Below are 57,051 nucleotides of genomic sequence, written 5' to 3'. Positions count from 1 at the left end.
AACACCGGCTGGTTGATGCCGCGGTGGCCGAAGGGCAGCTTGTAGGTGCCGAAGCCCAGCGCGCGGCCGAGCAGCTGGTTGCCGAAGCAGATGCCGAAGTACGGCACGCCGGCGCGCAGCACCGTCCGCAGCAGCTCCACGTGCGCCTCGCTCGCCGCCGGGTCGCCGGGCCCGTTGGAGAAGAACAGCGCGTCGGGTGCGAGCGAGAGCACGTGGTCGGCGGTCACCGTCTGCGGGAGCACCTGCACCTCGAAGCCGCGCTCGGCCAGGTAGTTGAGCGTGGACTGCTTGACGCCGAGGTCGAGCACGGCGACGGTGCCCACGCGCTCCCCCTGGGCGGGCAGCGCGTAGGGGTGGTCGGTCGACACCTCGGCGGAGAGGTTGCGCCCCGCCATCCCCTCGCTGCGCGTGACCACGTCGAGCTGCTCGCTCGGGCTGAGGTCGAGGTCGGAACCGGAGAAGACGCCGGCGCGCATCGACCCGGCGGAGCGGATGTGCCGGGTGATGGCCCGGGTGTCGACGCCGCTGATGCCGACGATGCCGTCGGCGACGAGGTCGCTGTCGAGGCTGTCCTGGGCGCGGAAGTTCGACACGATCCGCGAGGGGTCACGGACGACGAAGCCGGCCACCCAGTTGCGGCGCGACTCGCGGTCCGGGTCGTTGACGCCGGTGTTGCCGATGTGCGGCGCGGTCATCATCACGATCTGGCCCGCGTAGGACGGATCGGTGATGGTCTCCTGGTAGCCGGTCATCCCGGTGGCGAACACGAGCTCGCCCACCGTGCGGCCGGTCGCGCCGTAGGCGCGCCCCTCGAAACGGGTGCCGTCCTCGAGCACGAGGACGGCCCGGGGCGCCGGACGGAAGCTGGGACTGGTCATGATGCAGTATCGCTCTCGCTTGGTGACGGTGCCGTCCCCGCGAGGGCGCGGGTCCGGCTGATGATGGTGTGCTGCGCGGAGGCGCTGGGCAGACGGAAGCTGCTGTCGAGCTCGGTGCCCGCCAGCCGCCAGCCGATGACGGTGAGGCCGCCGTCCTCGACGACCCTGTCGATCGTCCAGGTGGCCTGTTCGGCCCCGATGACGTCGGCGGAGGGCACGAACACCGCCGGCTCGCCGTTGGCGGCGATGACGACGCCCTCGTCCGCGACGGTGAGCCGTGCCCTGGCGCGGAACCCCAGGCCGGGGACGGTGACGCGGTTGAGCGGATCGTGGCGCACAGTGGTGGCCACGTAGAGTGCGTCGCTGGTCGTCGGGTCGCTCAGCCGCTCGGGTGCGGGCGCGAGCGCCGCGGCCAGCGGAGCGCCGCGTCGTCGTCGTCCCCGCCAGCCCGCGTACATCAGGCCGACGATGAGGAGCAGGACGGCCAGGACGATCAGGCCGGGGACCAGCCGCTCAAGCACGGACCAGCTCCGCTGCGATGTCGTCCGGCTCCCTGAGCTCGCCGTCGGCGAGCGTCGGGTAGCCGTCGTGGAAGGTCCAGACGACCCGTCCGGGGAGCTCCGTGCCGATGAACGGCGAGTTGACCGCTTGTCCGCGCAGCCGGTCGGTGCCGAAGGGGCGCACGGGGCTGGGGTCGTAGAGCGTGATCTCCGCGGTCGAGCCGACGGCGATCGGCTCGCCCTGCCCGGTGATCCGGCCGATCCGCGCCGGCGCCTCCGAGAGGATCCGCGCCACATCCGACCAGCCGACGTGCCCGGGGTCGACGAGGGTGGCCTGGACGACCGACAGGGCGGACTCGAGCCCGACCATCCCGTTCGCCGCGGCGGGCCACTCGCACTCCTTCGCCTCGACGGGGTGCGGTGCGTGGTCGGTGGCGACGATGTCGATGGTGCCGTCGGCGACGGCGAGGCGGAGCGCGTCGACGTCCTCCTGGCGGCGCAGCGGCGGGTTGACCTTGTAGCGCGGGTCGTAGCCGCGGACCAGCTCCTCGGTGAGCAGCAGGTGATGCGGGGTGACCTCCGCGGTGACCTGGGCGCCGCGGGCCTTCGCCCAGCGCAGGACCTCGACGCTCCCCGCCGTCGACAGGTGACACACGTGCAGTCGGGCGCCGACGTGCTCCGCGAGCAGGACGTCGCGGGCGATGATCGATTCCTCGGCGACGGCCGGCCAGCCGGTCAGCCCGAGCTCGGCGGAGACGGTTCCCTCGTTCATTTGCGCGCCGACGGTGAGCGCGGGGTCCTGCGCGTGCTGCGCGATGACCCCGTCGACCGTCTTGACGTACTCGAGCGCGCGGCGCATGAGACGGGAGTCGGAGACGCAGAAGCCGTCGTCAGAGAACACCCGGACGGCGGCACGCGACCGGGCCATCGCGCCGAGCTCCGCGAGCCGCTCGCCCTGGAGTCCGACCGTCACGGCCCCGATCGGTTGGACCCTGGCGTAGCCGGCGGCCTCGCCGAGGGCGAGCTCCTGCTCGACGACGCCGGCCGTGTCGGCCACGGGCGAGGTGTTGGCCATCGCGAACACCGTCGTGAAGCCGCCGGCCGCGGCCGCGCGCGTGCCGGTCAGCACCGTCTCGCTCTGCTCGTAGCCGGGCTCGCGCAGATGGGTGTGCAGGTCGACCAGTCCGGGGAGGGCGATGAGCCCTGAGGCGTCGATCGTCTCCGCGCCGCGCGCGTCGAGCCCCGCGCCGAGCTCTGTGACGCGGCCCGCCTCGATGCGGATGTCGGTCGTGCGGCCGTCGGCCAGGCGCGCTCCCGTGATGAGGAAGGCTCGTGTGGTCATGAAGTGGGATCCTCTCCGGCTCCGGACAGCAGCAGGTACAGGGCGGCCATTCGCACGGACACGCCGTTGGCGACCTGCTCGAGCACGCTCGACCTGGGGTCGTCCGCCGCCCGTGCCGAGATCTCGAGGCCGCGATTCATCGGACCGGGGTGCATGACAATGCTACGCCCCGGAAGGCGCGAGAGCCGCCGGTCGTCGAGCCCCCACAGCCGCGAGTACTCGCGGGCGTTGGGGAAGTACGCGTCGTTCATCCGCTCCGCCTGGATGCGCAGCATCATCAGCGCGTCGGGTCCGGCGTCGACCGCGGCGTCCAGGTCGTAGCCGATGGTGGCTGGCCAGGCGGCCGTGCCGAGCGGCATGAGCGTCGGCGGGCCCACGAGCGTGACCTCCGCGCCGAGCGTCGACAGCAGCCACACGTTGGACCTCGCCACGCGCGAGTGCAGCACGTCGCCGACGATGGTCACCCTGAAGCCGTCCAGGTCCCTGCCCCTCGACGCTGCCCCGTGTCGCCTGCGGCGCATCGTGAAAGCGTCGAGCAGCGCCTGGGTGGGGTGCTCGTGGGTTCCGTCGCCGGCGTTGAGGACGCCCGCCTGGATCCAGCCGCTGTCGGCGAGCGTCTGCGGGGCGCCGGAGGCGGAGTGCCGGATCACGACGGCGTCGGCGCCGATGGCCTGCAGGGTCTGAGCGGTGTCCTTCAGGCTCTCCCCCTTGGACACGCTGGACCCCTTGGCGGAGAAGTTGATGACGTCGGCGGAGAGCCGCTTCGCCGCCGCCTCGAAGGACATGCGGGTGCGGGTGGAGTCCTCGAAGAACAGGTTCACGACCGTCTTGCCGCGCAGCGTCGGCAGCTTGCGCACCTCGCGGGTCTGGGTGTCGGCCATGTCCTCGGCGATGTCGAGCAGCCGGACGGCGGCATCGCGGTCGAGCGACCTCGTGCTCAGCAGGTGCCTCATGCGCGGTCCTCGATGCTGACCTCGTCGACCCCGTCGACCTCCGTCACCCGCACGTTGATCCGCTCGCTCTGCGCCGAGGGCAGGTTCTTGCCCACGAAGTCGGGTCGGATCGGCAGCTCCCTGTGCCCGCGGTCGACGAGGACGGCCAGCCGCACGGCGCGGGGCCTGCCGTGGTCGCCGAGCGCGTCGAGCGCGGCCCGGATCGTCCGGCCGGAGAACAGCACGTCGTCGACCAGGACCACGGTCGCTCCGTCGACGACGTCTCCGGGCATCTGCGTGGGCTGGGGGCTTCGTACCGGCTGACGGCCAAGGTCGTCGCGGTAGAGGGTGACGTCGAGCGTGCCGACCGGCACCTCGGTCCCGCTGATCCGCGAGATCTGCTCGCGCAGGCGCTCCGCCAGATAGCGGCCCCGTGTGGGGATGCCGACCAGGATGAGGCCGTCGGGGCCCCGGTTGGACTCGATGATCTCGTGGGCGATCCGGGTCAGCGCCCGGGAAATATCAGCCTCGTGCAGCACCGTGCGTGCAGCCACTGCCGACTCCCTTCTCCGCCTCTCTGGACGGACTTAAAGTGGTGTCTTCTGCTCACGATCATAGCGTCCGGCCTGTGCGCGCCGCATCTTCGCCGGCGCGGCATTCCGAGCGGAGCGGACGGTCGGGGCCGCCCGCTCCGGACCGTCGACGGCGAGCGGACGGCGTTCGGGCCCCGTGCACCTGCACGGGGCCCGAACATCGAGCGTCGGTCGCGCCGGATCAGGCGATCGCGTTGGCCTGGGCGATTCGCGCGAGGAGGCCGTTGACGAAGCCGGGCGAGTCGTCCGTCGACAGGCTCTTCGCCCACTCGACGGCCTCATCGATGGCCACGCCCGCGGGGACCTCGTCGTTGAACAGCAGCTCCCAGACGGCGATGCGCAGGATCGCCCTGTCGACGTGCGGCATGCGCGCCAGCGTCCAGCCCTGCGCGTACGACTGGATCTGCTCGTCGATCTCGTCGCCGTGGTCGCGCACGCCGTCGACGATGTCGCGCGCGTACAGCCAGGAGGCCTCACGCTCCGGCTCGGTGGCCGCCCGTCGGGCGGCGTCGGAGAGCGCGTCCGCCAGCGCCAGTTGACGCACGTCCGCGCTGTAGAGGATGTCGATGGCGCGCTTGCGCGCCTTGCTCCGTGCGCTCACTAGTCGTTGACGCGGCCCAGGTAGTCGCCCGTGCGGGTGTCGACCTTGACCTTGGTGCCGGTCTCAAGGAACAGCGGGACCTGGATCTGGTAGCCGGTCTCGACGGTGGCGTCCTTGGTTCCGCCGGTCGAGCGGTCCCCCTGCAGGCCGGGCTCGGTGTAGGTGATCTCGAGGATGACCGACGCGGGCAGCTCGACGTACAGCGGGTTGCCGTTGTTCATCGCGATCGTGACCGACTGGTTCTCGAGCATGAAGTTGGCGGCGTCGCCGACGGTGGCCGCGGGGACCTGCAGCTGGTCGTAGTCGGCCTGGTCCATGAACACGAAGCTGTCGCCGTCGTTGTACAGGTAGGTGTAGTCGCGGCGGTCGACGTTCTCGATCTCGATCTTCGCCCCGGCGTTGTAGGTGCGGTCGACCGTCTTGCCCGTGACGACGTTCTTCAGCTTGGTGCGCACGAAGGCGCCGCCCTTGCCCGGCTTCACGTGCTGGAACTCGATGACGGACCAGAGCTGCCCGTCGATGGAGAGGACAACGCCGTTCTTGATGTCAGCAGTGGATGCCATGGAGAAGATGTTCCGTTCGCGTCTGGTCAGTGGCCGGATCCGGCCCGAGTGGACAGTTTAGTGGCAGAAGGGGTGCCGGCCAACACGGCCTCAGCCGGTGATGGCGGCGAGTGCGAGCCGGTACGAGTCGAAGCCGAAGCCCGCGACGACGCCGGTGGCGACCGCTGAGATGGTGCTGTGCTGGCGGAAGGACTCCCTGGCGTGCGGGTTGGAGATGTGCACCTCGACCAGGGGGAGCCCCGCCTCGGTGACGAGCACGGCGGCATCGCGGACGGCGTAGCTGTAGTGCGTGAACGCGGCGGGGTTGAGGATGACGGGCCTGCGCGTGTCGACGGCCTCGTGCAGCCAGGCGATGAGCTCGGACTCGTCGTCCGTCTGCCTGACCTCGCTCGTCCAGCCCTCCGGCGCCCAGCCGACGAGCGCCTCGGCGAGGTCGGCGAGGTCGGCCGATCCGTACACCTCCGGCTGCCGCGATCCGAGCCGGCCGAGGTTCGGGCCGTTGAGCACGAGGACGGAGCGGGACACCGCGGCGCTCACTCCCCCACCTCCTGGTAGGCGGCGAACAGGAGCGACGCGTCCGGCCCGGCGAGCACGGTCGGCTTCGCCGTGTCGTCGAGGACGATGAAGCGGAGCAGGCCGGCGCGCGCCTTCTTGTCGCGCTGCATGGTGGCCAGCAGGGTGTTCCAGCGGCCGATCGGGTAGCTCGTCGGCAGCTGGAGCGAGCCGAGGATCCTCCTGTGCCTGTCGACGACCTCGTCGGACAGCCGTCCGGCCAGACGCGACAGCTCGGCGGCGAACACCATCCCGACGGACACGGCAGCTCCGTGCCGCCACTGGTAGCGCTCCGCGTGCTCGACGGCGTGGCCGAGGGTGTGACCGTAGTTGAGGATCTCGCGCAGCCCGGCCTCGGTGAAGTCCTCCCCGACGACCCTGGCCTTCATCGCGATGGCGAGTTCGACGCAGCGGCGGAACTGGGGCGAGCGCGGGTCCGTCGCCGTGTCGACGTCTGCCTCGATGATGTCGAGGATCTCTGGCTCGGCGATGAAGCCGGCCTTGACGATCTCGGCGAAGCCGGTGAGCACCTCGTTGCGCGGGAGGGTGTCGAGCAGCTCCAGGTCGACGACGACGCCACGGGGAGCGTAGAAGGCGCCGACCATGTTCTTGCCCTCGTTCGTGTTGATGCCGGTCTTGCCGCCCACGGCTGCATCCACGCTGCCGAGCACGGAGGTGGGGATCTGCACGAGAGGGACGCCGCGCAACCAGGTCGCTGCGACGAAGCCGGCGAGGTCGGTGACGGCCCCGCCGCCGAAGCCGACGACCGCGTCGGTCCGGGTGAAGTCGGCCTGGCCCATGATCTGCCAGCAGAACGCGGCGACCTCGACGCGCTTGCCCGCCTCGGCGTCGGGGATCTCCGCCAGCAGCACCTGGTAGCGGCCGGCCAGCAGCTCGCGCAGCTCCGCCGCGCGGTCGGCGAGGGTCGGCGGGTGCACGACGAGGACCTTGGCGACGCCGTCGCCCAGAGTCCGCTCGAGCAGCTCGGCGCTGAGGATGCCGCGGCCGACGACGATGTCGTAGGGATCGTCCCCCGTCACGGGGATCCGGGTGATGTCGCTCAAGGGGCCTCCTCCGCGGCGGGTTCCGCCGTCGCTGTCTTGGTGGTCGTGTCGCGGGCCGGGGCGACGAGCGCGACGATCGTGTCGACCACGTGCTCCATCGGCCGCCCCGAGGTGTCGACCGTGTGGCTCGCGAGGGCGCGGTAGACGGGCTCCCTCTCCCGGAAGATGCGCTCCCAGGCGCCGGGGTCGTCGCGCAGGAGCGGTCGCTTGCCCAGGTCGATGCGGGCGAGGACCGCCTCCGCCGGTGAGGTGAGGAACACGACGGTGTGCCCGGCCAGCGCCGCCCTCGTCGCGGGATGGAGGACCGCTCCCCCGCCGAGGGACACGATGCCGTCCCCCTCCAGGGCAGCCAGGACGGTCTCGCTCTCGACGCCGCGGAACCAGTCCTCACCGTGCTCGGCGAAGATGTCGGTGATGGGGCCGTGGGCGGCGACGACGACTTTGTCCGTGTCGGTGAACGGAACACCCAGCCGTTTGGCCACCCGTTTGCCGAGACGGGTCTTCCCCACCCCCATCGGGCCGATCAGGACGGCGAGCGGCCGCGGCATCAGGCCTCGTCCGCCAGCTCTGCGCTGGTGCGCAGACGCTCGGCGACCTCGGCACGGTACGACTCCAGGTTCCGCCTGGTCTCCCCGACGCTGTCGCCGCCGAACTTCTCGACCATGCTGTTCGCCAGCACGAGCGCGACCATCGCCTCGGCCACCACGCCAGCCGCGGGGACCGCGCACACGTCCGACCGCTGGTGGTGCGCGCCGGCCGTCTCGCCTGTCGCGACGTCGACCGTCCGCAGCGAGTGCGGGACGGTGGCGATGGGCTTCATCCCCGCGCGGACGCGCAACGGGGTGCCCGTGCTCATGCCTCCCTCGATGCCCCCCGCCCTGTTGCTGGTGCGCTCGATGCCGTCGGCCCCGATCACGAGCTCGTCGTGCGCGGCCGACCCCCTGCGGGTCGTGGTGAGGAAGCCGTCGCCGACCTCGACCCCCTTGATCGCCTGGATGCCCATGAGCGCGCCGGCGAGCTGGCCGTCGAGGCGGCGGTCGCCGTGCACGTACGAGCCGAGGCCGGCGGGGAGCCCGTAGGCGATCACCTCGACGACGCCCCCGACGGTGTCGCCCGACCTCTTCGTGTCGTCGACCTCGTCGACCATGAGCGCGCTCGTCGCCGGGTCGAAGCAGCGAAGCGGGTCGGCGTCGAGGGTCGCCACGTCGTCGGGCCCGGGCAGGGGCGCGCCCTCGGGGACCCGGACGGGTCCGATCGAAAGCGTGTGCGACACGAGCCGCACGCCGAGCTCCGCCAGGAACGACTTGGCGACGGCTCCGAGAGCCACCCGCGCCGCCGTCTCCCGCGCGCTCGCCCGCTCCAGGACCGGCCTGGCCTCGTCGAAGTCGTACTTCTGCATGCCGACGAGGTCGGCATGGCCGGGCCGCGGACGGGTCAGCGGCGCCGAGCGGCCGCGTGAGCGCTCCGTCACCTCGACGGGCTCGGGGCTCATGACCTCCTGCCACTTCGGCCACTCGGTGTTGCCGACGCGGAGGGCCAGCGGGCCGCCGAGGCTGAGACCGTGGCGCACCCCTCCGGAGATGTGCAGCTCGTCCTGCTCGAACTTCATCCTCGACCCGCGCCCGTATCCGAGCTTGCGGCGGGCCAGATCGGCCCGGACGGCGTCAAGAGTGACGGGCACGCCCGCGGGCAGCCCCTCGAGCACGGCAATGAGTTCTGGGCCGTGGGATTCCCCGGCCGTCAACCAACGAAGCATTCCCCCATCTTTCCACAGCGCGGGCGGCGGACGGAACGCTCGCGGCGCGTGTTCGCGGGCGTCAGCGGGCGGGGACGGGGCGCCCGACCGCGCGGAACATCGCCGCGGTGACCGCTGCTTCGTCCGGCAGCCGCTCGTCGGGAGTGCCGGCGAGGAACAACCGGATCTGGGCGACGGCCTGGTGCACGAGCATGTCCAGCCCGCTCGCGGCCGAGGAGCCGTCCGCCGCCGCGAGCGCGGCGATGCGGCTCGGCCAGGGGTCGTAGGCGACGTCGAGCACGGCGACGCCGCGGAACCGGCCAGGTGACAGCTCGAGATCGGTCTGCGCCGGACCGGGCAGCGTCGAGACGAGCAGGGGCTCGTCACCCGAGGGCAGCGCGTCGAGCGTGCGCGGGGACAGGGCGATGCCGAGACGATCAGCGAGCGGTGTCAGCTCGGCCGCCCTGCGCGCGTTCCGCAGATAGAGCGCGACCTCGGTGACGCCGATCGCTGCGAGGGCGCAGAGGGCGCTGGCCGCCGTCGCGCCGCCGCCGAGCACCGCGGCGGAGCCCGCAGAGGTGACACCGCGGTCGGCGAGGGCGAGCACCATGCCGGCGACGTCCGTGTTGGCCGCGACGATGCCCTCGTCGGTGAACGCGAGGGTGTTGCTCGCACCGGTCAGCTCGCTCGTCCTGTCGCGACGATCAGCCGCCGCGAAGGCGAGCGACTTCACCGGCATCGTGAGCGACAGCCCCCGCCACCGCGGCGTGCGCTGCGCGAACGCCGTCGCGAAGCCGGTCTCGTCGACCTCCCTGCGCCCGTAGCTCCAGTCCAGCCCGAGCACGTCGTAGGCGGTCCGGTGCAGGAGGGGCGAGCGTGAGTGCCCGATCGGCGAGCCCCAGACGGCCAGGACGTCGCCGTGCGGCTCGATCCGGCTCATCGGTTCGCCGCCATCCACTCCTGCCAGCGCGTGACCGCGGCCTCGTGCTCCTCGTAGGTGGTCGAGAACGAGGTCTCGCCGGTGTCGAGGTTCCAGGTGACGAAGTACAGCCAGTCCCCGTCGGCGGGATGGATGGCCGCGTCGATGGCCACGTCGCCGGGGTTGGAGATCGGGCCGACCGGCAGCCCGGGGTTGGCGTAGGTGTTGTACGGGTTGGAGGCGTCCTCGCGCTCCTCGGGCGTTGTCTCCACGGTGTGGGTGTTGCCCGTCCCGTAGGCGACCGTCGCGTCCGACTGCAGCAGGCCGGACGGCCACTTCGCGGTGTCGAGCCGGTTGAGGAAGACGCGCGCCACCTTGGGGTAGTCCTCGGCGAGGCCCGCCTCCCGCTGCACGATGGAGGCGAGGATGACGGTGTCCCAGCGGTCGTCCGCCGCCACGCCCGCCTCGTCGAGGGCCTGCATGCTGCGATCGACGAGCGTCTGGAGGACATCCGTGGCGCTCGTGCCCGGCTCGATCACGTACGTCGCGGGGAACAGGAAGCCCTCGAGGGTGGTGGCCTCGTCGGGAAGGCCGAAGGACTGCGGGTCCGCGGCGGCCGCCTCCAGCTCGTCCCTGTCCATGTCCAGTCCGGTGGCGATGCGCTCGAGCACGTCGTCGATGCCGGTCCCCTCGGGGATCACGAACTGGTTCGAGAGCTTGTTGGCGTCGTCCTGCAGCGCCGTGAGGGCCGCCTGTGCGCTCATCTGCGACTTCAGCCGGTAGGTGCCCGCATGGAACACGACCTCCGTCGGCTGGGCGAGCAGAAGGGAGTAGAACGCTCGCGAGGTCATCACGACATCGTTCTCCTCGAGCGTCGCCGCGACGTCGGCGCCGTCCTGGCCGTCCACGATCTGGATGACGACCTCGCCCGTGCCCGTGCCCTCGTAGTCGCTCGGCTGGAAGCGGCTCGCGATCGCGTCGATCTGCGGCTTGAAGGTCGTGTAGGCGAACGCCGCGCCCCCTCCGAGCACCGCGATGATCGCGACGACGACGATGACGGGCGTCAGCCAGCGGCGTCTGCGGCGCGGGGGCCGGTCACCGCTCAGGGCCCGTCGTCTGGAGTCCCGTCCGCCGGAGTCGCCGCTGCCGGTCGAGGCGGCTGCGCCTGCTGCGTCGACCGCGTGCCCCTGTGCGGCCGCGTCGGTGGCGGCGGCGGTCGTGAACCCGAGCAGGCTCTCCACGCTCGCCGCGGCATGGTCCTGGTCCGTGGGGTTCGCGGGGGCGACCGCGGCGGGCAGCGGAGCGCTCGGCTCCGGCGCTCCGGGAGCGTTCGCGCGTCCGGCGTCCTCCGGGTCGCCGTTCGTCGCGCCAGCACGCGACATCGCATCGTTGGCCGTGCCGGTGCCCGCGGGGTCGCCGCTCGCCGCGCCACCCTTCGTGGCCGGACCGGCGGCGTTCCGGGGTGTCGCCTGCGACTCCCTGTGCAGCATCTCCCGACGCTCCCTGCGGGTCAGGGGGTGGTTGTCGGCGTCCGATTCGCTCACTCGGCTCCCTCCGTGTCGGCCCCCGGGTCGACGGCGCGGCCGGGCGGGCGTCCCGATCCGCGTTCGCTGTCGAGGGCGTGCTGCAGGATGACGACGGCCGCGGCCTGGTCGATGATCGGCCGCGTGCCCTTCTGTTTGCGTCCCGCGCTTCGCAGCGCCTGATGCGCGCTCACCGTCGACATGCGCTCGTCGACCAGACGGACGGGGACCGGCAGTGCCGCGGCCAGTCGCGAGGCGAAGCCGATCGCGTCCTCGGTCGAGGCGGTCCGGCGACCGGACAGCGCCATCGGCTCCCCCACGACCACCTCGAGCGCGGCACGCTCGGCCACGATCGCGGCGATGCGCGCCACATCGTCCGAGCCGTCGTGATCGCGGGGAACCGTCTCCACCGGCGTCGCGAGGATGCCGTGCAGGTCGCTGGATGCGACGCCGACACGCGCGGTGCCGACGTCGATCCCGAGCCTGATACCCGTGCGCACGCGGCTACGCCGGAAGCTGTGTCGCGATGGCCTGGAGTGCCGCGGGGATGGCGGTGACGTCCTGGCCGCCGCCCTGGGCGAGGTCGTCCTTGCCGCCCCCGCCGCCGCCGAGCACCTGCGCGGCCGTGCGGACCAGCGCGCCGGCCTTGACCCCGGCGTCCCGCGCCGACGGTGTCGTCGCCACGAGCACAACGGGGCGACCGGAGACCGTCGCCGTCAGCGCCACGACGGCGGGCTCGGCGGCCAGCCGCTCGCGGACGGTCGTCGTCAGGGTGCGCAGCTCGTCGGCGGAGTCGAGCGTGCCGAGGTCCTCGGCGACGAGCTCGAGCGCGCCCCTGCGCACACGGCGCTCCAGCAGGCCGGGCACGCGCTGCTGGAGCGCCTGGGCCTGGAACGACTGAATCTTCTTCTCCGCCTGCTTCAGCGAGGCGCTGAGCTCGCCGACCCGGGTCAGCAGCTGGTCCTTCGGGGTCTTGAGCGACGAGGTCAGCTCGGACACGAGCGCACGCTCCGCGGCGAACTCGCGGAACGCCTCGAGCCCGACCAGGGACTCCACCCGTCGGTTCGTCGAGCCGACGCTCGACTCGCTGACCAGGTTGATCATGCCGATCTCCGCGCTGGTCGCCACGTGCGTTCCCGCGCAGAGCTCACGCGACCAGGGGCCGCCGATGTCGACCATGCGCACGGTGTCGCCGTACTTCTCGCCGAAGAGGGCCATCGCCCCGAGGGCCTTCGCCTCGTCGAGGGGCATCTCGCGCGTGGTCACCTCGAGGTTGTCGCGGATGGCGTTGTTGGAGATCTCCTCGATCTCGGTCTTCGTCTCCGCGCTGAGCGCCTGGTTCCAGGAGAAGTCCAGCCGCAGGTACCCCGCCTTGTTGAAGGAGCCGGACTGGTGGGCGTTGTCGCCGAGCACCTGGCGAAGAGCCGCGTGCACGATGTGCGTCCCCGAGTGCGCCTGCCTGGCGCCCCTGCGGTAGTCGGCGTCGACGATGCTCGTCGCGGGGGCGTCCACGTGGACCTCACCCCTGACCACGTCGACCGTGTGTGAGATGAGGCCCGCGACGGGCTTCTGCACGTCGATCACGTCGAGGTCGTAGCCCGGACCGACGATCGTGCCCTGGTCGGCGTCCTGCCCACCGGACTCGGCGTAGAGCGCCGTCTCGGCGAGGATGACCTCCGCCCGCTGGCCGGTGGTCGCACGGTCGACGGGAACGCCGTCGACGATGATGCCGAGGACACGTGACTCCGTCTGCAGCTCGGTATATCCGGTGAACACCGTCTCGCCCTTGCCGCGCAGCCCCGAGTACACGGTGAGGTCGGCCATCTGGGTCTTCTTCGACTTCGCGTCGGCCTTGGCGCGCGAACGCTGCTCGCCCATCAGACGGTCGAACTCGCGCCTGTCCACGCTGAGCCCCGACTCCTCGGCGATCTCGAGGGTGAGGTCAATCGGGAAACCGTAGGTGTCGTGCAGCAGAAAGGCCGAGTCGCCGGGGAGCGAGGAACGGCCGGCGCGCTTGCTGTCGTCGAGCGCGAGATCGAGGATCGTCGTGCCGGCCGCGAGGGTGCGCAGGAACGTCTGCTCCTCGTTGTCGGCCAGCTGGGAGATGTGCCCGTAGTCGCGCTCGACCTCGGGGTAGGACTCCGCCATCGCGTCGCGCGAGGCGGCGAACAGCTCGGGGAACGTGGCGTCCTCGACGCCGAGCAGGCGCATCGCCCGAACGGAGCGACGCAGCAGCCGGCGCAGGATGTACCCGCGACCCTCGTTCGACGGGCTCACCCCGTCGCTCATCAGCATGAGGGAGGAGCGGACGTGGTCGGCGACGACGCGCATCCGGACGTCGTCCTCGTGGTTCGCCCCGTAGCGGCGACCGCTGAGCTCGGCCGCCCGGTCGAGCACCGGCCTGACCTGGTCGATCTCGTACATGTTCTCGACGCCCTGCTTGAGGAAGGCGACGCGCTCGAGGCCCATGCCGGTGTCGATGTTCTTCTTCGGAAGCTCTCCGACGATGTCGAAGTCGACCTTGCTCCGCACGTTCGTCACCGAGTACTGCATGAACACGAGGTTCCAGATCTCGACGTAGCGGTCGTCGTCGGTCGCCGGTCCCCCGTCGCGACCGTAGGCGGGGCCGCGGTCGAAGAAGATCTCCGAGCAGGGGCCCGCGGGGCCCGGCTGACCCGTGGACCAGTAGTTGGTGTCCTTGTCGAGTCGCTGGATGCGTTCCTCCGGCAGTCCGGCGATGCGGCGCCACAGCGCCGCGGCCTCGTCGTCGTCCCGGTAGACGGTGACCCACAGGTCCTTCGGGTCGAAGCCGTAGCCGCCGGCGAGCTCGGAGCTGGTCAGCAGCTCCCAGGCGTAGCTGATCGCCCCCTCCTTGAAGTAGTCGCCGAAGGAGAAGTTGCCGTTCATCTGGAAGAAGGTGCCGTGGCGAGGGGTCTTGCCGACCTCCTCGATGTCGTTCGTCCTGATGCACTTCTGCACGCTGGTCGCGCGCGGGTACGGGGCGGGCACGACGCCGGTGAGGTAGGGGACGAAGGGAACCATTCCCGCGACGGTGAACAGGAGCGAGGGGTCGTCGCTGACCAGCGAGGCGGAGGGCACAACGGTGTGCTCCCTCGCGCCGAAGAAGTCGAGCCAGCGTTGACGAATTTCAGCGGTCTTCATGGGTCCGTTCGGTGACGTGTCGGGTGGAGGGTAAACGTTGAGGGACGTCAGTTCTCGTCGCGGGTGCGCAGCTCGGCCTCGCGACGGTTGTAGGCGTCGGAGACGGAGTCGGTGAACTCACGGATGCGTCCGTCGAGCTCGGCGAAGAACTCGTGCCCCGCGTGAGACTTGTTGACCTGGTGCGCGACGACGAATCCGGTGACGATTCCGACGATCAGCCAGACGGCGTTTTTCATGGGGCTCCTCGTGGTGTGGGACGGCCTGGGCCTGCCGGACATCCTACTCGCCGGGCGGGGTCGTCCGGGAATGCACACGGGCCCCACGGCGATGCCGCGGGGCCCGTGCAGGAAACGGAGACTAGCGCGCTGCGTAGTACTCGACGACGAGCTGCTCTTCGCAGATCACGGGGATCTCGCTGCGCTTCGGCGCACGCTCGAGGCGTGCCTGGAGCTTGTCGAGCTCCACCGAGACGTACGCGGGAACCTTCGCGATGACGTCGGCGTGTCCGCCGGCGGCCGCGACCTGGAAGGGCTCGGTGCCCTCGGACTTCGGCTTCACGTGGATGAGCTGCCCCGGCTTCACGCGGAAGGACGGGCGGTCCACGATCTGGCCGTCGACCATGATGTGGCGGTGCACGACCATCTGACGCGCCTGCGCGGTGGTCCTGGCGAGGCCAGCACGCAGGACGAGAGCGTCCAGACGGGTCTCGAGCAGCTCGATGAGGTTCTCACCGGTCAGGCCCTGACGACGACGCGCCTCCTTGAAGGCGATCGTCAGCTGCTTCTCGCGGATGCCGTACTGGGCGCGAAGACGCTGCTTCTCACGCAGGCGGACGGCGTAGTCGCTGTCGGTCTTGCGCTTGGTGCGGCCGTGCTCGCCGGGGGCGTACGGGCGCTTCTCCATGTACTTCGCCGCCTTCGGGGTCAGGGCGATGCCCAGGGCCCGGGAGAGGCGGGTCTTGCTACGGGTACGTGACTTGGTAGACACGGTGTCCTTTCAACGGTTCTTACGGCGAATGCCGACCGGGTCGTCCGGTCGGTATGGGTGTAAGAGGGATGAGCCACGGGGGTTCGGCTACAGAACCGTCCAGTCATTCGGCGATGTCGCGCAGCCGCACGCAACACCTGAATCGAGGCCGTCCATCAGACTAGCACGGCGTCGACGGCTCAGGGCCGTGCGCCGCGCAGGATCTTGCGCAGCTTCTCGAGCCGCGAGCCGACGTCCCGCTCGTTGCCGTGCGGGGTGGGTCGGTAGTAGACGCGACCGCGCAGTTCGTCGGGAAGGTACTGCTGCTCGAGGACGCCCCTGTCGTCGTCGTGCGGGTAACGGTAGCCCTTGCCGTGGCCGAGGCGCTTGGCTCCGGCGTAGTGCGCGTCCCGCAGGTGCGTCGGGACGCGTCCGAAGCGACCGGCCTTGACATCCGCGATCGCCTCGTTGATTCCGGTGTACGAGGCGTTCGACTTCGCCGCCGTCGCCAGGTAGACGACGGCCTCCGCCAGCGGGATGCGGCCCTCGGGCATGCCGATGAGCTGCACGGCGTCGGCGGCGGCGACCGCGATCGGAAGCGCCTGCGGGTCGGCCATGCCCACGTCCTCCGCAGCGGAGACGATGATGCGCCTCGCGATGAAACGGGCGTCCTCCCCCGCCTCGATCATCCGCGCGAGATAGTGCAGTGCGGCGTCGGGGTCCGAGCCCCGGATGGACTTGATGAAGGCGCTGATGACGTCGTAGTGCTCGTCACCGTTCCTGTCGTAGCGCAGGAGTGCCCTGTCGACGGCCTGGGCGACGACCTCGGCCGTGATCCGGGGGCGCGGGTCGTCGGGGGCGGCCGCCTCATCCGTGCTTCCTGCTGCCGAGCCGTCAGTGCCCTCACCGTCGTCCTCGCCGTCGGCGTCAGCGGTCTCGGCGTCAGCGGTCTCGGCGTCGTCGTCCACTCCGTCGTGGTCGGTTCCGTCTGGCCCCCCTGCCGCACTCCCCCGCCCGGCCGACGGGGTGGCGGTAGGATCCACAGCCCCGACCGCGGCGGCCTCGAGCGCCGTCAATGCGCGTCGGGCGTCGCCCGAGGCGAGCTGGATCAACGCCCTCCGTGCCTCCGGCTCCAGCACGTACTCGTCGCCGAGGCCGCGCGAGTCGGTGACCGCCCTGTCGATCAGGACGCCGAGGTCGGCGTCGTCGAGCTGCTCGAGGGTGAGTAGGAGCGACCGGGACAGCAGCGGCGAGATCACGGAGAAGGACGGGTTCTCCGTCGTGGCGGCGACCAGGATGACCCAGCCGTTCTCGACGCCCGGCAGCAGAGCGTCCTGCTGCGCCTTGCTGAAGCGGTGGATCTCGTCGAGGAAGAGCACGGTCGCCAGTCCATAGAGGTCGCGGCTCGTCATCGCCTCCTCCATGACCGCCCTGACGTCCTTGACGCCGGCGGTGACCGCCGAGAGCTCGACGAATCGGCGACCGGAACTGTGCGCGATCGCCTGAGCGATCGTCGTCTTGCCCGTGCCGGGCGGGCCCCAGAGGATGACCGAGCTGGCGCCCGTCGTCCCGCTGGCATCGGAGGCGAGGCGTCGCAGCGGCGACCCCGGCCTGAGCAGGTGCCGCTGCCCGGCGACCTCGTCGAGGCTGCGCGGTCTCATCCGTACCGCGAGGGGAACGGGGCCGCTATGGAATCCCTGGGCTTGCACCCGTCAACCGTATCGCCAGCCACCGACACCGCCGTGTGGATAGGGGCGTCGGGACAGCGATAGCATGGTCAGCGCTGTCCGCTCAGACAGCGTTCGCCCCCACAATCGTCACGAGGAGAGCTGTGGCATCGCAGAACGAGGAACGTCGTCAGCGCGAGGAACGGCGCCGTCGGCACGCGTACGAGGTCAGGCAGGGGGTGCACACGACCAGGCGGGCCCGGCGGGTGCGCGACAACTGGATCGCCGTGGGTGCGTCCGTCGCGGTCGTCGCCGCGGCCGTCGTCCTTCACGTCGTTGTCGGCTCCTCGAGCGGAGTCGAGGCCCCCGAGGCCACGGCGACCGCCTCGACGCCGGAGCCGACCTCGACGTCGGGTCAGAACAGTGGCGAGGTCCCCGACATCGAACTGAGCGAGGGGCGCAGCTGGCAGGGGGAGATCGTCGTCAACGACGACGTCTCGCTCGGCATCGAGCTCGATGGCGCCGCTGCCCCTCAGGGCGTCGCGTCCTTCGTCAGCCTGACCCAGTCCGGCTTCTACGACGGACTGAGCTGCCCGCGCCTGACCACGGGCGGTTTCTTCGTGCTCCAGTGCGGCTCGCCCGACGGGACCCTCTCCGGAACACCCGGCTACAGCTACGGCCCCATCGAGAACGCGCCGAGCGACGACGTCTACCCGGCGGGCACGATCGCGATGGCCCGCGTCGCCGACGACGGCTACAGCATGGGAAGCCAGTTCTTCATCGTCTACGAGGACACCACGATCAGCTCGGACAGCGCCGGCGGGTACACCGTCCTCGGTCACGTCACCTCGGGACTGGACGAGCTGCGGTCGACGATCACGGACGAGGGAGTCGAGGGCGACGCCACGGACGGAGCCCCCGCGGTCGAGACGATCATGACGAGCGTGACCGTCGAGTAGTCCCCCACGGCCGGCCAGGTAATAGGCTTGTCGTGATTTCCCCCGTCGTGACGATCACGACCAGCGCAGCAAGGTGAGGCACGTGGCACATTCTGATCAGGAATCCTGGGGTCGGGTCGATGAGACCGGCACAGTGTTCGTCCGCGACGGAGCGGACTGGCGGGCGGTCGGCGCCTATCCCGACGCGACCGCGGAGGAGGCGCTCGCCTACTTCGAGCGCAAGTACCAGGACCTCGCCGGTCAGGTGACGCTGCTCGAGCAGCGGGTGAAGCGCGCCGCCCCGGCCGCCGACGTCGCCAAGACCGTCGCAGGACTCACGGAGACGCTGCGCGAACCCGCCGCCGTGGGTGATCTGCAGGCCCTCCGCGACCGTGTCGCCGCGCTCGGCGGGACCGTCGAGTCGTTGACGGAGAAGCAGAACGAGCAGGCCAAGGAGCAGCTGGCCGAGGCGATCGCCGAGCGCACCGCGATCGTGACCGAGATCGAGGCCCTCGCCGCGCAGGACCTCGCGAAGATCCAGTGGAAGCAGGCCGGCGACCAGGTCACCGCCCTGTTCGCCCGGTGGCAGGAGCACCAGCAGAGCGGGCCCCGGCTGCCCAAGGGTGAGGCGAACGAGCTCTGGAAGCGCTTCCGCACGGCACGGAGCCACCTCGACTCCGCCAGGCGCAGCTTCTTCGCGGAGCTCGACGCCACGCACAAGGACGCCAGGAACCGTAAGCAGGCGCTCGTCGAGCGTGCGGAGGCACTCATCCCGCGCGGAGCGGACGCGATTCCCGAGTACAGGCGTCTCCTCGACGAGTGGAAGCAGTCGGGCAGGGCGGGGCGCAAGCAGGACGACGCCCTCTGGGCGAAGTTCAAGGCGGCCGGCGACGCGATCTACCAGGCCAAGGCGGAGATCGACGCGCAGGAGAACGAGGAGTACGAGGCGAACCTCGTGCTCAAGCGTGCACTGCTCGACGAGGCCGAGCCGATCCTGGCGATCACCGACCGCGAGCAGGCCAGGCAGCGTCTCACCGCGATCCAGCTGCGCTGGGACGAGATCGGCCGTGTCCCCCGCGAATCGCTCCGCCCCGTCGAGGACAGACTCCGCGCGATCGAGCAGCACGTGAAGCAGCTGGACGACCGCTTCTGGGCCAACAACAACCCCGAGAAGAAGGCGCGCTCCCAGGGCCTGGCCGCGCAGCTGGAGCAGTCCATTGCGCAGCGGGAGACGGAGCTCGCCGAGGCGAAGGAGCGTGGCGACGCGGCCGCGATCGCCGCGGCGCAGGAGGCTCTGGACGCCCAGCGCACCTGGCTCGACGCCCTCGGCTGAGCCGGGCACGCAACACTGACGCCCCGGAGGGACCCGACCGGTCCCTCCGGGGCGTCAGCCGTTCCGGGTGCCGTGTGCGGCCGTGGGGTCAGCGTCATCCCCGGACGCACGAGCAGGACCGCTTTCCACAGTCGGCCGTCTCGCTCGGACGCACGGGCGCTGAGCCCGCACGATGCCGTCCATGACATCACCGCGACCGGACTTCCCTCTCGACGGCTTCCTGCCGGCCGAACTCAGCGCGCTGCGGAACGAGGGCTGCCTGGTCGATCTCGCGGTCGGCCGTTATCGACTGATCGACGAGCCGGACTGTGCCGAGACGCGTGCGCGGAGCATCGCCGATGGGTGGAGCGAGTCAGCCCGACGTCGACTCGTCGTCGCCGGGGCGTCCGCCGCCTGGATTCACGGGTGCACGGCCGAGCCGCCCCGCGCCGACGAGGTCATCTCACGTCCCGAGGCGCGGTTCCGCCCGTCGGGACGCGCCCGGATGCGGGTGAGCGAGCGTCCGGTCGACGCGGACCAGCTGTGGTCGTTGTCCTCCGTGGCGGTGTTGACCCCCGCGGCGACGATCCTCGACCTCGCGCTCCGGCTGGACACGCTCTCGCCGGTGCACCCGGAGTCGCTCGGCGTCCTCCGCGGTCGGGCGGAGCACGCCGTCGCCCTGAGGTTCATGTACGACCGGTGGATGGGCCGGGTCGGGGATGAGGTTGACGAGCTCCTCCGCAGGACGTGCGGTGCCCGACGCCACGCGGAGCTGCTCGGGGTGTTGAGCGCCGTCGCGGGAGGTGCGGTGCGGGTGCGCTCGACACGGCCCGCCCTGCGGTCCGTCGACCCCGGACGCGCCGGGGAGGAGCGCTCCGTCCATGTGGCGACGGGCGCGGCCGGCGTCGCGGTGACCGGTATGCCGACCAGGTCGGTGGCCTGAGCGTCCGGTGCTAGCCCGCGTTGACCCGGTAGACGTCGTAGACGGCGTCGATGCGTCTGACGGCGTTGAGCACGCGGTCCAGATGGGTGGTGTCGCCCATCTCGAACACGAATCGACTGATCGCCAGGCGCGCGTTCGAGGTGTTGACCGACGCCGACAGGATGTTGACGTGGTACTCGCTCAGCACCCGGGTCACATCGCTGAGCAGGCCGGCCCTGTCGAGCGCCTCGACCTGGATGTTCACCATGAACACGCTCGCCGAGCTCGGTGCCCACTCGACCTCGATCATCCGCTCGGGCTCGGACAGCAACGACTGCACGTTCTGGCAGGCGGCCTGGTGGACCGAGACCCCGCTGCCCCTCGTGACGAATCCGACGATCTCGTCGCCCGGCACCGGCGTACAGCACTTCGCGAGCTTCACCAGGATGTCCGGAGCGCCCCTGACGAGGACGCCCGAATCGCTGTGCGGACGCACCCGGGTCTTGCCGTGAATCGGGAAGTCCACCTCGGCCGCATCGGTCTCCGAACCGCCCTGGAGGAGCAGGGCGACCTTCTCGAGCACCGACTGGGTCGACACATGGCCCTCACCGACGGCGGCGTACAGAGCGGACACGTCCTCGTAGTGGAGCTGTGCGGCCACCTCGGCGAAGGAGTCCTGACCCATGAGCCGTTGCAACGGCAGGTTCTGCTTGCGCATGGCGCGCCCGATGGCGTCCTTGCCTTGCTCGATCGCCTCGTCCCGACGCTCCTTGGTGAACCATTGGCGGATCTTGTTGCGCGCGCGGGGGCTCTTGACGAAGTTGAGCCAGTCCTGGCTGGGGCCGGAGTCGGGGTTCTTGGAGGTGAACACCTCGACGACGTCACCGCTGCTGAGGGCCGTCTCGAGGGGCATCAGACGGCCGTTGACCTTCGCGCCCATCGTGCGGTGGCCCACCTCGGTGTGGACGGCGTAGGCGAAGTCGACCGGGGTGGCACCCGAGGGCAGGCCGATCACGCGGCCCTTCGGCGTGAAGACGTAGACTTCCTTGGCGCCGATCTCGTAGCGGAGGGAATCGAGGAACTCCCCCGGGTCGGCCGTCTCCGCCTGCCAGTCGGAGATGTGCGCCAGCCAGGCCATGTCGGTCCCGCTCGGCAGGCCGGTTCCGGCGTCGCCGGACTTGCTGGCGACCTGCTCCTTGTACTTCCAGTGCGCGGCCACACCGTACTCGGCATGCTGGTGCATCTCGTGCGTGCGGATCTGGATCTCGATGGACTTGCCGCCCGGCCCGATCACGCTCGTGTGCAGGGACTGGTACAGGTTGTACTTGGGTGTCGCGATGTAGTCCTTGAACCGGCCTGGGATCGGCGTCCACCTGGCGTGCACGGCACCGAGAACCGCATAGCAGTCCTGCACCGAGGACACGAGGACGCGGATGCCGACGAGGTCGTAGATGTCGTTGAACTCGCGGCCGCGGACGTTCATCTTCTGGTAGATCGAGTAGTACTCCTTCGGCCGGCCCACGACCTTGCCGCGGATCTTCAGCGCCTTCAGGTCGTCACTGACCGAGGAGATCACCTGCTCGACGAAGTCTTCGCGCTGCGGTGTGCGCTGACGAACGAGGCTCTCGATCTCGGCGTAGATCTTCGGGTAGAGCACCGCGAACGACAGGTCCTGCAGCTCCGCCTTGATGGTCTGGATACCGAGCCGCCCGGCCAGCGGCGCGTAGATCTCGAGCGTCTCCGTGGCCTTGCGTACCGACTTCTCCGGCTGGACGAAGCCCCACGTCCTGGCGTTGTGCAGCCGGTCGGCCAGCTTGATGATGAGCACGCGGATGTCTTTCGACATGGCCACGATCATCTTGCGGACGGTCTCCGCCTGGGCGGCGTCCCCGTACTTGACCTTGTCGAGCTTCGTGACGCCGTCGACGAGCATCGCGATCTCGTCGCCGAAGTCGGCTCGCAGCTCCTCGAGGGTGTAGTCGGTGTCCTCGACCGTATCGTGCAGCAGTGCGGCAGCGAGCGTCTTCGCTCCGATTCCGAGGTCAGCGAGGATCTGGGCCACGGCCAGCGGGTGCGTGATGTACGGCTCGCCGCTCTGCCGCTTCTGCGTCCGGTGCGCACGCTCCGCCACCTCGTAGGCGCGTTCGATCACGCTGAGGTCGGCGCGGGGGTTGTGCAGCCGGGCGGTCTTCGTCAGCCGATCGATCGCACCGGCCGGCTGCGCCTTCGAGAAGATCCTCGGGACCAGGCGCCGCAGCGAGGCGGTGGATGACGTTGTCTCTGACATGGTGACCTCCTCTGACAAGTATGACGCGAGCGGGGCGTGGATCATTCCACGCCCCGCTCGCCGCGTGCGGCCTAGTTCTCTCCGAGTGCCTTCTCGCGTGCGGCCAGTACGCGCGCGTCGCGCTCGGCGATCGTCGGCTCCTTCTCACGGAAGAGCGCGTACAGCGGCGCCGCGACGAAGATCGTCGAGTACGTCGCCACCAGGATTCCGACGAGGAGGGACAGGGCGATGTCGCGCAGCGTCTCGACGCCGGGCATGAAGATGCCGCTGACGAGGATCGCCGCCACGGGGAGCGCGGCCACCACCGAGGTGTTGATCGAACGGACCAGGGTCTGGTTGACCGCCAGGTTGACGGACTCGGAGAACGTCCTGCTGGAGCGCTCCCCCGAATCCTCCGTGGTGTTCTCCCTGATCTTGTCGAACACCACCACCGTGTCGTAGAGCGAATACCCGAGGATTGTCAGGAACCCGATCACCGTGGCGGGGCTGACCTCGAAGTCGGAGGCCGCGTACACGCCCAGTGTGATGACGAGCACGTCCAGCAGCGCGATCATCGCCGCCGCCGACATCTTCCAGGTGCGGAAGTACAGCGCCATGGTCAGGAACGCGAGGGCGAGGAACACGACGAGCCCGAGAAGGGCCTGCCTGGTGATGTCCTGGCCCCACGACGCCCCGATGAAGGAGTTCGTGATCTCCGACTCGTCGACGTCGTAGGCAGAGGCCAGTGCACGGCTCACCTGCAGCGTCTCGTCGGCAGTGAGCTGGTCGGTCTGCACGCGGATGCCGCCGTCGCCGACAGTCGTGACGCGGGCGTTCGCATTGGAGACGACGTCGTCGACCGCGGTCGTGGCGATCGTCGTCTCCGAGCTGGACGCGCCGGAGACGGTGAACTGCGACCCACCGGTGAACTCGATGGAGAAGTTGAAGCCGCCACGGGCGACCGGGATGAGCACGGAGATCACCACGAGGACGATCGCGACGCTGAACCAGATCTTGCGGTTGCCGACGAAGTTGATCGAGCGCTTGCCCGTGTAGAGGTCGTTACCGAACGACGTCAGGTTGCTGACCATCAGGAGTCCTTCCCATCTTCGGGACGGTTGTCCCCCAGTTCGGCTGCCTTGCGTTCCGCGATCGTCTGTCTGCGCTGCACCTCGCGCTTGCTGCTGCGCCGCTTCGATGCGCTGACCGAGGCGTCGGGTGCACGGAACTGCGCCCGGCCCCGGTAGATCGCGCCGAGGGCGTGGGGGTCGAGCCCCGTCGCCGGGTGCCCGCTGGAGAAGAAGCGGCTCTTGGCCAGCAACTGCATCATCGGGTGGGTGAAGAGGAACACGACGATGACGTCGATGATCGTCGTCACGCCGAGGGTGAAGGCGAAGCCGCGCACGTTGCCGACGGCGAGCACGTACAGCACCACCGCGGAGAGCAGGTTGACGGCCTTCGACGCGAAGATCGTGCGCTTGGCGCGACGCCAGCCCGCTTCGACGGCCGACTCCAGTCCCCTGCCGTCGCGCAGCTCGTCCCTGATGCGCTCGAAGTAGACGATGAAGGAGTCCGCCGTGAATCCGATCGCGACGATCAGACCCGCCACGCCGGCGAGCGAGAGCCGGTACCCCTCACGCCAGGACAGCAGTGCGATCGCGAGATAGGTGAGGACACCGGCGACGATGAGCGAGGCGATGGTGACGAAACCGAGCAGCCGGTATTGGAACAGCGTGTACACGACCACGAGCAGGAGTCCGATGAGGCCGAAGATGAGGCCGATCTGAAGTTGCGTGTCACCGAGCGTCGCCGAGATGGTGTCCGAGGACTGCACGGTGAAGCTGATGGGGAGCGCGCCGTACTTGAGCTGGTCGGCGAGGGCCTGCGCGCTGTCCTGGTTGAAGGACCCGGTGATGCTGGGCTTGCCGTTGGTGATCAGGCCGTTCATGCTCGGTGCGGACAGGACCGAACCGTCGAGGACGAAGGCGAACTGGTTCTGCGGCGCCTCGGCGCCGTACAGCCGCTGGCTGATGTCGCCGAAGACCTCGGTGCCGTGGCCGTTGAGGACGATGTTGACGCCCCACACGCCGGTGCTGGCGCCCTGGCTGTTCGACTGGATCCCCGCCGTGGCGTCGGTGATCGACTCTCCGGTGAGCTCGACCGGGCCGAGGAGGTACTTGGCCGTGCCGTCCGTCGCGCAGGTGATGAGCGGCTCGTCGGCGGGCGCGTCGCTCGCGTCGGTGGGCTCCGCGCAGTTGTAGGCGAGGAACTCGGCGCTCAGCCGCTCGGTGATCCAGTTGGGGTCGCTGGCGTCCGTCGGCTCGGCCGAGGGCGTGTCGGCCATCGAGTCGTCAGGGGTCGGGTACGGGGTCTCGACCTGGTCCTCGCCGACGAAGGTGTTCGCCGGTGCGCTCGTGGCGATCACCGGACGGAACTGCAGCTGCGCGGACGACTCGATCCGCTCGCGCGTCGCGTCGTCGATCTCACCCGGCATGGAGACGACGATGTTGCTCGAACCCTGGGTGCTGATCTCCGCCTCGGACACGCCTGAGGCGTCGACGCGCTGCCTGATGATGCTCACGGCCTGGTTGAGCTGGTCCTGCGAGACCTGCTGACCCTCGGACAGCTTGGCCGAGAGGATCACCTGGGTGCCCCCCTCGAGGTCGAGGGCGAGTTTGGGAGCCCAGCTCGCGGTGCTCCAGATCACCCCCGCGACGAGTGCCGCCGCCAGGACGGCGGTCAACGCCCCCAGCCAGGTCAGTGTCTTCCTCGCCTGGCGGACAGGCGTCGACGATGTGGGTGCCACGAATGCTCTGTTCTCTTCTCGGCGGCGCTGACGGCCGTCCGGCTGACTAGTTGTTCTTGGTGTCGTTGTCGCTGGGCGCGTCGGAGCCGATGATGTCGTCCGCGGGCTGCTGCACATCGTCGACGACGCGGGCGATGGCCTGGCTGTGCACGCCGACGACGACGCCGGGGGCGATCTCGAGCTGGGTCTTGTTCTCGTTCTCGTCGATGGAGACGATGGAGCCGAACAGACCGAAGTTGGTCATGACCGTCGCACCGGGGACGATGCTCGACCGGAGGGCGGCGAGGTCCTTCTTGCGCTTCTGGCCGTTGCGGAACATGAAGAAGATGAGAACGGCGAGGATCGCCAGCATGGCGTACTGCATGATGTCCATAAAAAGAAGTGAGCCTTTCGGCCGCGGGGCGCGGCTGTCATCGGGTCGGTCGGGGGGTTCTCCGGCAGTATATGGCACCGACGTTGCCACACCCGGGGCGGGCGGAGTCGGAGGACAGGCCCGGACGGCGGTTCACGACGACGGCTGCGCCATCCCGAAGTGCCTCCAGGCCTCGGCCGTGGCGATGCGACCGCGCGGCGTCCGCGCGATGAGCCCGGCCCTGACGAGGAACGGCTCGACGACGCTCTCCACCGTCTCGGGCTCCTCCCCCACCGACATCGACAGGGTTCCGAGCCCGACGGGGCCTCCGGCGAATCGGGTGAGCAGCGTCTCCATGACGGCGCGGTCGAGGCGGTCCAGGCCGCGCTCGTCGACGTCGTACAGCTCGAGCGCACCGCGCACCGCGGAGATGTCGGCCCGCTCGGAGTGCACGAGGGCGAAGTCGCGGACGCGGCGGAGCAGCCGGTTCGCGATGCGCGGCGTCCCCCTGCTGCGCGAGGCGATCTCGTGGACGCCGTCGGAGGCGAGGTCGACACCGAGGAGGGCGGCGGCGCGCGCGACGACTTGCTCGAGCTCCTCCGTCGCGTAGAACTCGAGGTGCGCGGTGAAGCCGAAGCGGTCCCTGAGCGGGTTCGGAAGCAGGCCCGACCGCGTCGTCGCGCCCACGAGGGTGAACGGCGACAGCTCGAGCGGCACCGAGGTGGCGCCCGCGCCCTTGCCGACCATGATGTCGATCCGGAAGTCCTCCATCGCCAGGTAGAGCATCTCCTCCGCCGAGCGCGCCATGCGGTGGATCTCGTCGATGAACAGGACCTCGCCGGGGGTCAGGCTCGACAGCACGGCGGCGAGGTCACCCGAATGCTGGATCGCCGGTCCGCTGGACATCCGCAGCGGCTTCCCCGTCTCCTCGGCGACGATCATCGACAGAGTGGTCTTTCCCAGGCCGGGAGGGCCGGCCAGGAGGATGTGGTCGGGGGTGCGGCCCTGCAACGTGGCCGCGGTGAGCAGGAGCTTCAGCTGGCCGCGCACCTTCGACTGCCCGACGAACTCGTCGAGCGTCGACGGGCGAAGCGCCCCCTCGAACGCGATCTCCGCCGCGGAGCCCGCGTGCGGATCGGTGACGGCGTCGCTCATGCGCGCGCCCCCCGCCCGCGTCCGCTGAGGGCGACCAGTGTCAGCCGAAGCAGCGCGGCGGTGTCATCCGCGGCGATCGCGGGGTGCGCGGCCACGACCGCGTCGAGCGCGGGACGGGCCTCGCGCTCCGACCAGCCGAGGGACACGAGCGCCTCGAGGATCTCGTCGACCGCGGCCGGTGACGGCGACTCGGGAGTGTGCTCCCCCTGGAACGCGCCCAGCTTGCCCGCGAGCGAGACGACGATGAGCTTCGCGGTCTTCGGCCCGATGCCGCTGACGCGGGTGAACGGCTTCGCGTCCTCCGCCACCACCGCGCGGTGGATGTCGGCGGGATCGAGCTCGGCGAGGATCCCGAGGGCCGACTTCGGGCCGACGCCCGTCACACCGATGAGGATGCGGAACAGCTCCACCCTGGCGGCGTCCTCGAACCCGAAGAGCGTCAAGGAGTCCTCGCGGACGATCAGCTCCGTGAACGCCGTCGTCTCGTGGCCGACGCGAACGGCGAGGACGTGCGCGGGGGTGACGTTGACCGCGTATCCGACGCCGTGGACGTCGATGACGAGGAGGGAGCCGGCGGCCGAACGCACCGTTCCGGTGAGGGAGGAGATCACCGTTCCAGCCTACGGCGTGCCGACGACGATGCCCGCTCCGCCGCGCGCCAGGCCCGCTGCGCCGGGGTCTCCCCCGAGCCGGTGGACCCCACGCCCGCTCCCCGATCACCCGTGTCAGGTCGGGTCGGCGACGGGAGCGCCCCGCCGCGCCAGGAGTGGCAGATCGCGAGGGCGAGGGCGTCCGCCGCGTCGGCCGGGGAGGGCAACTCGTCGAGCCGGAGGATCTTGGCGACCATCGTCTGCACCTGGCGCTTCTCGGCCGAGCCGTAGCCGGTGACGGCCGCCTTCACCTCGCTCGGGGTGTGCAGGGCGACCGGTATGCCCCTCGTCGCTGCGGCGTAGAGCGCCAGCCCGCTGACCTGGGCCGTGCCCATGACCGTCCGGAGGTTGTGCTGGGCAAACACCCGCTCGACGGCGACCGCGTCGGGGGCGAACCCCTCGATCACCTCGTCGATCCCCGTGCCGATCTGGCGGAGCCGCTGCTCGATCGGCTCGTCGGAGCCGCTGCGGATCACCCCGTAGTGCACGAGGTGTGCGCGCCGGTCCGGCCCCACCTCGATGACGCCGACCCCGCACCTGGTCAGGCCGGGGTCGATGCCGAGGATGCGCCGGGCCACGCCCGCCTACTCCTCGTTCTCGAGCTCCGCCTGCGCCTCGGCGGTGAGATCGAAGTTGCTGTAGACGTTCTGCACGTCGTCGCTGTCCTCGAGCGCGTCGATGAGCTTGAGCACCTTGCGCGCCGTCTCGGCGTCGATCTCGACCTTAAGGTTGGGCACGAAGGCCACGTCGGCGGAGTCGTAGTCGATCCCCGCCTCCTGAAGCGCGGTGCGCGCCGCGACGAGGTCGGCGGTGTCGACGACGACCTCGAAGGTCTCACCCTCGTCGGTGACCTCCTCGACGCCGGCATCGAGCACCGCGGCGAGGACGTCGTCCTCGCTGGTGCCCTCGGCCGGAACGACGATGAGCCCCTTGCGCGCGAAGTTGTACGCGACCGACCCCGGGTCGGCCATGGTGCCGCCGTTGCGGGTCATCGCCGTGCGGACCTCCGCTGCGGCACGGTTCTTGTTGTCGGTCAGGCACTCGACCATGAGCGCGACTCCGGCCTGGGCGTAACCCTCGTACATGATGCTCGTGTAGTCGATGACCTCGCCGGTGAGACCGGCGCCGCGCTTGATGGCCCTGTCGATGTTGTCGTTGGGGACGGAGGTCTTCTTGGCCTTCTGGACCGCGTCCTGCAGGGTGGGGTTGCCGGACAGGTCGGCTCCGCCGATCTTCGCGGCGACCTCGATGTTCTTGATGAGCTTGGCGAACGACTTGGCACGGCGCTGGTCGATGACGGCCTTCTTGTGCTTGGTCGTTGCCCACTTGGAGTGACCGGACATGTGCTCCCTCTGCTGCGTCTGGAAAGTGTGACTAGTCTACGAGGCCGCGGCCGTCCGCCCCGCGCGCTCGGCGACGCGCGTGAGCAGCAGCTCGTGGAACCGGGTGTCCCCGGTGACCTCGGGGTGGAACGATGTGGCGATCAGCGCTCCCTGGGCGACGGCGACCACGCGACCGTCGGCCAGCGTCGCCAGCGCCCGCGCGCCCATGCCGACCTCGTCGACGAGCGGCGCCCTGATGAACACCGCGTGCACGGGCTCCGGACCGAGATCGGGCACGGCGAGGTCCGTCTCGAACGAGTCCAGCTGCGAGCCGAACGCGTTGCGCCTGGCCGTGATGTCGAGTCCGCCGAGCGTCTGCTGGCCGGAGATCCCGTCGGCGAGGCGGTCCGCGAGCATGATCAGCCCCGCGCAGGTCCCGTAGACGGGCAGTCCGGCCGCGATCGCCTCGCGCAGGGGCTCGCGCATCCCGAACAGCCGGGTGAGCTTGTCCATCACGCTGGACTCGCCTCCGGGGATGACGAGGCCGTCGACCGCGGCCAGCTCGTCCGGACGACGCACGGGCACCGCGGCCGCACCCAGCCGGGTGAGGACCGCGAGGTGCTCACGGACGTCGCCCTGGAGTGCGAGGACCCCGATCCGCGGGACGGCGCTACCAGCCACGCTCGGAGAGACGGTGCGGTGCCGGCAGGTCGGCGACGTTGATGCCGACCATGGCCTCGCCGAGCCCCCTCGAGGCCTCGGCGATGACGGCGGGGTCATCGTGGAAGGCCGTCGCCTTGACGATCGCGGCCGCACGCTCCGCCGGGTTGCCCGACTTGAAGATGCCGGAGCCGACGAAGACGCCGTCCGCGCCGAGCTGCATCATCATGGCCGCGTCGGCGGGGGTGGCCACGCCACCGGCGGTGAACAGCACGACGGGGAGCTTGCCGGTCGCGGCGACCTCGGCGACGAGCTCGTAGGGCGACTGCAGCTCCTTCGCGGCCACGTACAGCTCGTCCTTCGTCATGGAGCTGAGGCGGTTGATCTCGGCCGTGATGGTACGGATGTGCTTGGTGGCCTCCGAGACGTCGCCCGTCCCCGCCTCGCCCTTCGAGCGGATCATGGCCGCGCCCTCGGTGATGCGGCGAAGTGCCTCGCCGAGGTGGGTGGCGCCGCAGACGAACGGGACCGTGAAGTTCCACTTGTCGATGTGGTTGACGTAGTCGGCCGGGCTGAGCACCTCGGACTCGTCGACGTAGTCGACACCGAGCTCCTGCAGGACCTGAGCCTCGACGAAGTGGCCGATGCGTGCCTTGGCCATGACCGGGATCGAGACGCTGGCGATGATGTCGTCGATGAGGTCGGGGTCGCTCATCCGCGCCACGCCGCCCTGCGCCCTGATGTCGGCGGGGACGCGCTCGAGCGCCATGACGGCGACGGCGCCGGCGTCCTCGGCGATGCGCGCCTGCTCGGCGGTGACGACGTCCATGATGACGCCGCCCTTCAGCATCTCCGCGAGTCCGCGCTTGACGCGAGTGGAACCGGTCGATCCGGTGCTGGTGGTGTCAGTCATCATGCCTTCATCTTAGTCGGTGTGCAGGGGTGTGATCCGCGCGACGGCGGGGCTCAGGGGCTCGGCCAGGCCGCGGCCAGGTCCGCCCTCATCTCGCCGAGGAGCCGAGGGAGAGCCTTCGTCTTCGCGATGATGGGGAAGAAGTTCGAGTCCTGCGCCCACCGCGGGACGATGTGCTGGTGCAGGTGCCCGGCGATGCCGGCTCCGGCGATGGCGCCCTGGTTCATCCCGATGTTCACGCCGTCGTTGTGCGCGACCTCGCCGAGCACGTTCATCGCCGTCTGGGTGAGCGTGGCGATCTCGGTGATCTCCTCGAGGGTGGCCTCGTTGTACAGCCCCACGTGCCGGTACGGCAGGACCATCAGGTGGCCGGTGTTATACGGGTACAGGTTCATCACCACGAAGGCGAGCCGGCCGCGGTGGACGATGAGCGTCTTCTCGTCGTCCTGGCTGGGCGCATAGCAGAACGGGCACTCGTGCTGCTCCGGCTGGTGGGTGTCGGCGACGTAGACCATCCGGTGCGGCGTCCAGAGCCGCTGGAACTCGTCGGGGACGCCGGGGAGGCGTGCGCCGTCTTCGACCTCGGTCATCCGGCTCAGCCCTGCCAAGCGGTGGTGATCTGGGCGTGCTCGGCGATCGCGTCGACGATCCGCGTGATGGCGTCGTCGACGGGAACGCCGTTCAGCTGGCTGCCGTCGCGGAAGCGGAAGCTGACGGAGCCGGCCGCCCTGTCCTCTTCTCCAGCGATCAGCTGGAACGGCACCTTCGCCTTGGTGTGGGTCCGGATCTTCTTCGGCATGCGGTCGTCGGAGTGGTCCACGTGCGCCCTGACGCCCGCCGCGCGCAGACGCTCGACGATTCCGTCCAGGTACGGCCCGTACTCCGCCGCCACGGGGATGCCGACCACCTGGGTGGGGGCCAGCCAGACGGGGAACGCTCCGGCGTAGTGCTCGAGCAGGATGGCGAAGAAGCGCTCGACGGAGCCGAGCAGTGCGCGGTGAATCATGACGGGCTGCTGACGCGAGCCGTCCGCGGCCGTGTACTGCAGGTCGAACAGCTCCGGCTGGTTGAAGTCGAGCTGCACGGTCGACAGCTGCCAGGTGCGGCCGATCGCGTCGCGCGCCTGGACGGAGATCTTGGGGCCGTAGAACGCGGCGCCCCCCGGGTCGGCGACGAGCTCGAGCCCCGACTCGACGGCGACCTCGCGCAGTGTCTCGGTCGCCTCGTCCCAGATCGCGTCCGAGCCGACGTACTTCTCCGGGTCCTTCGTGGACAGCTCCAGGTAGAAGTCGTCGAGGCCGTAGCCCCGCAGCGTCTCGAGCACGAACTGGAGCTGGCGGGCGACCTCGCCCTTCACCTGCTCCGGCGTGGTGTAGATGTGGGCGTCGTCCTGGGTCAGGCCGCGCACGCGGGTCAGGCCGGCGAGGGTGCCGCTCTTCTCGTAGCGGTACACCGTGCCGAACTCCGCCAGGCGCAGCGGAAGCTCGCGATAGCTGCGGCCCCTTGCCCGGAAGATGAGGTTGTGCATCGGGCAGTTCATGGGTTTCAGGTAGTAGTCCTGGCCCTGCTTGGTGACGTTGCCCTCGGCGTCGTGCTCCTCGTCGAGGTGCATCGGCGGGAACATGCCGTCGCGATACCAGTTCAGGTGCTGGCTCGTCTCGAACAGCTGCCCCTTGGTGATGTGCGGGGTGTTGACGAGCTCGTAGCCGTTCGTCAGCAGCTGCTTGCGCATGTACTGCTCGATCTCGTTGCGGATGATGCCGCCGTTGGGGTGGAACACGGCCAGCCCCGAACCGATCTCATCGGGGAAGCTGAACAGGTCGAGCTCGGCGCCGAGCTTGCGGTGGTCGCGCTTGGCCGCCTCCTCGAGACGGGTCTGGTACGCCCGAAGCTCGTCCTTCGTCGGCCAGGCGGTGCCGTAGATGCGCTGCAGCTGCGGGTTCTTCTCCGACCCCCTCCAGTAGGCGGCCGCGACGCGCATGAGCGCGTAGCCGTTGCCGATCAGCCGCGTGCTGGGCAGGTGCGGCCCGCGGCAGAGATCCTTCCACACCGTCTCCCCCGTCTTCGGGTCGACGTTGTCGTAGATGGTGAGCTCGCCCGAACCCACTTCGACCGACTCGTTGTCCCCTCCGGACTCCGCGGATCCCTTCAGGCCGATCAGCTCGAGCTTGTATGGCTCGGACGCGAGCTCGCGTCGCGCCTCGTCCTCGGTGACGACGCGGCGGACGAAGCGCTGGCCCTGCTTGACGATGCGCTCCATCGCCTTCTGCAGCACCTTCAGATCGTCGGGGGTGAAGGGCTCGGCGACGTCGAAGTCGTAGTAGAAGCCGTCCGTGATGAACGGGCCGATGCCGAGCCTGGCCTCGGGGTTCGTCTGCTGCACGGCCTGGGCGAGCACGTGGGCGGCCGAGTGGCGCAGGATGTTGAGCCCGTCCTCGGAGTCGATCGTCACCGGCTCGACCGTGTCCGACTCGGTGACGGTGGCCGCCAGGTCCTTCAGTACACCGTTGACGCGCATGGCGACGATGGCTCGGTCGGTGAACAGTTCAAAACCGTCGGGCACCTGGTCCTGCTTTCCGTGAGTAGAGATCGACGGAACAACTTTAGCGCGCGCTCGTGGCGACGACGGGACGCCGACGCCCCGGTCACGCCGCCGTCCGCGGGAAGGTGAGGCTTCGTCACAGCCCGTCACACGGTGGAACGTCCCCTCGGCTCCGCCTAGACTCGCCACGCGCCGATCCGCGCACCACACACCCAGGAGTTCCATGTCACGCCTTCGCCGCGCCCTCATCGTCCCCGTCGTCCTCGGCTCGCTGCTCGGGCTCGCCGCATGCTCGGGCCAGTCCGACGACGCCGCGACGCCCGCGGGCGGCCTCACCCTCGAGCAGATCACCGAGGCGGGGGTCCTCCGCGTCGGTACGGAGGGGACATACCGCCCGTTCAGCTTCCACGAGGACGGCAGCGGCGACCTCACCGGCTACGACGTCGAGGTGATCACCGCCGTCGCCGAGAAGCTCGGCGTCACGGCCGAGTTCGACGAGACGCAGTGGGACGCGCTGTTCGCCGCGCTGGACGCCGGCAGGATCGACGTCATCGCCAACCAGGTGTCCATCAACGACGAACGCGAGGCGAAGTACACCCTGAGCACCCCCTACTCGGTGTCCCCCGGCGTCCTCGTCGTCGCCGACGGCACGGACGACATCTCCGGCTTCGACGACATCGAGGGCAAGACCCTCGCCCAGTCGCTGACGAGCAACTGGTACACCCTCGCGGAGTCGTACGGCGCGACCGTGGAGGGCGTGGAGGGCTGGGCCCAGGCCGCCGAGCTGCTCAGCCAGGGCCGCGTCGACGCGACGATCAACGACAAGCTCACCGTGCTCGACGACCAGAAGAACTCCGGTGACCGCGGCCTGCGAATCGTCGCAGAGTCGGACGAGCCGTCCCGCAGCGCACTCGCCTTCCCCGGCGGGAGCGAGGAGCTGGTCGCCGCGGTCGACGACGCCCTGGCCGAGCTCCGCGCCGACGGCGTGCTCGCCGAGCTCGGCGAGAAGTACTTCGGCGAGGACGTGAGTGAGTAGTCCGCACCGTCCGTCGCCGTCGCCGTCGCCGACAGGACCGGCGGTGCCCGCGTGGACCTGAGCCTGTTCCTCGACTCGCTCGGCCCCATCGCGCTCGGCGCGATCACCGGCACGATTCCGCTTGCGCTGGTGTCGTTCGCTTTCGGACTCGTGCTCGCGGTGGTCGTCGCGCTCGCCCGGATGTCGCCATCGCGGTGGCTGCGCTGGCCGGCCAGGGCATTCATCTCCGTCATCAGGGGCACGCCGCTGCTCGTGCAGCTGTTCGTGATCTTCTACGGCCTGCCCAACCTCGGCTGGACGCTGGACGCGTGGCCGTCCGCCGTGATCGCGTTCACCCTCAACGTCGGTGGCTACGGTGCCGAGACCATCCGGGCGGCGATCCTGTCGGTGCCGCGCGGGCAGTGGGAGGCGGCGTTCATGATCGGACTCGGCCGCCGGCAGACGTTGACGCGGGTGATCCTCCCGCAGGCGGCACGGGTGAGCGTCCCGCCGCTGTCGAACACCTTCATCTCGCTCGTCAAGGACACCTCCCTGGCCTCCATGATCATGGTCACGGAGCTGTTCAGGGAGGCCCAGAAGATCGCGGCCTTCACCCAGGAGTTCCTCGCCCTCTACATCGAGGCGGCACTGGTCTACTGGCTGATCTGCCTCGTGCTCTCGGCCGCACAGAGCCGCATCGAGACCCGTTTGGAGCGCCATGTCGCTTAAGACCACCCCCGCCGTCCGGCTCGAGGGCGTGCGGCTGTCGTTCGGTCCGACGCCGGTGCTCGACGGTGTGTCTCTGACGGTGGCGGAGGGGGAGGTCCTCGTCCTTCTTGGAGCGTCCGGCTCGGGCAAGACCACGTTGTTGCGCGTGCTCGCGGGGCTGGAGTGGCCGAGCGCCGGCCGGATCCGGATCGAGGACGTCGAGGTCGACGCGGCCACGACGCCGCCCCGGCGTGGTCGGGACGCGTTGAGGTCGCGGACGGCGATGGTCTTCCAGCAGCACAATCTGTTCCCCCATCGCACGGTTCTCGGCAACGTGATCGAGGGCCCGGTGTCCGTGCAGCGCCGTTCGCGTGCCGACGCCGAGCAGGAGGCCAGGCGCCTGCTCGATCGCGTCGGGCTGGGCGAGCGGGCCGACGCCTACCCGGCCGAGCTCTCCGGCGGTCAGCAGCAGCGGGTCGGCATCGTGAGGGCACTCGCGCTGCACCCGCGCGTGCTGCTGTTCGACGAGCCCACCTCGTCGCTCGACCCGGAGCTCGTCGGCGAGGTGCTCACCGTGATGTCCGAGCTCGCAGCCGAGGGCTGGACGATGATCGTCGTCACCCACGAGCTCGGGTTCGCCCGTGCGGTCGCGGACAGCATCGCGTTCCTCGACGGCGGGACCATCGTCGAGCACGCGCCCTCGGCCGATTTCTTCGCGGCGCCGCGAACGGATCGCGCCCGGCGGTTCCTCGCCCGACTGGACGGCGGCTTCCACCCCTGATATCGGATACGAGTTCGCCACGAGGATTCTTCCGGTGAATCCGGCCGCATAGCTCGCCATTCATCTCATGAACGAGTTAGGCTGGCGCCATGACATCGACCACACCTGTGTCCGACACCACCGCTCCCCTGCGCCAGATCGGCGCGCTGATCCGCTCGACGCGCCAGTCGAAGCAGCTCACCCAGGCTCAGCTCGCCGAACGCGTCGGGACCAGTCAGAGCGCCATCAACCGCATCGAGCAGGGCGGCCAGAACCTCGGCCTCGACCTGCTCACCCGCATTGGCAGCGCGCTGGAGAGCGACATCGTCACGGTCGGCGACCAGCGGCGCGCCTCCCACATCCGTGTGCACGGCGGCCGCCAGCTCTCCGGCACGATCGAGGTGCGCTCCAGCAAGAACGCCGCAGTCGCGCTCCTCTGCGCGTCCCTGCTGAACCGCGGCCGCACGACCCTGCACGGGATTGCCCGCATCGTCGAGGTCGACCGCATCATCGACGTGCTGCGCAGCCTCGGCGTGCAGGTGGACTGGTCCGAGGACGGTGCTGACGTCACCATCCAGGTCCCCGAGCGGCTCGACTTCGACCACCTCGACGAGGCGGCGGGTCGACGCACCCGGAGCGTTCTGATGTTCCTCGGTCCGCTGCTCGGTCAGCACACGCGCTTCGCCCTGCCCTACGCCGGCGGGTGCGACCTGGGCACGCGCACGGTCGAACCGCACCTCATCGCGCTGCGGCCGTTCGGGCTCGAGGTCGAGGCGACGACCGGGTGGTATCAGGCCACCGTGGCCGAGGACACCGGTGCCGAGCTGACCGTCGTCCTGACCGAGCGCGGCGACACCGTCACGGAGAACGCGATCATGGCCGCGGCCGCCCGCCGCGGGGTGACGACGATCCGCAACGCCAGCCCCAACTACATGGTTCAGGACCTCTGCTTCTACCTGGAGAAGCTCGGTGTCGGCATCGAGGGGATCGGCACGACGACCCTCCGCATCACGGGCAGCGGACCGCTCGACGCCGACGTGGACTACTGGCCGAGCGAGGACCCGATCGAGGCCATGAGCCTGCTCACCGCGGGAATCGTCACGCAGTCGGAGATCACCGTCACGCGGGTGCCCATCGAGTTCATGGAGATCGAGCTGGCGACGCTGTCCGAGATGGGCCTGCGGTCGAGCCGGAGCACGGAGTACGCAGCCGAGAACGGCAGGACCCGACTCGTCGACGTGACCGTGTACCCCTCCGAGCTGCGCGCCCCGATCGACAAGATCCATCCGATGCCCTTCCCCGGCCTCAACATCGACAACCTCCCCTTCTTCACGGTCATCGCGGCGACGGCCACCGGCAGCACCCTCATCCACGACTGGGTGTACGAGGGGCGCTCGATCCACCTGACCGACCTCACGCGCCTCGGCGCCAACGTCCGGTTGCGCGACCCGCACCGGCTCGACGTGGAGGGTCCCACCCGGTGGTCCGGCGCCGAGGTCAACTGCCCTCCGGCCCTCCGGCCCGCGGTGGCGATCCTGCTGGCGATGCTCGCGGCCAAGGGCACGAGCGTCCTGCGCAATGTCGACATCATCGCCAGGGGGTACGAGCAGTTGCAGGAGCGCCTCATCTCCCTCGGCGCCGACATCGAGACCTTCAAGGACTGAGCCGGGAGCTTCCGCGCGTGCGGGTCTGTGGCGAGTCCTCGTCACGGGCCCGCACGCGTGTCGGTCGCGCCCCTGCCGCCGACGCGGCGTACGGGGTCTCCGTATGCTGGGGCACATGGTCACGGTCACCGCGTTCACGGACGGCGTCGCGTCGAAGGGCTCCCCCACGCTGGAGTCGCTCGAGGCCGGCGGCAGGGGTGACGCCGACGTCCTCTGGATCGACGCGGACGACGCCGAGGCCGCTGCGGAGGCCGTGGGGCGGATCGCCTCCGCGGTCGGGCTCCCGTCGTGGGCGATCGCCCGGCTGCAGCGTCACCGCTCGCATCCGTCGCTGTATAGGGCGGGCCCGGTGACCACGATCGCCCTGCGCATCCACACCACGGCTGAGGAACGCGACGGCTCCGGCGACGAGGCGACGGGCGAACCCCGCTCCCACGGACGCACCACGGACACCCATGCCGCGAACGCGCGCCTGCTCGTGCTCATCGCCCCCGGGGTCCTGATCACCATCCGTCCGCACGGGGCCTGGCCCCTCCAACCGCTGCGGGATCGGTGGTCGGCGCATCCCGAGCTCGTCGCGGGAGGGGCTCTCGGACTGCTCTGGGCCGTTCTCGACATGGCCGCCGACAGCCAGATGTCGCAGCTCACCCGGCTGGACACCCGGCTGGAGCACCTCGAGCGGTCCGTTTTCGTCGAGGAGCCGGACACCGCGGCGGTGCAGCGCGACGCGTACGCCCTGTTCAAGGCGCTTGCCCATGAGCGCCGGGTGGCGGTCCCGTTGCGGGACGCCGCAGCCCAGTTCCTCGCCGATCCGCCTGGGGCCGTTCCCGACGCACTCGTTCCGTACCTGAGGGAGGTGCGGGATCATGCTCAGCGCGTCACCGAGTGGGCCGACTCCTTGACGCAGCTGGTGACGAGCATCGTCGACACCAACATGAGCAACGTGAACAACCGGCTGAACCTGATCATGAAGAAGGTGACGAGCTGGGCGGCGATCATCGCCGTCCCGACGCTGGTCTCCGGCGTGTGGGGAATGAACGTTCCACTGCCCTGGCAGGGAAGCCCCGTGACGACCGCGGCCACGATCGCGACGATGGGACTCCTCGCCCTCGCGCTGTACATCCAGTTCAAACGCAAGGACTGGCTCTAGCCACCCGGTGGTTCTGCGAGGCCGGTCGTCCGGGCGGATGGCCGCCGTGGCCGGGGGCCGGCGCGGACATGCGTCGGTCCGGGATGAGTCGTCGTGGACTGTGCTGTTCACGGCCAATGCTCAGATGCTCGACCTGTTTCACGTGGGCCCAGGCCTGCCTCGTGCGGTCCGAGGGCGGTGATGTTCTGGCCCTGGCCGGTCTTGTCAGGTTCCCGGCCAATGTTGTGTGGGCCTTCCCAAGCGATTCTCAAACACGAGGCCGGCACTCAAAACGTTCATTCGCCGTGTTCTCAAGGGGTCTGAGCGACGCGGACCGCGGAGTCGAACCCCGGAGAGGCACGATTCGCGAGGCGTAGTCGCGAAGAATGCGGCGAAGTCTCAAACACGGTTGACCCCGGAACGGCGGGCGGAGTTGGTCGCGGACTATGAAGCGGGGATGCCAGTTCGAATGATCGCCGCGAAGTATGCAGTACATCGCGGGACAGTCCCCACGCTCGTCACCAAGGACGGAGCGCGGCTCAGGACGTCTGGGCTCAGTCTTACCGGCCGCGCCCATGCCGCTTCTTTATACGCAGAAGGTCTCACGCTACGGGAGGTCGCTGAACGGCTTGGCGTCGACGAGAAAACGGTCCGGAACGCAGTGGTGGAGGAGAGAGGTCTGATTCGGCCGCGAGGCAGACGCCCTCACGAGGCTCGCCGAGATTCTTCGGCTTGAGGAGGTGGAGTTAGTAGAGTAGGGATCATGTGATCACCACGGCTGACCTCATCGGTAGACGTGAAAGCTCTCACCGATGAGGAGGACGTGTTGCCAGAAGTTGACCCGAGCCAGTCGACAGACCCGGCAGCTTTCCCAGCGGAAATCCTTCAACGCATCACGGACGCAGCAGGCAGCCGCGTGGTACTCGTTGTTGGTGCAGGCGTCTCGATGGAGAAGCCGACCGGCTTTGCGAGTGGTGCGCACTACTCTCGCGAAGCATACCGGCGACTTGTTGCCGATGGCGTTCTGAACGACGGAGAGTGCACAGATCCCGACGACCTCTCCGTTCTAGCTGATCTGCTGTACGACAAGTACGGATCGCAGACTGAACTGACGAGTCGCCTACCGAAGGACGCTTGGCGGACGGCCGCCCCGAACTCGGGGCACCTCATAGCTGCCGCCTTGCTCATCGAAGGCGCGATTCGGCATGTGATCACTCTGAACTACGACTTGGCCTTCCAACACGCCGTAACCGCCCTGGGCAACAGCACGAACATCACATTCGTAGAAGGTCCTGACGAGCACGCGAACCTTGCTTCACATTCCGTGGTGCACCTACACCGAAGCGTCAATCAGCCCGAGGAGACCTGGGTACTCAGAAAGAGCGCGCTCGATACAGACTGGGCTGCAGAGTGGGAGAGCGTGATTGCAACTGCAAATCTGTCAGCTCCAGTCGTGGTATTCGTCGGCCTGGGCAGTCCCGCCAATGTTCTCACTGAGAGCGTCAGCAACCTCGCCGCAAAAGCCCAATCCTCCTACTATCTGGTCGACCGCAATCAAGACTCGAAGTTCCACGAAGCATTGAGCGCGAATCTCACCGGAACTGTCGACCTCTACTGGGGCGACTTCATGTCGAGACTCGCTCAAAGGGTAGTTCTCGAACAGTTGCAAAGAGTCCGTGACGCACATAGCCAGATGGCGGACGATGACCCCGAAATGGCGTTGCGCCGGTCGGAAGATGTCGCAACACCTATCCAAGAGATCACGCTGCTCGACCTCGGCCGCGCCAGAGCTACCTGGCTACTGGGCCCGCACTTCTATGCCGGAGAGGGTGACGCCGCGAACCAAAGGCAGATCGCGCACCTCCTGGTAGCAACGGACCACTTGTCGGCAGCGCTCGCAACGAGTTCCCTGGACCTGGATGAGCATGGCCGTCTCACGGTCAACACCGGTGGCGGTTCAACGCTCGTCTTTGGGCTTGCTCATGGTGGAGGCACCATTGCATGGAGCGCCATCAGCGCCAAGATTCGTGAGCGAAACAATCGCCTGGCGCCCCAGCAACGAACCAATCTTGTCATCGTGGCTGGAGCAAGAAACACGCGAACGCCAAGTGTTGATGACCTTGTTCGGGAGGACACATCAGGCGACCTCATTAGGGGCGCCGACAGCATTCACCCGATCTTCGCAGACGATTACCTAGGACGGCCCGCGACTGACTTGCAGTCAGCGGTTGAGGAGCTACGACGATGACCGACGCCGTTGTAACGAACGAACTGCTTCTCACCGAGATCACAAGGCTGCTTGCAGAGTCTGAGATCGTCCGCGTAGACAGCGCGCGCCACCGATCCTGGCCTTCCAGCTCGATGGCGTTCGAAGACGAGTACTCAGTGATCGCGGTGTGGGCATTTGAGTCGGTTGAAGAGCTCGTCGCCGGGTGGGGTACGGCACAGGATCACGTGGTCGATTTCCTAGGTGCGAACGTAATCGCGACCGACCCGAAGTCTTGGGATGGATACCTCATCCTCGTCGCGATGGACGGCGTTCCGGAGGAACTGGCTGCCGAGCTGAGCACCATACGTTCTGACACGCGGCGTGTACGCAAGTTGGTGCTGACAGCGGACGATCTACCAAGTCGTGTCTTCGATCCGCTGGAGTTGACACCACAGGTTAGGCGAACACTGGCGCCGATTCTCGACCTTGATCTCGACACCACTCCGGGGAGGGCTGACCCCTTGGCCACGCTCCCATCGCGCGTTGCGGGGGCTCTTGACAGCAATGCGCACCTCGACGTGGTCATCGCTGCGTATGAGGCAGGCGAGTCTCCTCTTGAAGCGCTCCACGAACGATTGATCGCAACCCAGCGGACAGGGATGGACGCACTATGAGAGTCACTGGAGTTTCCATCGCGGGGTTTGGCGGAGTCTCGGGCGAGGTTGACATCGACCTTGACGCAGACGTGGTGATCGTCGTTGGCGCGAATGGGTATGGCAAGACGACAATCTGCAACGCGATTTCATGGGCGATCTCGGGCAAGACCACCAGCACGCAGGGACCCCGAAACCTTTACAGCAAGTCGGGAACTACGACGGTTGAGTTGCGAACCGACTTCGACGGTGACGATGTTGTCATCACGAGGTCGTTGGAGAACCCGGGCGAGACCGACGCCAAGAAACTTCGCGCTCCACTTCGAGTGCGCGTTAACGAAGCGTCACTTCGTGGTGCGGATGCGGAGGTCTGGCTCCGCCAGAATCTCGCGGGCACGGATACCAACGAAGACTTCGCCACATTGGCACAGTCGTTCGTGGACTCGATCTACTTGAAGCAGGAGTCGCTACGGGAGTTCCTGACCGGACGCCAGGACACTGAGCGTTTCGATGCGGTCGCAAGCATGGTGGGTGCCGGGCGTCTACGAGAGTTCGCGGATGAACTCCAGTCGCACAAGCGAGCGTGGGTTCGCGCGGTCAACCAGGCTGACTCAGCGCTCGAGGGTGATCGCGCAAAGCTCGAAGACCTCGCAGCTTCGTTGTCCGTGCTTGAAACCGAGATCACCAAAGCAAATACGGCCGAGGTGATCGGCCGATGGCAGACATGGAGCAACGACGTTGAGGCGCTCGGCCTCGTCGCGACTACAGAAGCGAAAGAATGGGAGCTGAGCGAGAGTGCGCTGACAAAACTGCGTGCTGCCCTCAACCAGGAGCGCAGCACAATCGAGCAGGACGAAGCCGCCTTGCTTGCGGCACAGGCGGAACTGAACGTGCCGCTTCCCGAAAGTCCGGACGATGCTGAAGTCATCGAACTCGAACGTCAAGTTGCTGATCTGACGGATCAGAAGGAACAGGTCGAGCACGACATCCAGCTACTTCGCGTCGCAGTTGGAGAAGCAGATGCCGTGCGTAGACAGGCATCCTCTATTCGTGAAGAGCTCGCAAGTATGGCGTCGATCCTGCTCCGTCACGTGGCAGATAGCTGCGCAGCCTGTGGTCAAGAAGTCGATCCGGAAGCGTATCGTCGTCGCCTCGAATCCATCGCCAACGAAACAGAGAACGCCGCTCTCAGAGAAGGCGCTGAACTACAAAGAACAAAGCTCCAAGCCGCAGAGAAGCGTCTGGGTGAACTGTCCCTGCAACTCAAGACTGTCTCAGATCAGCACCGCGCCATGCTCGAACAACGCGCATCAGCACAAGCGGCGAAGGAGCATCGGGAAAGCAGAGTAAAGGAGATTCTGGCCAGCTTCTCTGATGATCTGCCTGACGCGTCAGCAGAGGCGGGCAGCGAAATCCAACGACTCGCATCTGAACTAGATCGTGTAGCGAGGCGGAAGTCTCAGATTGCGCGGACATTGGAGGCAGGGCGCGAGTTCGATGCAGCAGCTTCACTGGACTCGTCGAAGACACGACGTGATCGAATCGAAATCGAGTCCAAGGCACTTCGCAGCTCTTTGGCTTCCAAGGAGCAAGACATTGCCGATCGGCGGCGCACAAATGACGTCGCTACCGCACTTCTTGATGCAGTGAAGTCAGACGCGGAGACGTTTGTTGCCGACCGTTTGAAGCAGTTGAAGCCTCTCCTGCGTCAGTTCTACGCAGCAATCGACCCCCATCCAACGTTCCGATCCGTTGAGATTGCCACACGCCAGTTCGGTGGGAAGCACCGACTCACGCCCATGCTGCGTGACGACGAGGTTCAGGTCGATGTCACGGAGCCCGGGGAGACGCTATCTACATCGCAAGCAAACGCGCTTGCCGTCTCCTTGTTCCTCTCGTTCAACCTCGGCTTCGCGCCTACTCACGTGAAGTCATTGATACTCGATGACCCGCTTCAGAACCTGGACGACGTGCACCTTCTCGGCCTCGTTGATCTGCTTCGCAAGATACTCCCTCATCGCCAACTGATCGTTACAACCCACGATCACGCGTTCGCCTCGTTGTTGGCGAGGAAACTTCGCCCGGTAAGCGAAGATTTCCGAACCACCTACGTCCGCTTCACGAAGTGGGACCGCAACGGTCCTGGTGTTGAGCAATGGGATGTCCCTGCGGAAACCAGCCCCCTGAAGCTTGTCGCCCCGTAACTACCTCGGACAACCTTGCGGGTAAGGCTTAGGAGGATTTCGCTGACAGATCGGGGACCGACGCGTGGAGTATGAGTTCGAAGAGACGCATTCAGTGCGGATCGGTGCGCTCCTGGATAACCATGCTCATGGTGCGAGCGACACTACCGAGATTTGGACGAGGTCCTGGTCGGATGCGGACTATGGATCACTGGCTGACCCGGTCCGACTCGAGTTCGACTTCCTTTTCGGCGTCGAGCTCCAAGAGGACTTCACAACTGCAGGGTCCGTTGCGTTAGAGGAATCAAATGTCAGAGCGACCGCCACCCGCCCGTTTGCCGCGACCCCGGAGGCAGCTTGGCTACTTCGCGAAGCACTGCTGAGTTCGGTTTCGGACCACATGGTTCGTGCTCACCTCGCTGATCTGATCCTTAGCGGAAGGCGGGACGCTTCGCCTGCACACGCAGAAGCGACCGTTGAGCACTATCGAACCTGCGCGAGAGATGACGGCCTCGAACCAGGGCGCCGGGCGATATCACTTGCGAGAGCTAACACGATCGCGCGAAGCCGCCGAATGACGACCGAGGCCTCCGTGCGAGAGCAGGCACTGAAACTCGCCCGAGAAATGCTCACTCTCGGCCACAGCCACGCCGCGCTGACTCTGTTCGCTCTCTTGAGCGTTCCGGCTAGAGATGGCTCCACAGCTTCTTCGGAGCGAATCGAAGTTCGAGAGTCCCTCCGAGGAATCGCTGCGACAGCGCCCGAGTTCATCGATGAGATCGTCAGGTTGCTCCATCTGGCGGCAGAGAGTGAAGAGGACCAGACAGCGGCCGCGCGACTCCACATTTCCTGGTATCTCGATAACGCACGGGGCGAGACCAACGGGCTACGAAAGGTCTACTTCGGGTACGAGGCAATGCAACTGGCAGAGAGGTACGCGCAGTTCGATCTCCGAGACGACGCAGCCGTCTTTCTTCAGGCTGCAGGCGAAGATGTCGAGTTGCAGACGTTTGAGCACGACTTACCTATTTCGAGGAACCATCTTCGACGTCATCTTCGGAAGTACCGGCATGCGCGTGATTGGCGTGATGCTTACCGAGTATTTCTCGCTGGGGCAGCGCCGACCGGTGATCACGCAAGGAACGTGACAGAAGCAGAGACCGGGCGTCAGGGTTTGCTGTCGTTGGTGAGCAACATCTCTCTTGGACCCTTGAACCTGCCCACCCGAACAGGTGCCAGTGCTGAAGAAGAGCAACTTCATCGGATCGAAGGCAGCAACATCGGTACGATGGCGAGCATTCTCGCGCTCGAACTTGAGCACATTGATTCGAGATTCGACAGCCCCAGCCGTGAAGAGTTCGCCAACTGGTTCGCCGGCATCTTTGCTTGTGATCCGGTTCTATCGGAGCAGCTTGCTGACGCTCAGAAGCGCCATTGGGAAAGAGACTTTACCGGAGCGTCCCTTGTGTGCCTGCCCCTCATTGAGGCCGCGGCCCGGGGCCTACTACTGAAGCTCGATGAACCGCTCTACAGAGCAGAACGAGGCGCAAGCCCTGGTCGATTCCCAGCTTTGGACTTCTACGTCCAGGCGCTCGAAGATAACGGCCTGGATGTCGACTGGGTTCGCACGCTTCGCGCCACCTTGCTATCCGACGGACTGAACATCCGCAACCTGAGCGCGCACGGATTCAAGTCTCGCTTCAACGAAGGCGAGTCAGCCCTTCTCGTGAGACTGGCTGGGTTCGCTTGTGCGCTCGCCGGCACGATCGATCACGCCGAGCTATCGAAGCCGCTCGTTCCAGTTCGCGCGGGTTTACGGCGGCGTATCGGATGGATCTGGTCTTAAGTCTCCTCGTTGCGGCTCCTGTTCCCTCCGGCGCGCAAGTGGGTGATCTTTCCTGACAGTTGGTGCTGTACGCACGCGCAGTCTTCGCAGGTGGTCATGCCTTTTGATCGACCAGCTCAGCCATGGCTCGCTGCTCTGCATGAGCAGCGGCTGCTTCCGATACACGGACGCTGGAAAGCAGGATCAGGCTGACCGGCCCCATGATGACGAACTTCATTGTGTTCCACAGGCAGAGGAGCACGAGAAGGTTGAGCCATCCGGGCCCGCCGTCTGCGATGAGGGTGGTGAGGGTGCTCGCGGCGAGGAGGTAGGGCGCGGCGAGGAGCATCGCGGGTACGCCCCATTTGAGTCCTCGGCGGGTGCGGATGGCGTCGAGGAGGATGTTGGTGGGCATGTAGCGGCGCAGGAATGCGCGGGTGTGGACGCTGAGGGTCCAGAGTTGGCGGATCATGACGGGGTTTCCTCTCACATGCACGACGAAGTGTCGGAGGCGGTGCGTGTGTGAGTGGCCTTGCGGCCTGCCCCGAGGAGCGTCATATCAAGGAGAAATCCGCCTCATTATCAGGTTACGACGTACCGGTGACATTCGGAAGGGCAATGGGGTCACAGGCCTCGCCTCGCGCCCTCACGCCGCACGGTCCGCGCCGGGTCGTCGTGTCGTTCGGTGGCAGCGAGATCGCTGAGCCTTGCGAGAGCCGCTTTCGCTCTCGCAAGGTCGATCTTCTGCGCGTCACTGTCGGGTGCCGGGCCGAGCGGAGCGCGCGTGTTGATGCCGTAGCGGTCTCGGTACGCGGCCACGGTTCTCGCCTGCTGTCTCCACGCTGCCGCGGCTCGCGTATCAGGTGGCATGTCTCCGAGTGCGAGCGCCCATTCGTGACGCTCGGTGAGAGCATGGTCGAGGACGGCCACGGCACGTTGCTCGATCAGCTCGCGTCGCTCTGTGAGGGCTTTTCGCATCTCGCCACTCATGGGTCCTGCGGCTTCGGGGATGAGGCCGGCGATCAGGCGGGGTACCTTGCGGGTGCGCCCGGAACCGGCGGGTTTGGCGGTTGCGCGGGCGAGACGGTGATGGAGCACGGAGGCAATGTCGTCGGCGTCGACGAAGCTGCGCGCTGCGACCAGGCGCGGCATGAGGGTGTCGATGTTGTGGTGGTTCGCTTCGGCTCTGCGGAGTTCGGTGGTGAGTGCGCCGAAGGCGTCGGAGTGGATCGTGTCTTCTGCTTCGTCCGGGGTGAGCCCTGCTTCGCGGATGAGGGTGGCGAAGCGGTCGTGTTGGGCTGCTTGCGCGATCGTCTCGTACTCGGCCGCGAGCTGCGCCACCGACCCCCAGGTTTCTTGCTCGGTGGTGATCGTCTCGTGCGCGGACAGCTCGGCACCGACGTGCTGCAGCACCCCGTAGAGCACGCTCCGTGCAGTCGAATCCGGATCATCGGCAGGATGCGGTGAGGTGTGACTGTCGTCGGGTCGGTCGGTGGCGACGTAGGCGAGATTCGCGTGCCGGCCGCGGGTCATCGCGACATACAGGTTCTCCCTCGTCGTGGACGGATCAACAAGAACATGCGAGGTGTCGGTCGTGATTCCTTGCGCCCTATGCGTCGTCACTGCGTACCCCAAATCGACGTGATCCGAGACGTAGCCGGCCGGGAGGATCACGGTGCCGCGGCTGTTCGCGCGGCGTGCGGTGAGTGATCCGTCGTCTCGGATGTCGGTGACTATCCAACGGTCGCCGTTGCGCACCCATCCTCGCGGGGTGCGGAGGCGGCGGTCGTTCTTGCGGGTGATGATCGTGTCACCCACACCGGCACGGGCGTCGCTTTGGAGAGCGACTTCGCGGCGGGCATCCACGGTGCCATCGAGGATGAGGTCAGCCCGGGCGCGCTGGTTCAGCGCGTGGACGGATTCGTTGGAGTCCGCGATCAGCACCGTCGAGGCGCCGGAGAGGGTGTCCGTGCGCCAGGCGGTGTAGGCGGCATCGATCATCGCCTCGGTGTTGCCGCCGCTGACGCGGTCATGTTCGGCGTAGGTGTCGATGGACTCGGTACGGCCGTGGCGGAGATCAAGGGAGGCGGTCTTCTCCCATGCATTGACGAATCGGTGGACATCGACCAGTTCCGGGGCATCGTCGCGGTCGTGCACGAGGAGTGAGAACGCGCCGCCGGCGGTGACGGATTGCAGTTGCGCCCAGTCACCCACGAGCAGCACCTTGGCCCCGACCTCTGCGGCGTGCGCCGTGATGCGATCCAACGAAAGGGTGCCGGCGAGGGAGGCTTCGTCCACGATCACGAGCTGTCCCCTGCGGAACGATGCGCCAATGTCGTGGTGGTCTTGCCACCACTTCGCGGTGTTCTCCGTTCGTATGCCGAGATCGTCTGCGAGGACCTGCGCTGCGACCGCTGACGGGGCGAGGCCGCCGACACTGCCACGCCCGTGTTCCCGCTCCCACCCAGTACGCAACGCGCGCATTGCTGTCGTCTTTCCGGCACCCGCCGGGCCAACCAACACATCGACTACACGACCTGAAATCGCAACAGCGGTGAGGGCTGCGGCTTGGTCGTCGGCGAGGAGCCTGCCGTCGCGATCTGGGCGACGGCTGACCTTCTCGATCACTTCGACCGGCACCGTGGGTGCGGTCATGGTGCGGGCGCGCTCGAGGAGCCGATCTTCTGCCGCGAGGATGGCCGGTGACGAGTACACCGTTGACGCGATCGGCCGGAACCTGCTCGTGTCATCAGAGCGGCGGAACACGGCCGGGCTGGACGCGAGCTCGGGCGGAGTCAGTCGCAGGGAGGCGTGTTCGGCGGCATCGACGACCATTCCCACGACGGCTTCGCGATCCCTCGTGGTGGCGAACCGGTAGGGCATCGTTTGGCGGGCAGCCTCGGCGGTGAGGTTCCATCGGCGCCAGGTTGAGCGCTTCTCACCGACCGCCTCGACCACAATCCTGCCTAGCGTGGCGATCACAACCAGCGGCACATCATCAGCGCGCAACAGCAACGGTGCAGCGTTCGCGGTGACGGTACGGGCCCAGCGGGTGGCGTCTTCACCGAGCAGGTGCGACCCACGCTCCCGCCACTCACCGGTGAGGTCCGCGAGCGAACGAACCTGCTTCTCCGGCCTCGTCGCCAACGTTGCCTGCGCGCGGAGCTTGATGACCGTCGCAAGCGACGGTTGCCTGCCGTGACGGGCAACGTACTCAGCGATGAGCCGGTTCTTCTCCTGATCAATCTGCCGTGACCTGGACGAGAACTCCGCCACCAACCTCTCCGGCACCGTAGCGATCGCCCACGCAGGGTTGCGGTCACGCCCCATGACGCGGGCTTCCCACTCGACACCGAACGCGCGCGTGAGGTGGTCAGCGAACACGGCTTCGTGGAGTTCGGAGAGCGCGACGGTAGCGGCGTGCAGGGGTCGGCCGTCGAGAGAGCGCCATTTACCGTCGTGCACGGCCTGCACCTTGTTCGAGATCACCACATGCGTATGCAGATGCGGGTCACCAGCCCGCGAGTCGTAGTGATCGAACGCGGTCGCGATCACCCCGGATACATCGGCTTGCGCAACAGCCCCGTTGCGGCCTGCGGCACCGACGCGGGTTGCGGCAACCTCGCGTTCGATGAACGCAACCATCTCTGCAACCGCCGCATGGTGCGCGTCCGCAATCAGCGATTGCGTGCCCGCGTCGGACACTGCCCACAGCACTGATGCGGACTTCGGAATCGAGAACGTGAAATCGAACCCCGCAACCGCCTTCCGCGCGCCCCGTGCGCTCTCCTCAGCCTCGATTACGGCGACCGCCTCAGCACGCTCGGTCACAGGACGATCAGCGTCGAGACGTGTAGTGCGGTGCTCAATGCGCTCGGCCACCGTCGGGTACTTCCGATACGGCCTGCCGAGCTCCTGACTGGTCACCGGGTCAAGGCCCTGCCCGATCAGACGCTGAAGCTGCTCTTCGCTGACTTCGTCTCCCACAGCGAGCGCACCGTTACCGAGCACGGTTACGGCTGATCCCATCCACCGCCCGGGCGGGGTGCCTTCCTCGGTGTAGTACCTCGTCAGCGGGGTCGAGAGTGCACGGTCGCCGTCGCTGGATGCGACGGTGCGCAGGAGGTACTTGTAGCCGTCGCCGGCGGACATCACCCGCATCGAAACCGTCACCAGCCGCCACCTCTCTTCACCCCGAAGGTGAGCCGCACCAACCGCTGTCGTGGTGACTTCTGAGGTCACTTTCGGACGGTGGCGCTCCTCGCTTGCAAGACGCGTGACAACTCGTGCGAGCGAACCGCGAAGGACTGAGTGGCGAAGGACTGAGTGGCGAACGTCGGTGGCGGATATCTACGTGAGGCTCAGTGACGGAATAGGCGCTGAGCCGTGTGCGGCCGGTGCACCTGGCTGGTGACCATCCCGGGGCAGCAGCACGACTCCGGGATCACTGTTCTAGGAGGCTCACCCGTGGCAGACCTGCCCCTCGTCAGCCCGGCCACGCCACTGCGTGTCGGGTCACTGTTCTCCGGCTATGGCGGGCTCGATCTCGCCGTCGAAGAAGTCTTCAACGCCCGCACGATATGGTTCTCCGAGATCAACGAACCCGTCGCGCGTGTCTTCTCCCACCACTGGCCCGATGCGCCGAACCTCGGCGACATCACCACTATCGACTGGGACACCGTCCCACCGGTGGACATCCTCTGCGGCGGGTTCCCTTGCCAAGATGTGTCGACTGTCGGGAAGATGGCCGGCCTGGCACCGGGCACCCGCTCCGGCCTCTGGGGACACATGGCGGCAGCGATCGACGCGCTGCAACCCGAATGGGTCGTAATCGAGAACGTCCGTGGGTTGCTCTCCGCGCCCGCGATCCGCGCAAACCTCGAAGGAGACGATAATGAGCAACGCAACTTCAGAGATGCAACCCCCGACAGTGCAACCCCTCGCGGTGTGGAACCCGACCCGTGGCATCTGGGAGAAGCCGCAACTCGACCTCTTCGGGCAGCAGGAGCAGTTCTGGGAGACCCGGCCGACCTCAGGTTTGACGCGCGATGGCTCGGTTTACCCGCTTCCGACATCGGGGCACCCCACCCCAGGTACCGTGTGTTCATCCTCGCCCACCGCACTCTTCCGGACACCACTCGCGTCGGACGCCTCACGCGGCGGGGAGAGTCTGCAACAGGTGAAGGAACGCCGGGGCACGATCGCGCTGAGTCATCAGATCATAGACCTCGCCCTCCACGGACCGAGCGGGTACCGTACCGAGGAACCCGAGAGCCTGTGGTCGTTGATCGGGCAACTCTTCGACGCTGGGGACGATACGCCGAAGCCGTGACTCGATGGGAGCAGATCGCTGGCCGTGTTGCGCCCTCGCCTGCGCATTTGAGCGACGACACCGGCCCCCGTCCCGCACCCGCGTTTGTGGAATGGCTCATGGGTCTTCCATCGGGATGGGTAACTGATGCCCAGCATGGACTTACCGCAAATCAGCAGCTCGCCGCACTTGGAAATGGCGTGTTGCCGAGGCAAGCGAGCGCTGCGATTACGGCGCTAATCGTGAGCTTGGTGCACGAAAGCACATAGTCGAAAACATCTGCGCCGTAGTTCAAAGTTCGGCAGTACCATGAGTAAATGTCCGTCTCAGCGCTTTCCGCCAGCACACAGAACTATCTGAAGGCCATATGGGGCCTCACGGAGTGGTCGTCCGCGCAGGTGACGCCGACGCTGATCGCGGAGCGGACGGGATTAAAGCTCTCCTCCGTCTCTGATGCCGTCCGCAAGCTCGCGTCGCAGGGGCTCGTAGACCACGCGCCTTACGGGGCGGTGGAGTTGACGGAGACCGGACGTTCGTATGCGTTGGTGATGGTCAGGCGGCATCGCCTCATCGAGGCGTTCCTTGTGAGTGTCCTGGGCTACTCCTGGGATCAAGTGCACGATGAGGCAGAGCACCTTGAGCATGCGGTGTCAGATTTCATGATCGACCGGATCGATGAGTTTCTGGAGTTCCCCACCCGCGACCCGCATGGCGACCCCATCCCGTCAGCAGACGGCACCGTACATATCCCAGATGCAACGCAACTGACTACGGTAGGAGCGGGGCACCGTGTTCTGGTCGAACGCATCTCGGACTCGGACCCCGCGCTCCTACAGTTCTTTCAGGAGCAAGGATTTGTGGTCGGAGCGACACTCGATATCGGCGAAGGGGCGGCCTTTTCGGATTCGCTTGATGTGCGGGTGGCGGAGGCAGCGTCCTCAGTGGCGTTGGGACGTTCGGCTACGGATGCGCTCTACGTGTCCATCGCAGACGGTTGAGCCAGCAGTTGCTCCGTTTCTTCGGGGAGTGACCCGCGAAGCGCCCCTATTCCGGCCGGGAGTAGCGTTCCGTGCCATTGTGCCGTGCGGACGTCAGCGACGTGCGAACCCGTTGCACTTGCGCGGATCTGCATCCGAGTGCCCGGGCGGAGGTTCCGCTCGTCGAGGAAGGTCAGTATTTCCACAGGCGCGTCGGCGACTCGCGTGATCACGACCGGAGTCCGGTGCAAGTGAACCAGCTGTCCCAGCGGTGAGTCGGTGAGGGGTTCGATGTCGCCGCCTGGTGTAGGGATGGGTTGCCCGTAGGGGTCGTGGGTGGGCTCGTCGAGGGAGGCTTCGATCCGCTGGAGAAACCTAGGTGAACTGCTGCCTTCCAGGGCTTCTGCGTTTGTGGCGAGTTCGCTCCAAGGGAGGTTGAGGATGTCGTGAAGGAAGCAACGAAGTATTCGATTGGCCCGCACGACCTGTATCGCTTCTAACCGCCCCTCCGGCGTAAGCGAAACACTCTTGTACCGTTCGTGTTCGATCAGGCCATCGCCGACGAGACGTTTGACCTGTTCGGAAACGCTTCCCGGAACATGTTGCAGTGCGCGGGCGAGGCCGGTGATCGTGACCGGCACATGATCGGATTCGGTCAGGGACCAGATCGCACGAAGATACCGCGCTCTGGTCCCTGACCGGTCGCTTTTGCCACGCATACGGGGCCCTCACTGAGCAGCGGCGAGCGCTCGGCGACGACGTGAGCTCAGGACTCGGGTTCCGATGAGGCCGTGCCGGGGGCTGAAGAGGTAGACCATTGCGAACACGGCCCCCTGGGCGAGGACGACCATGCCTCCGGAGGCGGTGTCGAGGTAGTAGCTCAGGTAGAGGCCAATCACGGCGCAAGCGGCGGAGATGGCGGGGGCGATGATGAGCATGCGTCCAAACCGGTCGGTGAGGAGGTAGGCGGTGGCTCCTGGGATGATGAGCATCGCGACGACGAGGACCACGCCGACGGCTTGCAAAGCAACGACCGCGGTCAGTGCGAGGAGGCCGAGGAGGGCGGCACCGAGGAGCTTCGGGTTGAGCCCGATGGCGTGGGCGTGTGTGGGGTCGAAGGCGTAGAGGGTGAAGTCGCGGCGTTTGCTGATGAGAATGATGAAGGTGATCGCACCGAGGATGATGATCTGGATGAGGTCCGACCAGGAAACGCCGAGCAGGTTACCGAAGATGATGTGATTCAGGTCGGTCTGCGACGGCGTGACGGAGATCAGCACGAGCCCGAGGGCGAAGAGGGTGGTGAACACGATCCCAATTGCGGCGTCCTCCTTCACTCTGCTGGTGTCTCTCACCGCTCCGATCAGGGCGACGGCGAGGAAGCCGAAGATCACCGCGCCGAGCGCAAAGGGCGCACCGGCGATGTAGGCCAGGACGACACCAGGGAGGACGGCGTGGGAGACAGCGTCACCCATGAGCGACCAACCGATCAGGACGAGCCAGCAGGAGAGCACCGCGCACACGATCGAGGCGATCAGGGTGGTGGCGAGGGCTCTGACCATGAAGTCGTAGCTGAGGGGTTCGAGGAAGAATTCGATCAGGTTCATCAGTTGTCGCCTCGGTTCATGACGTCCAGGCCGAAGGCCAGGGCAAGGTTGTCGGGCTGGAGCACCAGGCCGGGTTCGCCGTGCATGAGCACGCGCCGCATGAGTAGCATGGCCTCGTCGGCCAGGTCGGGTAATGCGTGGAGGTCGTGGGTTGAGACGAGGATCGTTGCTCCGTCGCCGGCGAGTTCGCGCAGCAGACGGGTGATGGTCGCTTCGGAGCGCTTGTCGACGCCAGCGAATGGCTCGTCCAGCAGCAGGATCGTCGCGCCTTGCGCGATGCCGCGTGCCACGAAGGCGCGCTTCTTTTGGCCGCCTGAGAGTTGCCCGATCTGTCTATTTGCATATTCAGTGAGTTCCACCCGTTCCAACGCGTGATCAACGGCGTCATGGTCGGCCTTCCTCGCGTGGCGGGTGAAGCCCATGTGGGCGTAGCGTCCGGTCATGACGACGTCGCGCACCGTTACCGGGAAGGCCCAGTCCACGTCCTCACTCTGCGGCACGTAGCCCACGACGCCCGATTTGCGTGCTTTCGCGGGATTCTCACCCTCAACGCGCACAGTTCCGGAGTCGGGACGCAGGAGCCCCATGATGGTCTTGAACAGAGTGGATTTTCCAGATCCGTTCATCCCGATGAGTCCACATACGCGCCCGGCTTGGATGTCGAGGCTGGCGTGATCGAGGGCGAGGACCTCACCGTAGTGCACTGTGACGTCGTGCACTGAGATCGCTGCGGTCATGACTGCTGTCCGGTCAGGGCGTCGATGATGACGGTCGCGTCATGGCGAATGAGGTCGAGGTAGGTCGGCACCGGGCCGTCGGCTTCAGAGAGAGAGTCCACGTAGAGTGTGCCGCCGAAGACTGCATCGGTGGCCTCGACGACCTGCTGCATGGGTGCATCTGAAACGGTGGACTCGCAGAACACAGCGGGTACGTCGTTGGCGCGCACGAACTCGATCGCCGAGGTGATCTGCTGCGGCGTGGCCTGTTGCTCAGCGTTCACGGCCCAGATGTACTTCTCGGTCAGCCCGGCATCACGAGCGAGGTACGAGAACGCGCCCTCGCAGGTCACCAAAGCCCGCTGATTGGCAGGCAAAACTGATAGTTCCTCGACAAGTTCGTCTTGCACGCTCTGAAGCTCAGCCTTGTACGCCTCTCCGTTGGCCTCAAATGCGCTCGCGTTCTCTGGGTCGAGCTCGCTGAACGCCTCGACCATGTTGTCGACGTAGATCTGCACGTTCACTGGGCTCATCCACGCGTGCGGGTTCGGCAACCCGGCATAGGCGTCCTCACTGATATCCATCGTCTCGACTCCTTCGCTGACGACGACGTGAGGCACGTCCAGTCCCTCAACGAACTGCCCGAACCATGCTTCGAGGTTCATCCCGTTGTCAAGAATGAGGTCGGCTTCGGAGGCCTTTCGAATGTCCCCCGGCGTGGGCTCGTAACCGTGGATCTCCGCGCCAACCTTCGTGATCGACTCCACGCGCAAGTGGTCGCCGGCCACGTTCTCAGCAATGTCCGCGAGGACGGTGAAGGTGGTCAGTACCACCGGGCGTTCGTCGGCTGCGGCGTCGGCACCGCTGCCGGCACTGCTGCAGGCGGCGAGGCTGATCGTGAGTGCCGATGCTGCCAACAAAGCGAGCGAGCGTCGGATGGATCCTGGGGATCGGGGTGTGCTGCGGTTCATGCTCTATAAGTCCTTCATGTCAGGGTGTTCAATGGTCGCGTCTGCGGTACTGCCCACATCATTGGGCAATATCCGACGCTGGGTCGGAGGCGAGTGGTTGGAGAGTTTCAGCGACACGATGATGTGCATCCCAGATGGCTTGTGGGAGGTCTCGCAGGTTCGAGAGGTGCCCATGTCGGTGCTGCATTTCCTCGGCCCAGCGCTTCGTGTCGATTCGCAGCAGCCGGTCAAGATCCTCTGCGGGAACATCGAGGCCGGTGAGGTCGAGTTCTTCCGCTGTGGGGAGGACGCCTACTGGCGTGGGCTGCCCGTGGGCGTCCCCTGCGCGGTAGCGGAAGAGCCAGTTCAGCGCGCGGAGGTTCTCGCGGTAGCCAGGCCAGAGGTAGTGGCCGTCTTCGGGGTCGCGCTGGAACCAGTTGACGTGCGCGAATACCGGCAGCTCCCGCGCCTGGCTGAGGAGGCTCAGCCAGTGCTTCGCGTAGCGGCCTTCTGAGTAGGAGAAGAAGGGTCGCATCGACATGGGGTCGTATCTGAGTTGCCCGTCGACGCCCTCGGCGGCGAAGGTCGCCTCCGCGCCCAGGGTGAGGCCGTCGTAGACGCCGACCGCGAGGTCGTCGATGGCGCGGATCAGGGGTTCGCGGTCGCGGGTGCGACCGCCGAAGATGATCGCATCGATCACAACACCTGCAGGGTCTGCGGCATCGGCGGCGAGGTTCGGGATGCGTTCGAGGGGAATCGTGAAACGGCTGTTCGGGTGCGCCCACGGAGCATCCTGCTGGTCAGATCTGCGGTCGGCGATCGGGGCTCCGGTCCAGTCGAGCCAGCCCTCGAGTTCCGCAGGAGGCTGCGGGGTGAGACCCTCCCACCACACGTCGCCAGTGAGACGGTTGTAGGCGGTATTGGTGAAGATCGTGCCGGAGCCCTCCGCGATCGCAGCCATCGCCGTCGGGTTCGTACGCTCGTTCGTGTCTTTCGCCACCCCGAACGCGCCGTTCTCGGGGTTGATCGCCCGCAATCGGCCCTCGTCGTCGATCCACATCCAGGCGATATCGTCGCCGTAGAAGTCGACCCGGTACCGGTCGCCGAGAGCGTCGGGCGGCAGGGTCATCGCGAGGTTGGTCTTGCCCGACGCGCTTGGGAACCCGCCGCAGACGTGAGTGGTGGCACCGGTTTCGAGGTCGCGGATGCCTAACAGGAGGAACTGTTCGGCGAGGAACTTGCCCGAGAGGTAGCCGTCGTAGGAGGCTTGGCGGAGGCCGTGAGCGATTTTCCCGAGAAGTGCGTTGCCGCCGTAGGCGGAGCCGTAATGGAGGATCGTGCGCTCGTCGGCGATGGTCGCGAACAGGCGCGCGTCCTCCGGTGTGCCGTGCATGAGTGTGTCTGGATCGCCGGTGACCTGCACGCCGCGGACGAAGAAGTTCGGGTCGGTGAGCCCGTCGAAGTGTTCGAGGCCGACGCGGGTCATGCGGATCATCTGCAGCACCACGGTGCGATCATCGGTCAGCTCCACCCCGGCCGCGTAGGCCGCGAGCGGTGTGCCGGGCGGGGCCATCAGGTAGGGGACGACGTACATCGTCTTCCCGCGAGATGCGCCATGCATCCGCTCGACGATGAGCGGCTTCACCTCGCTCGCTGGCCGCCAGTTGTTGTAGCGGCCGCGGTCAGCGGGATCCGAGGTCGCGACAACCGTGCGTTCCTCGGAGCGGGCGGTGTCCTTCGGGTGGGATCTGGCATAGTACCGGCCCACACCAGCGGGCAGCAGTTCACCTGCGGCGAGGGCTTCGCCGATGAGCCGCGCGTCATCGGCAGCCGAGACGAGCTCGATCCGCTCGGGATCGGTGACCTCGGCCCACTCCTCCACGAATGCACGGATGCTCTCATTGTCAATCTCGGCAGGTATCGGGATTCGGCTCTCATCAGCCATGTGACACTCCTTCTTCTCTCTTTTCGCGTCTGAGCGCGTCCGACGACCGTCCTGCCCACAGTCACAGATCATCTGCGCACTTCACTCTAATGTTCGGCGTGCCGTAGTTTCAAATGTTGGCATGTCGTAGATCGGGGAACTACAGTGATGTTATTACTAGATACGCCGCTCCAAACTCTGGTGAGGCACAACATGTAGTGGTTGCTGGCGTGGCGCGTCGCAACCGAAGAGCGAGGAGGATCGCCATGCCAGCCCTATCCGAGTCCCGGCGCGAAGCGCCCTCTGTGCGCGAACTTGCCGCCGCCCGGTCGCCTGATCTGGTGTTCTTTTCGAGTGTTTCGGAGAACACTCGTCGCTTCGTCGACCGGCTCGACCGGCCCGCGGTTCGTGTTCCGTTGCGGCCCCGGGTGGAGGGGTTGATCCGGGTTACACGGCCGTTTGTGCTCGTTGTCCCCACGTACGGCGGAGGGGAACGAGCTGGGGCGGTACCGAAGCAGGTAATCCAGTTTCTGAACGACCCGGCGAACCGTGCCCTCATTCGGGGTGTGATCACGGCGGGGAACACGA

53 protein-coding genes and 1 pseudogene (1 of these 54 only partly in view) are annotated in these 57,051 nt (G+C 67.5%); 17 read left to right on the top strand and 37 right to left on the bottom strand.

What is annotated here, in order from left to right:
• The 18 genes from carA to FM119_RS05130 all read right to left on the bottom strand — a co-directional run.
• Window positions 1–878: the 5' portion of a glutamine-hydrolyzing carbamoyl-phosphate synthase small subunit gene (gene carA / locus FM119_RS05215; RefSeq protein ID WP_087136627.1), read on the bottom strand. It extends 289 nt beyond the left edge of the window; 878 of the gene's 1,167 nt are visible here — the first part of the coding sequence; it begins with the start codon at window positions 876–878; its stop codon lies off the left edge, out of view.
• Window positions 875–1,399 (bottom strand): PH-like domain-containing protein, encoded by a 525-nt coding sequence (locus tag FM119_RS05210; protein ID WP_087136626.1) that lies wholly within the window; start codon window positions 1,397–1,399, stop codon window positions 875–877. The genes carA and FM119_RS05210 overlap by 4 nt, the downstream gene beginning before the upstream one ends.
• The gene (locus FM119_RS05205; protein WP_087136625.1) at window positions 1,392–2,720 is read right to left on the bottom strand and encodes a dihydroorotase; all 1,329 of its coding nucleotides are present in this window, start codon (window positions 2,718–2,720) and stop codon (window positions 1,392–1,394) included. The genes FM119_RS05210 and FM119_RS05205 overlap by 8 nt, the downstream gene beginning before the upstream one ends.
• On the bottom strand, window positions 2,717–3,673 hold the full coding sequence (locus FM119_RS05200; protein ID WP_087136624.1) for an aspartate carbamoyltransferase catalytic subunit: 957 nt from the start codon (window positions 3,671–3,673) through the stop codon (window positions 2,717–2,719). Before FM119_RS05200 ends, FM119_RS05205 begins: the two co-directional genes overlap by 4 nt.
• Complete coding sequence (gene pyrR / locus FM119_RS05195; RefSeq protein WP_087136623.1) at window positions 3,670–4,206, bottom strand: bifunctional pyr operon transcriptional regulator/uracil phosphoribosyltransferase PyrR; 537 nt, start codon at window positions 4,204–4,206, stop codon at window positions 3,670–3,672. The genes FM119_RS05200 and pyrR overlap by 4 nt, the downstream gene beginning before the upstream one ends.
• A 220-nt stretch (window positions 4,207–4,426) precedes the next feature.
• Complete coding sequence (gene nusB, locus FM119_RS05190; protein WP_087136622.1) at window positions 4,427–4,846, bottom strand: transcription antitermination factor NusB; 420 nt, start codon at window positions 4,844–4,846, stop codon at window positions 4,427–4,429.
• Window positions 4,846–5,409, bottom strand: a complete 564-nt coding sequence (gene efp, locus FM119_RS05185; protein ID WP_087136621.1) for an elongation factor P — start codon at window positions 5,407–5,409, stop codon at window positions 4,846–4,848. Before efp ends, nusB begins: the two co-directional genes overlap by 1 nt.
• Before the next feature lie 90 nt (window positions 5,410–5,499).
• Complete coding sequence (locus FM119_RS05180) at window positions 5,500–5,946, bottom strand: type II 3-dehydroquinate dehydratase (protein WP_245827279.1); 447 nt, start codon at window positions 5,944–5,946, stop codon at window positions 5,500–5,502.
• Window positions 5,943–7,025, bottom strand: a complete 1,083-nt coding sequence (gene aroB, locus FM119_RS05175) for a 3-dehydroquinate synthase (protein WP_087136620.1) — start codon at window positions 7,023–7,025, stop codon at window positions 5,943–5,945. The genes FM119_RS05180 and aroB overlap by 4 nt, the downstream gene beginning before the upstream one ends.
• Window positions 7,022–7,573, bottom strand: coding sequence for a shikimate kinase (locus FM119_RS05170; RefSeq protein ID WP_087136619.1), 552 nt, complete (start codon window positions 7,571–7,573; stop codon window positions 7,022–7,024). The genes aroB and FM119_RS05170 overlap by 4 nt, the downstream gene beginning before the upstream one ends.
• On the bottom strand, window positions 7,573–8,781 hold the full coding sequence (gene aroC, locus FM119_RS05165) for a chorismate synthase (protein ID WP_087136618.1): 1,209 nt from the start codon (window positions 8,779–8,781) through the stop codon (window positions 7,573–7,575). The genes FM119_RS05170 and aroC overlap by 1 nt, the downstream gene beginning before the upstream one ends.
• 61 nt (window positions 8,782–8,842) lie before the next feature.
• On the bottom strand, window positions 8,843–9,700 hold the full coding sequence (locus FM119_RS05160; protein ID WP_087136617.1) for a shikimate dehydrogenase family protein: 858 nt from the start codon (window positions 9,698–9,700) through the stop codon (window positions 8,843–8,845).
• Entirely contained in the window at window positions 9,697–11,223 is a 1,527-nt protein-coding gene (gene mltG, locus FM119_RS05155; protein WP_245827277.1) for an endolytic transglycosylase MltG, read from the bottom strand. The genes FM119_RS05160 and mltG overlap by 4 nt, the downstream gene beginning before the upstream one ends.
• On the bottom strand, window positions 11,220–11,702 hold the full coding sequence (gene ruvX, locus FM119_RS05150; RefSeq protein WP_087136616.1) for a Holliday junction resolvase RuvX: 483 nt from the start codon (window positions 11,700–11,702) through the stop codon (window positions 11,220–11,222). The genes mltG and ruvX overlap by 4 nt, the downstream gene beginning before the upstream one ends.
• Before the next feature lie 4 nt (window positions 11,703–11,706).
• Window positions 11,707–14,364: an alanine--tRNA ligase gene (alaS, locus tag FM119_RS05145; RefSeq protein ID WP_087136615.1), complete on the bottom strand. Its 2,658-nt coding sequence runs from the start codon at window positions 14,362–14,364 to the stop codon at window positions 11,707–11,709.
• Window positions 14,365–14,411: 47 nt separating this feature from the next.
• A complete protein-coding gene (locus tag FM119_RS05140) occupies window positions 14,412–14,600 on the bottom strand; it encodes a hypothetical protein (protein WP_087136614.1) in 189 nt (62 codons plus the stop codon).
• A gap of 121 nt (window positions 14,601–14,721) precedes the next feature.
• Window positions 14,722–15,351: a 30S ribosomal protein S4 gene (gene rpsD / locus FM119_RS05135; protein ID WP_087136613.1), complete on the bottom strand. Its 630-nt coding sequence runs from the start codon at window positions 15,349–15,351 to the stop codon at window positions 14,722–14,724.
• 179 nt (window positions 15,352–15,530) lie between these two features.
• Window positions 15,531–16,991, bottom strand: coding sequence for a replication-associated recombination protein A (locus FM119_RS05130; protein ID WP_087136612.1), 1,461 nt, complete (start codon window positions 16,989–16,991; stop codon window positions 15,531–15,533).
• A gap of 170 nt (window positions 16,992–17,161) precedes the next feature.
• On the opposite strand from FM119_RS05130, the gene FM119_RS05125 reads away from it, so the two are divergent.
• The 3 genes from FM119_RS05125 (at window position 17,162) to FM119_RS05115 (ending at window position 20,190) form a co-directional block, all read left to right on the top strand.
• Window positions 17,162–17,956 carry a peptidylprolyl isomerase gene (locus tag FM119_RS05125; protein ID WP_087136611.1) on the top strand — a complete coding sequence of 265 codons (795 nt, stop codon included), beginning with the start codon at window positions 17,162–17,164 and terminating at the stop codon, window positions 17,954–17,956.
• An 82-nt stretch (window positions 17,957–18,038) separates the two neighbouring features.
• The gene (locus FM119_RS05120) at window positions 18,039–19,268 is read left to right on the top strand and encodes a DUF349 domain-containing protein (RefSeq protein WP_179205213.1); all 1,230 of its coding nucleotides are present in this window, start codon (window positions 18,039–18,041) and stop codon (window positions 19,266–19,268) included.
• 181 nt (window positions 19,269–19,449) lie between these two features.
• Window positions 19,450–20,190 (top strand): type IV toxin-antitoxin system AbiEi family antitoxin, encoded by a 741-nt coding sequence (locus FM119_RS05115; protein WP_087136609.1) that lies wholly within the window; start codon window positions 19,450–19,452, stop codon window positions 20,188–20,190.
• A gap of 10 nt (window positions 20,191–20,200) precedes the next feature.
• On the opposite strand, the gene FM119_RS05110 is transcribed toward FM119_RS05115, so the two are convergent.
• From FM119_RS05110 to thrS, 12 genes are all read right to left on the bottom strand, one after another.
• Window positions 20,201–22,456: a RelA/SpoT family protein gene (locus FM119_RS05110; protein ID WP_087136608.1), complete on the bottom strand. Its 2,256-nt coding sequence runs from the start codon at window positions 22,454–22,456 to the stop codon at window positions 20,201–20,203.
• Between the two features lie 71 nt (window positions 22,457–22,527).
• Window positions 22,528–23,526, bottom strand: coding sequence for a protein translocase subunit SecF (gene secF / locus FM119_RS05105; RefSeq protein ID WP_087136607.1), 999 nt, complete (start codon window positions 23,524–23,526; stop codon window positions 22,528–22,530).
• Window positions 23,526–25,241 carry a protein translocase subunit SecD gene (secD, locus tag FM119_RS05100; protein ID WP_245827276.1) on the bottom strand — a complete coding sequence of 572 codons (1,716 nt, stop codon included), beginning with the start codon at window positions 25,239–25,241 and terminating at the stop codon, window positions 23,526–23,528. Before secD ends, secF begins: the two co-directional genes overlap by 1 nt.
• Window positions 25,242–25,287: 46 nt before the next feature.
• Window positions 25,288–25,614: a preprotein translocase subunit YajC gene (gene yajC / locus FM119_RS05095; RefSeq protein WP_087136605.1), complete on the bottom strand. Its 327-nt coding sequence runs from the start codon at window positions 25,612–25,614 to the stop codon at window positions 25,288–25,290.
• 132 nt (window positions 25,615–25,746) lie between these two features.
• Window positions 25,747–26,748, bottom strand: a complete 1,002-nt coding sequence (ruvB, locus tag FM119_RS05090) for a Holliday junction branch migration DNA helicase RuvB (RefSeq protein WP_087136604.1) — start codon at window positions 26,746–26,748, stop codon at window positions 25,747–25,749.
• On the bottom strand, window positions 26,745–27,359 hold the full coding sequence (gene ruvA, locus FM119_RS05085) for a Holliday junction branch migration protein RuvA (protein ID WP_087136603.1): 615 nt from the start codon (window positions 27,357–27,359) through the stop codon (window positions 26,745–26,747). The genes ruvB and ruvA overlap by 4 nt, the downstream gene beginning before the upstream one ends.
• Window positions 27,356–27,976 (bottom strand): crossover junction endodeoxyribonuclease RuvC, encoded by a 621-nt coding sequence (ruvC, locus tag FM119_RS05080; RefSeq protein WP_087136602.1) that lies wholly within the window; start codon window positions 27,974–27,976, stop codon window positions 27,356–27,358. The genes ruvA and ruvC overlap by 4 nt, the downstream gene beginning before the upstream one ends.
• Window positions 27,977–27,982: 6 nt before the next feature.
• A complete protein-coding gene (locus FM119_RS05075) occupies window positions 27,983–28,741 on the bottom strand; it encodes a YebC/PmpR family DNA-binding transcriptional regulator (protein ID WP_087136601.1) in 759 nt (252 codons plus the stop codon).
• Window positions 28,742–28,777: 36 nt separating this feature from the next.
• Entirely contained in the window at window positions 28,778–29,401 is a 624-nt protein-coding gene (gene pdxT / locus FM119_RS05070) for a pyridoxal 5'-phosphate synthase glutaminase subunit PdxT (protein ID WP_087136600.1), read from the bottom strand.
• The gene (gene pdxS, locus FM119_RS05065; protein ID WP_087136754.1) at window positions 29,391–30,293 is read right to left on the bottom strand and encodes a pyridoxal 5'-phosphate synthase lyase subunit PdxS; all 903 of its coding nucleotides are present in this window, start codon (window positions 30,291–30,293) and stop codon (window positions 29,391–29,393) included. Before pdxS ends, pdxT begins: the two co-directional genes overlap by 11 nt.
• 53 nt (window positions 30,294–30,346) lie before the next feature.
• Window positions 30,347–30,883 (bottom strand): HIT family protein, encoded by a 537-nt coding sequence (locus tag FM119_RS05060; RefSeq protein WP_087136599.1) that lies wholly within the window; start codon window positions 30,881–30,883, stop codon window positions 30,347–30,349.
• Window positions 30,884–30,888: 5 nt separating this feature from the next.
• Complete coding sequence (thrS, locus tag FM119_RS05055) at window positions 30,889–32,856, bottom strand: threonine--tRNA ligase (RefSeq protein WP_087136598.1); 1,968 nt, start codon at window positions 32,854–32,856, stop codon at window positions 30,889–30,891.
• 202 nt (window positions 32,857–33,058) lie between these two features.
• On the opposite strand from thrS, the gene FM119_RS05050 reads away from it, so the two are divergent.
• The 10 genes from FM119_RS05050 (at window position 33,059) to FM119_RS13530 (ending at window position 45,002) form a co-directional block, all read left to right on the top strand.
• On the top strand, window positions 33,059–33,871 hold the full coding sequence (locus FM119_RS05050) for an amino acid ABC transporter substrate-binding protein (protein WP_087136597.1): 813 nt from the start codon (window positions 33,059–33,061) through the stop codon (window positions 33,869–33,871).
• Between the two features lie 51 nt (window positions 33,872–33,922).
• Window positions 33,923–34,579, top strand: coding sequence for an amino acid ABC transporter permease (locus tag FM119_RS05045; protein ID WP_087136596.1), 657 nt, complete (start codon window positions 33,923–33,925; stop codon window positions 34,577–34,579).
• A complete protein-coding gene (locus FM119_RS05040; RefSeq protein WP_087136595.1) occupies window positions 34,569–35,339 on the top strand; it encodes an amino acid ABC transporter ATP-binding protein in 771 nt (256 codons plus the stop codon). Before FM119_RS05045 ends, FM119_RS05040 begins: the two co-directional genes overlap by 11 nt.
• Window positions 35,340–35,428: 89 nt before the next feature.
• Entirely contained in the window at window positions 35,429–36,982 is a 1,554-nt protein-coding gene (locus FM119_RS05035; RefSeq protein WP_087136594.1) for a helix-turn-helix domain-containing protein, read from the top strand.
• 115 nt (window positions 36,983–37,097) lie between these two features.
• Complete coding sequence (locus tag FM119_RS05030) at window positions 37,098–38,132, top strand: magnesium transporter CorA family protein (RefSeq protein ID WP_179205209.1); 1,035 nt, start codon at window positions 37,098–37,100, stop codon at window positions 38,130–38,132.
• A gap of 436 nt (window positions 38,133–38,568) precedes the next feature.
• A complete protein-coding gene (locus tag FM119_RS14380; protein WP_121657516.1) occupies window positions 38,569–38,847 on the top strand; it encodes a helix-turn-helix domain-containing protein in 279 nt (92 codons plus the stop codon).
• A gap of 60 nt (window positions 38,848–38,907) precedes the next feature.
• Entirely contained in the window at window positions 38,908–40,359 is a 1,452-nt protein-coding gene (locus tag FM119_RS13535; protein WP_143822634.1) for an SIR2 family protein, read from the top strand.
• Window positions 40,356–40,994: a hypothetical protein gene (locus tag FM119_RS05025; RefSeq protein WP_087136592.1), complete on the top strand. Its 639-nt coding sequence runs from the start codon at window positions 40,356–40,358 to the stop codon at window positions 40,992–40,994. The genes FM119_RS13535 and FM119_RS05025 overlap by 4 nt, the downstream gene beginning before the upstream one ends.
• A complete protein-coding gene (locus tag FM119_RS05020; RefSeq protein WP_087136591.1) occupies window positions 40,991–43,177 on the top strand; it encodes an ATP-binding protein in 2,187 nt (728 codons plus the stop codon). The genes FM119_RS05025 and FM119_RS05020 overlap by 4 nt, the downstream gene beginning before the upstream one ends.
• A gap of 553 nt (window positions 43,178–43,730) precedes the next feature.
• Window positions 43,731–45,002: a hypothetical protein gene (locus tag FM119_RS13530; RefSeq protein ID WP_143822633.1), complete on the top strand. Its 1,272-nt coding sequence runs from the start codon at window positions 43,731–43,733 to the stop codon at window positions 45,000–45,002.
• 94 nt (window positions 45,003–45,096) lie between these two features.
• Here the strand turns inward: FM119_RS13530 and FM119_RS05015 are convergent, their stop codons facing one another.
• Entirely contained in the window at window positions 45,097–45,453 is a 357-nt protein-coding gene (locus FM119_RS05015) for a sulfate permease (RefSeq protein WP_087136590.1), read from the bottom strand.
• A 152-nt stretch (window positions 45,454–45,605) separates the two neighbouring features.
• Complete coding sequence (mobF, locus tag FM119_RS05010) at window positions 45,606–49,142, bottom strand: MobF family relaxase (RefSeq protein ID WP_087136753.1); 3,537 nt, start codon at window positions 49,140–49,142, stop codon at window positions 45,606–45,608.
• A 225-nt stretch (window positions 49,143–49,367) separates the two neighbouring features.
• Here mobF and FM119_RS14160 point away from each other — a divergent pair.
• The 3 genes and pseudogenes from FM119_RS14160 to FM119_RS05000 all read left to right on the top strand — a co-directional run.
• A pseudogene (locus tag FM119_RS14160) lies at window positions 49,368–49,829 on the top strand (DNA cytosine methyltransferase); the annotation flags it as partial.
• Between the two features lie 46 nt (window positions 49,830–49,875).
• On the top strand, window positions 49,876–50,313 hold the full coding sequence (locus FM119_RS14155) for a hypothetical protein (RefSeq protein WP_245827310.1): 438 nt from the start codon (window positions 49,876–49,878) through the stop codon (window positions 50,311–50,313).
• 296 nt (window positions 50,314–50,609) lie between these two features.
• The gene (locus FM119_RS05000; RefSeq protein ID WP_087136589.1) at window positions 50,610–51,290 is read left to right on the top strand and encodes a metal-dependent transcriptional regulator; all 681 of its coding nucleotides are present in this window, start codon (window positions 50,610–50,612) and stop codon (window positions 51,288–51,290) included.
• Here FM119_RS05000 and FM119_RS04995 read toward each other — a convergent pair.
• From FM119_RS04995 to FM119_RS04975, 5 genes are read right to left on the bottom strand one after another with little or no spacing between them, the layout of a single operon-like run.
• Window positions 51,266–51,988: a metal-dependent transcriptional regulator gene (locus tag FM119_RS04995; protein WP_087136588.1), complete on the bottom strand. Its 723-nt coding sequence runs from the start codon at window positions 51,986–51,988 to the stop codon at window positions 51,266–51,268. The two genes, FM119_RS05000 and FM119_RS04995, sit on opposite strands and share 25 nt — an antisense overlap.
• Window positions 51,989–51,997: 9 nt before the next feature.
• On the bottom strand, window positions 51,998–52,873 hold the full coding sequence (locus FM119_RS04990) for a metal ABC transporter permease (RefSeq protein ID WP_087136587.1): 876 nt from the start codon (window positions 52,871–52,873) through the stop codon (window positions 51,998–52,000).
• A complete protein-coding gene (locus FM119_RS04985) occupies window positions 52,873–53,610 on the bottom strand; it encodes a metal ABC transporter ATP-binding protein (RefSeq protein ID WP_087136586.1) in 738 nt (245 codons plus the stop codon). The genes FM119_RS04990 and FM119_RS04985 overlap by 1 nt, the downstream gene beginning before the upstream one ends.
• Window positions 53,607–54,560, bottom strand: coding sequence for a metal ABC transporter substrate-binding protein (locus FM119_RS04980; protein ID WP_087136585.1), 954 nt, complete (start codon window positions 54,558–54,560; stop codon window positions 53,607–53,609). Before FM119_RS04980 ends, FM119_RS04985 begins: the two co-directional genes overlap by 4 nt.
• A gap of 58 nt (window positions 54,561–54,618) precedes the next feature.
• Window positions 54,619–56,484: a phosphoenolpyruvate carboxykinase (GTP) gene (locus tag FM119_RS04975; protein ID WP_087136584.1), complete on the bottom strand. Its 1,866-nt coding sequence runs from the start codon at window positions 56,482–56,484 to the stop codon at window positions 54,619–54,621.
• Window positions 56,485–56,729: 245 nt separating this feature from the next.
• Between FM119_RS04975 and nrdI the strand changes: the two genes are divergently transcribed.
• Window positions 56,730–57,051 (top strand): class Ib ribonucleoside-diphosphate reductase assembly flavoprotein NrdI (nrdI, locus tag FM119_RS04970; RefSeq protein ID WP_087136583.1); only part of this gene is annotated, 322 nt, incomplete at its 3' end.

The organism is Mycetocola reblochoni REB411 (genome assembly GCF_900163835.1).
In the GTDB taxonomy this organism is placed as follows: domain Bacteria; phylum Actinomycetota; class Actinomycetes; order Actinomycetales; family Microbacteriaceae; genus Mycetocola_B; species Mycetocola_B reblochoni.
The sequence above is the reverse complement of the archived record's forward strand: the minus strand, read 5'-3'. Positions and strand labels throughout refer to the sequence as shown.

What these genes read in the sequence shown, in the direction of transcription:
- FM119_RS05205 (WP_087136625.1), bottom strand. Translation starts at nt 2,720, where the DNA reads ATGACCACACGAGCCTTCCTCATCACGGGAGCGCGCCTGGCCGACGGC.
- FM119_RS05200 (WP_087136624.1), bottom strand. Translation starts at nt 3,673, where the DNA reads ATGAGGCACCTGCTGAGCACGAGGTCGCTCGACCGCGATGCCGCCGTC.
- efp (WP_087136621.1), bottom strand. Translation starts at nt 5,409, where the DNA reads ATGGCATCCACTGCTGACATCAAGAACGGCGTTGTCCTCTCCATCGAC.
- FM119_RS05170 (WP_087136619.1), bottom strand. Translation starts at nt 7,573, where the DNA reads ATGCCGCGGCCGCTCGCCGTCCTGATCGGCCCGATGGGGGTGGGGAAG.
- aroC (WP_087136618.1), bottom strand. Translation starts at nt 8,781, where the DNA reads ATGCTTCGTTGGTTGACGGCCGGGGAATCCCACGGCCCAGAACTCATT.
- FM119_RS05160 (WP_087136617.1), bottom strand. Translation starts at nt 9,700, where the DNA reads ATGAGCCGGATCGAGCCGCACGGCGACGTCCTGGCCGTCTGGGGCTCG.
- alaS (WP_087136615.1), bottom strand. Translation starts at nt 14,364, where the DNA reads ATGAAGACCGCTGAAATTCGTCAACGCTGGCTCGACTTCTTCGGCGCG.
- FM119_RS05140 (WP_087136614.1), bottom strand. Translation starts at nt 14,600, where the DNA reads ATGAAAAACGCCGTCTGGCTGATCGTCGGAATCGTCACCGGATTCGTC.
- FM119_RS05130 (WP_087136612.1), bottom strand. Translation starts at nt 16,991, where the DNA reads ATGAGACCGCGCAGCCTCGACGAGGTCGCCGGGCAGCGGCACCTGCTC.
- FM119_RS05115 (WP_087136609.1), top strand. Translation starts at nt 19,450, where the DNA reads ATGACATCACCGCGACCGGACTTCCCTCTCGACGGCTTCCTGCCGGCC.
- FM119_RS05110 (WP_087136608.1), bottom strand. Translation starts at nt 22,456, where the DNA reads ATGTCAGAGACAACGTCATCCACCGCCTCGCTGCGGCGCCTGGTCCCG.
- secF (WP_087136607.1), bottom strand. Translation starts at nt 23,526, where the DNA reads ATGGTCAGCAACCTGACGTCGTTCGGTAACGACCTCTACACGGGCAAG.
- yajC (WP_087136605.1), bottom strand. Translation starts at nt 25,614, where the DNA reads ATGGACATCATGCAGTACGCCATGCTGGCGATCCTCGCCGTTCTCATC.
- ruvB (WP_087136604.1), bottom strand. Translation starts at nt 26,748, where the DNA reads ATGAGCGACGCCGTCACCGATCCGCACGCGGGCTCCGCGGCGGAGATC.
- FM119_RS05075 (WP_087136601.1), bottom strand. Translation starts at nt 28,741, where the DNA reads ATGTCCGGTCACTCCAAGTGGGCAACGACCAAGCACAAGAAGGCCGTC.
- pdxS (WP_087136754.1), bottom strand. Translation starts at nt 30,293, where the DNA reads ATGACTGACACCACCAGCACCGGATCGACCGGTTCCACTCGCGTCAAG.
- FM119_RS05060 (WP_087136599.1), bottom strand. Translation starts at nt 30,883, where the DNA reads ATGACCGAGGTCGAAGACGGCGCACGCCTCCCCGGCGTCCCCGACGAG.
- FM119_RS05050 (WP_087136597.1), top strand. Translation starts at nt 33,059, where the DNA reads ATGTCACGCCTTCGCCGCGCCCTCATCGTCCCCGTCGTCCTCGGCTCG.
- FM119_RS05040 (WP_087136595.1), top strand. Translation starts at nt 34,569, where the DNA reads ATGTCGCTTAAGACCACCCCCGCCGTCCGGCTCGAGGGCGTGCGGCTG.
- FM119_RS05035 (WP_087136594.1), top strand. Translation starts at nt 35,429, where the DNA reads ATGACATCGACCACACCTGTGTCCGACACCACCGCTCCCCTGCGCCAG.
- FM119_RS05030 (WP_179205209.1), top strand. Translation starts at nt 37,098, where the DNA reads ATGGTCACGGTCACCGCGTTCACGGACGGCGTCGCGTCGAAGGGCTCC.
- FM119_RS14380 (WP_121657516.1), top strand. Translation starts at nt 38,569, where the DNA reads ATGCCAGTTCGAATGATCGCCGCGAAGTATGCAGTACATCGCGGGACA.
- FM119_RS05025 (WP_087136592.1), top strand. Translation starts at nt 40,356, where the DNA reads ATGACCGACGCCGTTGTAACGAACGAACTGCTTCTCACCGAGATCACA.
- FM119_RS05020 (WP_087136591.1), top strand. Translation starts at nt 40,991, where the DNA reads ATGAGAGTCACTGGAGTTTCCATCGCGGGGTTTGGCGGAGTCTCGGGC.
- FM119_RS13530 (WP_143822633.1), top strand. Translation starts at nt 43,731, where the DNA reads ATGACGACCGAGGCCTCCGTGCGAGAGCAGGCACTGAAACTCGCCCGA.
- FM119_RS05015 (WP_087136590.1), bottom strand. Translation starts at nt 45,453, where the DNA reads ATGATCCGCCAACTCTGGACCCTCAGCGTCCACACCCGCGCATTCCTG.
- mobF (WP_087136753.1), bottom strand. Translation starts at nt 49,142, where the DNA reads ATGCGGGTGATGTCCGCCGGCGACGGCTACAAGTACCTCCTGCGCACC.
- FM119_RS14155 (WP_245827310.1), top strand. Translation starts at nt 49,876, where the DNA reads ATGAGCAACGCAACTTCAGAGATGCAACCCCCGACAGTGCAACCCCTC.
- FM119_RS05000 (WP_087136589.1), top strand. Translation starts at nt 50,610, where the DNA reads ATGTCCGTCTCAGCGCTTTCCGCCAGCACACAGAACTATCTGAAGGCC.
- FM119_RS04995 (WP_087136588.1), bottom strand. Translation starts at nt 51,988, where the DNA reads ATGCGTGGCAAAAGCGACCGGTCAGGGACCAGAGCGCGGTATCTTCGT.
- FM119_RS04990 (WP_087136587.1), bottom strand. Translation starts at nt 52,873, where the DNA reads ATGAACCTGATCGAATTCTTCCTCGAACCCCTCAGCTACGACTTCATG.
- FM119_RS04985 (WP_087136586.1), bottom strand. Translation starts at nt 53,610, where the DNA reads ATGACCGCAGCGATCTCAGTGCACGACGTCACAGTGCACTACGGTGAG.
- FM119_RS04980 (WP_087136585.1), bottom strand. Translation starts at nt 54,560, where the DNA reads ATGAACCGCAGCACACCCCGATCCCCAGGATCCATCCGACGCTCGCTC.
- FM119_RS04975 (WP_087136584.1), bottom strand. Translation starts at nt 56,484, where the DNA reads ATGGCTGATGAGAGCCGAATCCCGATACCTGCCGAGATTGACAATGAG.